Origin of the sequence: Pseudomonas sp. p99-361 (genome assembly GCF_003935475.1) — a bacterium.
GTDB lineage: Bacteria > Pseudomonadota > Gammaproteobacteria > Pseudomonadales > Pseudomonadaceae > Aquipseudomonas > Aquipseudomonas juntendi.
Genome location: NZ_RHQO01000028.1, coordinates 1 through 55,848 on the forward strand (window position 1 = coordinate 1; position 55,848 = coordinate 55,848).

A 55,848-nucleotide genomic window follows, 5' to 3' on the forward strand; every position below is an offset into this window, starting at 1 on the left:
CGGGCGGCGCTCGATCTCACAGGCGCTGAAGATGCTCCGGCTACCCTTGCCAGGAACCATAGAATCTCCCACAGGTATTACACAGGGCTGGAGTACTGTGCAGTACCTGTGGGAGCTGGCTTGCCGGCGATAGGGCCGGACCTGCAACCTCTCAATCAGCAGATTTTGGTCCCCGCCCAACTTCAGGTATGATATCGCCCCTTTCAAATCCCCCAGTCAGGCGATTTCCCATGACCAACCAGGCCGCCGAAGTCGCGAAGCGCCGCACTTTCGCAATCATTTCCCACCCCGACGCCGGTAAGACCACCATCACCGAAAAGCTGCTGCTGATGGGCAAGGCCATTGCCGTCGCCGGTACCGTGAAGTCGCGCAAGTCCGACCGCCATGCCACCTCCGACTGGATGGAAATGGAGAAGCAGCGCGGCATCTCCATCACCACCTCGGTGATGCAGTTCCCGTACCGCGAGCACATGATCAACCTGCTCGACACCCCCGGCCACGAAGACTTCTCTGAAGACACCTACCGCACCCTGACCGCAGTGGACTCGGCGCTGATGGTGCTGGACGGCGGTAAAGGTGTAGAGCCGCGGACCATCGCCCTGATGGACGTCTGCCGCCTGCGCGACACGCCCATCGTCAGCTTCATCAACAAACTCGACCGTGACATTCGCGACCCGATCGAACTGCTCGACGAGATCGAGGCGGTTCTGAAGATCAAGGCCGCGCCGATCACCTGGCCGATCGGTTGCTACCGTGACTTCAAGGGCGTGTACCACCTCACCGGTGACTACATCGTGGTGTACACCCCTGGCCACGGCCATGAGCGCACCGAGGCCAAGATCATCCAGAAGCTGGACTCCGACGAGGCCCGTGCCCACCTGGGTGACCAATACGATTCGTTCGTCGAGCAACTGGAGCTGGTGCAGGGTGCTTGCCACGAGTTCAACCAGGAAGAGTTCATCAGTGGCCAGCTGACCCCGGTGTTCTTCGGTACGGCACTCGGTAACTTCGGTGTCGACCACGTGCTCGACGCGGTGGTCGACTGGGCGCCGCGGCCGCTCGGGCGTGTGGCCCACGAACGTACCGTAGAGCCGGTCGAAGAGAAGTTCACCGGTTTCGTGTTCAAGATCCAGGCGAACATGGACCCGAAACACCGCGACCGTATCGCGTTCATGCGCATCTGCTCGGGCAAGTACGAAAAGGGCATGAAGATGCGCCACGTGCGCCTCAACAAGGACCTGCGTATCGGCGATGCGCTGACCTTCTTCTCCTCCGAGCGTGAGCAACTGGAAGAGGCCTTTGCCGGCGACATCATCGGCCTGCACAACCACGGCACCATCCAGATCGGTGACACCTTTACCGAAGGCGAGGCCCTGGGCTTTACCGGTATCCCGCACTTCGCCCCGGAGCTGTTCCGCCGTGTGCGCCTGAAGGACCCGCTGAAGTCCAAGCAGCTGCGCCAGGGCTTGCAGCAGCTGGCGGAAGAGGGTGCCACGCAGGTGTTCTTCCCCGAGCGCAGCAACGACATCATCCTGGGTGCGGTCGGTGTGCTGCAGTTCGACGTGGTCGCCAGCCGCCTGAAGGAAGAGTACAAGGTCGAGTGCGCCTACGAGCCGATCACCGTGTGGTCGGCCCGCTGGATCAGCTGCGACGACAAGAAGAAGCTTGAGGAATTCCAGACCAAGGCCATGGAAAACCTGGCCATCGATGGTGGCGGCCACCTCACTTACCTGGCGCCGACCCGGGTCAACCTGGCGCTGATGGAAGAACGCTGGCCGGACATCAAGTTCCGCGCTACCCGCGAGCACCACTGACTATTGGATTTGGGGCTGCCTTGCAGCCCTTCGCGGGCACGCCCGCTCCCACGGGCAATCACTGTGGGAGCGGGCGTGCCCGCGAAGGGCCGCAAAGCGGCCCCATTTCAATTCCCGGCCTTGATACTGGTCCAGACCCGGGTCCTGATGCGGTCGATCTTGGCCGGCATCGCCTCCAGCGCATACAGCTTGCCCATCACGGCTTCGCTCGGGTAAATCATCGCATTGCCTTTCAGCGCAGGGTCCACCAGCCCGTCCGCCTTGAGGTTGCCGTTGGCATACTGCACATGGTTGCTGATGTTGGCCATCACCTCCGGCTGCAGCAGGTAGTTCATGTAGGCATAGCCAGCCTTTTCATCTGGTGCATCGGCCGGCATGGCCACCATGTCGAACCACAAGGGCGCGCCTTCCTTGGGTATCGAATAGCCCACCTTGACGCCGTTGTGCGCCTCTTCGGCGCGGTTCTTCGCCTGCAGCACATCCCCCGAGAAGCCCACCACCACGCAGACATCGCCGTTGGCCAGGTCGCCAGTGTATTTCGAGGAGTGGAAGTAGCTGATGTAGGGCCGTACCTGCATCAACAGCGCCTTGGCCTTGTCGTAGTCTGCCGGGTTCTGGCTGTGGTGCGGCAGGCCCAGGTAGTGCAGGGCAATCGGCAGCAGCTCGGGGCCGTTGTCCAGCACCGCTACACCGCAGCTTTTCAGCTTGCTCATGTATTCGGGCTTGAAGATCAGGTCCCACGAGTCCAGCGGCGCGTTGTCGCCCAGTACCGCCTTGACCTTGTCGATGTTGTAGCCGATTCCGGTGCTGCCCCACAGGTAGGGGAAACCGTACTGGTTGCCCGGGTCATTCACCTCCAGCGCCTTGAGCAGCACCGGGTTGAGGTTCTGCCAGTTGGGCAGCTGCGACTTGTCCAGGCGTTTCAAGGCCTTGCCTTGGATCTGCCGGGCCATGAAGTGGTTGGAAGGGAACACCACGTCGTAGCCAGAGTTGCCGGTCATCAGCTTGCCGTCGAGGGTTTCGTTGCTGTCATACACGTCGTAGGTGGGCACGATGCCAGTGGCTTGCTGGAAGTTTTTCAGCGTGTCGGGTGCCACGTAGCTGGACCAGTTGTAGATTTTCACCGTTTCGGCGGCACTGGCCACACTGGCGGCCAGCATCAAGGGTGCAAGAAGGCGTGTGCGCATGTCGGAGTTACCTTGCTTTGTCTGTTGTTATCGAAGGCAGGCGATCAGCGGATCAGAAAATCAGTACGTAGGTCTTGCGCACGGTCTCCTGGATGTCCCAGGTGCCGGTGCTGTTGGCCGGTAGCATCAATGCGTCTCCGGCTTCTATAAGCAGGGGCTCGCCACCGTCGGGGGTGAAGGTGCAGCGGCCCTTGATGAAATGGCAGAACTCCTGTTGCACGATCTGCCGCCGCCAACGCCCGGGGGTGCACTCCCAGATACCGGTTTCGACGCCGTCGTCGCGTTCCACGCTGGTGACCGAAGCCACTGCCACGGGTTCGCCGAGGGGCACCGCTACCGGGCTGGCGCTAGCCAGTGCGACGCTGTCGGTATTCTTGAACTGGGTGATGCGCATGACCGGTGGATCCTGTGTTGGGGAAAGGGAATCAGTGCATGAAGCCTTCCATGAAGTCCGCGAGCGAGCTGGCCAGGCGCCGCCGCCAGGGCGCGCTGGCGGGGTTGGCGAGGGTCCGGTCCTCGTGGACGAAGCTCTGGATGATTGCGTTGTAGCCCAGCCAGCGGCAGGGCTCGGGGGGCCAGCTGGCCAGGCTTGAAACCGGGCGGTTGTCGAGCACCCACGGTTGCGCCGTCAGCGCGTTGTGCTGGTTGAGGATCAGTGCCGCCAGGGTCCGCCCGCCCAGGTTGGTGGCGCCAACGCCTTCGCCGCCGTAACCGCCGGCCAGGGCGATGCCGCGCTGGCGGTCGCAGAGCATGTGTGGGCGGAAGCGCCGCGCCATGCCTAGGTTGCCACCCCACGAATGGGTGATACGCGCATGCTTTAGCTGTGGGAAGAGTTCGCTGAACAGGTAGCGGCGCAGCTCGATTTCATGTTCGTCGAGGTTGAAGTTTTCACGCAGGCGGCCGCCGAAGCGGTACCCGCCCCGGGCGCCGAATACCAGCCGGTTGTCGGCCGTGCGCTGGCCATAGGTGACCTGGCGGCTGCTTTCGCTGAAGGCCTGGCCCTGGCTCATGCCGATCTGTTCCCAGGTCGCCTCGGGAAGTGGCTCGGTGGCCACCAGCAGGCTCTGCACCGGCAGTTGGTGTTTGCCCAGTGGTGGCAGGCTGGCGGCGTAGCCTTCCACGGCGGGCACCACCCATTGGCAGCGAATGCGCGCCAGCGGTGTACGCACCTCACCCGGTTGCCAGTCGATGGCTGGGGTATTTTCGTAGATCGGTACACCCAGCGCTTCCAGTGCCCGGGCCAGGCCACGGGCGAGCATGGCCGGCTGAATGGTCGCCGTGTGCGGGCTGTAGATCGCGCCATAGGCGTTGCTGACCCGTAGCTGCGCGTCCAGCTGTTCGGGGCGCAACCAACGGTAGTCGTCTTCGGTCATGCCCTGGCGGTACAGGTCGTCGAGGTAGGCGCGCAGGCTGCGTTCCTGTTCCGGGTAGCGCGCGGCGCAATACAGCACGCCCCCTTTGCGGTAGTGGCAGTCGATGCCTTCGCGCTGCAGCACGCTGTGCACCTCGTCCGGAATCCCGTGCAGCAGGTCGATGCTGGCGCGGCGCTGCTGCGGTGACAGGCTGGCGAGCAGGCGGTCTTCGCCGAGCAGGTTGCCCATCAGCCAGCCACCGTTGCGCCCAGAGGCGCCGAAACCGGCGATGTTGGCATCGATCAGTGCAATGTTCAGCTGGGGTGCCTGGCGCTTGAGGTAGTAGGCGGTCCACAGCCCGGTGTAGCCCGCGCCGATGATGCACACATCCGCGTCCAGGTCGTCGCGCAGGGCCGGGCGGGCGCACAGCGGCTCGTCGAGCTGGTCCATCCACAGGCTGAGCGTGCGCAGGGGTTGCATCGGGTTCGGCTCCACGTCCGTCAAGGTCTGTGGCCGATCCTAGTCGGGCGAGTGGGCGGCTGTCTTACGTGCGTGCACGCAGGGAAATTTGCTTCAGGTAGGCCTTGGGTGTGAGCCCGGTGTGTTCACGGAAGCACTTGTAGAACGCCGACAGCGAATTGAAGCCAGCGTTGAACGCCAGGTCATCGATGGGTGTTCCGGCGCTGTTGTCATCAAGGCTGGCCATCAGGTGCTGCAGGCGCGCCTGGTTGACGTAGCGGTAGAAGCTTTGCCCAAGCACCTGGTTCAGCAGGTAGGAAATCTGGTTGCGGCTGTAGCCACTGGCATCGGCAACTTGCTGCAGATCCAGTTCAGGGTCCAGGTAGGGGCGCTGGCGCTGAAAATAGTGTTCCAGGTCCTGGGCCATGGTCGACAGCTGCCGCGGTGACAGGCCCAGGCGGCTGGTGGCTGGCCGCGCGCCGCCGGTGCCCGCGGTGTTGCCGTGCTGGCGCACCAGGGTCGCATATTCGTTGACCCGCCAGATCAGGCCGTCCCTCACGGTAATTGCCTCGCTGGACTGAAACGCCACCAGGCCATCGCCGCCCTGCACCGTAACCTGGTACTGGATGAACGCGGTGCAGCCATCGACGCGGATACGGTCACTGTGGACGATGTCTTCGCCGGCTTCATGGGGTAGGCAGGCGCGCACGTAGTCGCGCAGTTCGCGATAGCCCAGCACGCGGTTCTGGAAGAAGTCGTGATACTGGACATCGGGGTGATAAAGCGCCATCACGCCGTCGAGGTCACGGTGCTTCCAGCACAGGTGGTAGCGCAGCACGGTCTCGGCGGTGAGTGGGGTCTGGGCGGGGTCATCGGGAAGCGTCATGGCTGGATCATGCCTTGCCGGCCAGGCCATCACAAGAATGCAGAACACCTGATGGATAGGGCGCTTTCGCGCATTTTGCACGGTTCAGCAGGCGGCCAGCGAGCTAAGCCACTGATTTATATGGGCGTCATTTTTTGTCACAGCTGGCACAGCTACTGCAAAGGTTACTGCGCGAATGGAATTCTCGCTAACAACATAAGGCGCACACATCATGATCACCTCTGCCGACTACCCCGCTGTCGATACGCAAAGCCGTTCAGGTGTTTCCTGGGCGGCCATCTTCGCTGGCGCGGCTGCTGCCGCATCCGTTTCCCTCATCCTTGTGGTACTGGGCGCGGGATTGGGCTTCGCCGCAACCTCGCCTTGGGCTGACGAAGGGGCGAGTGCCAAAGCCCTGGGCGTTTCTACCATTGTCTGGCTGCTGCTCACGCAGATCATCGCATCGGGCATGGGCGGCTATATTGCCGGCCGGCTGCGGGTGAAGTGGGCGAACCTGCACGGTGACGAGGTGTACTTCCGCGATACCGCGCATGGCTTCCTGTCGTGGGCAGTGGCCACCCTGGTCGCCGCCATGCTGGTGCTGGGCGCGGCGGGCAACTTGGTAGGGGCCGGAGCCAGCGCTGCGTCGCAAGCGGCCACGGTGTCTGCTGCCGCAGGTGCATCGGCGGCTACCGGTAGCAACAATGACTCGATGGGGTACTTCGTCGACAGCCTGTTCCGCGGTGACGGCCCGGCGCCAGTCAGCGAGGACGCCGCCAATGGGGTTGCCGCGCGCATTCTGGCCAAGGGCATTGCCGGGGACGGCGCATTGCCTCCTGAGGACCGTACCTACCTGGCCCAGTTGGTGGCGCAGCGTACCCGCCTGACCCAGGCCGAAGCCGAAGCCCGTGTGGACCAGGTAATGGCTCAGGTGCAGCAGCTGAAAACCGATGCCAAGCAAGCGGCCGATACTGCCGCCAAGGTAGCTGCCTGGACTGCCCTCTGGACCTTCGTCGCGCTGCTGTGCGGCGCCTTTATCGCCAGCGTCGCGGCCCTGTATGGCGGTCGCCTGCGCGACCGCGTGCAGTGGCTGGAAGGCGACTACGTCACTACCCGCACCGTTCAACGTTAAGCAAGGAGAATTACCATGCGCTCGATATTGCTGTGGATGCTTGGAGTACCGATTCCCGTGATCATCCTGATTGCACTGTTCATGCACTGACAGTAAGGGCGGCCCAGGCCGCCCTTTGCTATTGCCACCATTGACGGAGGTTGAACATGCGCTCGATATTGCTGTGGATGATCGGCGTACCGATACCGGTGATTATCCTGATCTGGATTTTCATGCATTGAGCGGCTGGGGGCCGCGGGGCGGCCCATCGCGGCGCAAGGCCGCTTCTGCAGAGGTCGCGTGAACCTCACGCCAGCGCAGACCGCTCTGGCAACTGATTAAAGAAACTGCTCCGCGTAATGACAGGCCACTTGCCGGGTACCGACTTGCCTGAACGCCGGCACGTCCTTGGCGCAGCGCTCAGTGGCATGTGGGCAGCGCTTGTGGAACGCGCAGCCGTCCGGCGGGTTCAGCGGGTTGGGCAACTCCCCGGCAATTCTGATTTTCGGCTTCAGCGGGTCAGGATGAATCGCCGGCGTCGCTGACAGCAGTGCCTGGGTGTACGGGTGCAGCGGCTTCTCGTAGATGTCCTCCTTGGGCCCCATTTCTGCGGGCCTTCCCAGGTACATCACCAGCACTTGGTCGGCCACGTGCCGCACCACCGCCAGGTTGTGCGAGATGAACACGTAGGCGGTGTTGAACTCCTTCTGCAAGTCCATGAACAGGTTCAGTACCTGTGCCTGGATCGACACGTCCAGCGCTGAGGTCGGTTCGTCTGCCACCAGTACCTTGGGCTGCAGCATCATCGCCCGGGCCAGGGCGATGCGCTGGCGCTGGCCGCCAGAGAACATGTGCGGGTAGCGCTGATAATGTTCGGGGCGCAGGCCGACCTGCTCCATCATCTTCTGCACCTTGTCTCGCCGTTCGGCCTTGCTCAGCGAGGTGTTGATCAGCAAAGGTTCGGCCAACTGGTCGCCAATCTTCTGCCGCGGGTTGAGCGAAGCGTAGGGGCTCTGGAATACCATCTGCACGTCGCGGCGCAGTTGCTTGCGCTGGGCCTTGCTGGCGCCAGTGACTTCGGTGCCGGCAATTTGCAGGGAGCCGGAAGACGGCTCTTCGATCAATGTCAGGGCGCGGGCCAGGGTCGACTTGCCGCAGCCAGACTCACCCACCACCGCCAGGGTCTTGCCGGCCTCCAGCTCGAACGACACGCCGTTGAGCGCGCGGACCAGTGCGTGGCCTTTGAACAGCCCGCGGGATACTTCGTAATGCCGGGTCAATTCCCGGGCAGTCAGAACCACGGCCATTACGCCACCTCCTGGTTCAGCGGGTAGAAGCAACGCACCAGGCTGTACGCCTGAGGGTCGAGGGGCGGGCGCTGGCGCCGGCAGTTGTCCTGTACATAAGGGCAGCGCGGCGACAGCAGGCAGCCCACGGGGCGGTCGTAGCGGCCAGGCACGATGCCGGGCAGGGTGGCCAGGCGTTCGGCGCCAAGGCTGTGTTCGGGGATGGCCGCCAGCAGGGCTTCGCTGTAAGGGTGGGCCGGCAGGTCGAACAGCTCCGGAACCTGGCCAACTTCCACCGCCTGGCCGGCATACATCACGCACACCCGCCTGGCCGTTTCGGCGACTACGGCAAGGTCGTGGGTGATGAGGATCAGCGCCATGTTGCGCTCTTTCTGCAGGTTCACCAGCAGTTCCATGATCTGCGCCTGGATCGTCACGTCCAGCGCGGTGGTGGGCTCATCGGCGATCAGCAGCTTGGGTTCGCCGGCAATCGCCATGGCAATTGCCACACGCTGGCTCATGCCGCCGGACAACTGGTGCGGGTAGGCATCCAGGCGGCTTTCCGCCGCCGGGATCTCGACCTTTTTCAATAGCTCAAGGGCACGTTGGCGCGCTGCCTTGCCCTTCAGGCCCAAGTGTTGGCGCAGCACCTCCTCGATCTGGAAGCCTACCGTGTAGCTGGGGTTCAGTGCGGTCATCGGGTCCTGGAAGACCATGGCGATGTCCTTGCCCACCACCTTGCGCCGTTGCCGGCCGCTGAGCTTGAGCATGTCGGTGCCGTCGAACGTCAGGGCGTCGGCGGTAATGCGCCCAGGCGCATCGATCAGGCCCATCAGGGCCATCATGGTGACCGATTTACCCGAGCCGGACTCGCCGACGATCGCCAGGATCTCGCCGGCGTCCACCGCCAGGTCCAGGCCATCGACCACCGGTACGGCAGTGGCGTCGCCGAAGCGCACGTTCAGGTTGTTGATCTGTAACAGTGACATGGCGTTCTCCTCAGGCGGCGTTCTTGAGTTTCGGGTCCAGCGCATCGCGCAGGCCGTCGCCCATCAGGTTGATTGCCAACACACTGAGCAGAATGGTCAGGCCGGGCAGGCTCACCACCCACCAGGCACGCTCGATGTAGTCACGCGCCGAAGCCAGCATGGTGCCCCACTCGGGGGTGGGCGGCTGCACGCCCAGGCCAAGGAAGCCCAGGGCGGCGGCGTCGAGGATCGCCGAGGAAAAACTCAAGGTGGCCTGCACGATCAACGGTGCCATGCAGTTGGGCAGCACCGTGACGAACATCAGGCGTGGCAAGCCGGCGCCGGCCAGGCGTGCGGCCGTGACGTAGTCGCGGTTCAGCTCGCCCATCACGGCGGCGCGGGTCAGGCGCACGTAAGAGGGCAGCGACACGATGGCGATCGCAATCACCGTGTTGATCAGGCCTGGGCCGAGAATGGCGACGATCGCCACCGCCAGCAGCAGCGACGGCAGGGCCAGCATCACGTCCATCAGGCGCATGATCGACGGGCCCAGCAGTTGCGGGAAGAACCCGGCCAGCAGGCCTAGCAGGATGCCCGGGATCAGCGACATCACCACCGAGGACAGGCCGATCAGCAGCGACAGCCGCGCGCCCTGGATCAGGCGTGAAAGCAGGTCGCGGCCGAGTTCGTCGGTGCCAAGGATGAACTGCCAGGTGCCGCCCTCCAGCCACACCGGTGGGGTCAACAGGAAGTCGCGGTACTGCTCGCTGGGGTCATGGGGGGCGACCCATGGCGCGAACAGCGCGCAGAACACCACCAGGCACATGAACGCCAGGCCCATCACCGCGCCTTTGTTGCGCGCGAAGGCTTGCCAGAATTCTTTGTACGGCGAAGGGTAGAGCAGGCTTTGGTCCACCGGGCTGGCCGGCGACACGGATTTCGGAATCGGGCTAGTCATGGCAAGGGCCTCAGCGCTGATGACGGATGCGTGGGTTGGCCAGGCCGTAGAGAATGTCCACGACGAAGTTGACCAGGATTACCAGGCAGGCGATCAGCAGGATGCCGTTCTGGACCACGGGGTAGTCACGGGCGCCGATGGCTTCGATCAGCCATTTGCCGATGCCCGGCCAGGAGAAGATGGTTTCGGTCAGCACCGCACCGGCCAACAGCGTGCCGACCTGCAGGCCGAACACGGTGAGCACCGGGATCAATGCGTTGCGCAGGCCATGCACGAACACTACCCGGGCCGGCGATAGGCCTTTGGCACGGGCTGTACGGATGTAGTCTTCGCGCAGCACTTCAAGCATCGATGAGCGGGTCATGCGCGCGATTACCGCCAGCGGGATGGTGCCGAGCACGATGGCAGGCAGAATCAGGTGCATCACCGCGTCCTTGAATGAGCCTTCCTCATCGCTGAGCAGGGTATCGATCAGCATGAAGCCGGTTTTCGGCTCGATGTCGTAGAGCAGGTCGATGCGCCCGGACACCGGGGTCCAGCCCAGGCTCACCGAGAAGAACATGATCAGGATCAGACCCCACCAGAAGATCGGCATCGAATAGCCCGCCAGGGATATGCCCATTACCCCGTGGTCGAACAGCGAGCCGCGTTTGAGCGCCGCGATCACCCCGGCCAGCAGGCCGACCACGCCAGCGAACAACAGCGCGGCAAAGGCCAGTTCCAGGGTGGCCGGGAACAAGGTCAGGAACTCCCGCCACACGCTTTCGCGGGTGCGCAGCGATTCACCCAGGTCGCCCTGGGCCAGCTTGCCGACATAGTCCAGGTACTGGACCGGCAGGGGTTTGTTCAAGCCCAGGCGCTCCATGGCCTGGGCATGCATTTCGGGGTCGACCCTGCGCTCGCCCATCATCACTTCCACCGGGTCGCCGGGGATCAGGCGTATGAGCGCGAAAGTCAGCAACGTGATGCCGAAAAAAGTCGGTATCAGCAGGCCAAGGCGCCGGGCAATAAAACTCAACATTGTCGGGGTTACCTCATCAGACCGTACGGCCAGCAGCACGCTACGGCAGTGCCGCCGGTTCCCTGCTGGGCGCCGGCGGTCGTCGTTGTTCTACTTCACCCGGGTGGTGGCGAAGTTGTTTTTGGCCAGAGGGCTGATCACGTAGCCCTCTACATTGTCACGCATGGCGGTGAACATCTTCGGGTGGGCCATGCTGATCCACGGTTGGTCGTCATCGTACACCTTCAATGCCTCGCTATAGAGCCTTGCCCGTTCGTCGTTGTCGACCACCTCGCGGGCTCGGCTGATCAGCTCCTGGAACTTAGGGTTGCACCAGCGCGCATAGTTCTCGCCGGTCTTGGCCGCCTCGCAACTGAGCAGGGGGGTGAGGAAGTTGTCCGGGTCGCCGTTGTCGCCCGCCCAGCCGGTGGACACCAGGTCGGCTTCACCGCGCTTGGCGCGGCGCAGCATCTCGGCCCACTCCATCACACGGATATCCAGCTTCAGGCCGATCTGGCCGAGGTCGGCCTGCAGCATCTCGGCCGACAGGCGCGGGTTGGGGTTGGTCATGCCACCGCCGTTGCGGGTGAACAGGGTGATGACGGTGCCCTCCGGCACATCCGCCTCCTTGAGCAGGGCGCGCGCCTTGGCAAGGTCACGCGGCGGGTTCTGGTTGGCCGGGTTGAAGCCCATCATGCTGGGCGGGTAGGGGTTCACCCCGACCAACGCATTACCTTTGCCGAACAGCTGGTCGACGTGGGTCTGGCGGTCGAATGCCATGTTGATGGCTTTACGCACACGCACGTCGCTGAGGTACTTGTGCTGGGTGTTCATGGCAACATAGCCGGTCACCAGCGCTTCGGTTTCGGCCACCTTGAGGGTGCGGTCGGCCTTGATCGAGGGCACGTCGTCCGGCTTGGGGTACAGCGCCACCTGGCACTCGTTGGCGCGCAATTTCTGCAGGCGCACATTGCTGTCGGTGGCAATGGCGAAGATCAGGGCGTCGGCCGGCGGTTTGCCGCGGAAGTAGTCGGGGTTGGGTTTGAAGCGGACCTGCGCGTCCTTGTTGTAGCGCTGGAAGATGAACGGCCCGGTGCCGATGGGTTTGCTGTTCAGCTCGGCGGTCTTGCCGGCCTTGAGCAACTGGTCGCCGTATTCTGCCGAATAGATAGAGGTGAAGCCCATGGCCATGTCATGCAGGAACGGTGCTTCGGGGCGGGTGAGGGTGATCACCACGGTATGCTCGTCGGTCTTGTCCACCGCCTTGAGCAACTGGCTGAAGGCCATGCTCTCGAAGTACGGGTAGCCGACGCTGGTCTTGTCGTGCCACGGGTGCGCCGGGTCCAGCTGGCGCCGCAGGCTCCACAGCACATCGTCGGCGTTGAATTCGCGGGTGGGTGTGAAGTAGTCGGTGCTGTGGAACTTCACGCCCTTGCGCAGGTGAAAGGTATAGGTCAGGCCATCTGCTGAAATGTCCCAGCGCTCGGCCAGGGCCGGCTCGATGTCGGTGGTCCCGGGCTTGAAGTCCACCAGGCGGTTGAACAGTGTTTCAGAGGACGCATCGAAGGTGACGCCGGTGGTGTACTGGACCACGTCGAAGCCCTCCGGGCTGGCTTCGGTGCAGACCACCAGCGGCTTGGCCGCCAGTTGCGTGGCACTGCCGAGCACCAGCGCAGCCAGCGCCAGGCGTAGCGGTCGCGACTTGATGAAAACTCTGTGCATGGGTTGAAGACTCCCTGCGTGCATTGATTCCAGCGTAGCCGCCAAGGCCCGCCGTGCAGCGGGCCGTGGCGCAAACGGTCAGAGAATGTTGAATGGGATGGTGGTGACCACGCGGAACTCGTCCAGGCTGCCATCGGCCTGCGCCTTGCTGGCGCGGTGCGTGGTGTAGGTGGCGCGGATACTGGTGTCCTTCAACGGCCCGCTCTGCACCGCGTAGCTGGTGCCGATACCCCACTCGTAGTGGGTTTCGCCATCCAGGCCCCTCACGTCATAGGCGGTGCCACGGTAGTGGGTGCCATCGATGCCCCAGCCGCGGGCGTTGTACAGGTTGAACTTCAAGCCTGGCACGCCGTAGGGCGCCATGTTCAGCACGTAGGAAATCTGCAGGGATTTCTCGTTCGGGCCGTTGAAGTCCGAGAGCAACGAGTTGGCCAGGAAAATGCCGTTGGTTTCGTGCAGGTAGTCGAAGTATTCGTTGCCGTTGACCTGCTGCCACGAAGCGCTGAGGGTGTGCGCCTGGTGGGTCAGGCCGAACGACAGGCTGTAGGTGTCGTTGTCGATCTTGCCCATTTTCTGGCTGCCGGCGTCGACTGTCTTGTAGTAGTTCAGGCCAGTGGTCAGGCTGAGCACCGCACTGTCGCCAAGCACGTGGTTGGCGCCGAAGTAGTACTGGTTCCAGAAGTCATCGACTTTGGTGGCGTACAGGCTGGTGCTCAGGCTCTTGAACGGCTGGTAGTTGATGCCGGCAGTGCTGGCACGGTCGGTTTCCACGCCAGTGGCGCTGTACTCGCTGCGGAACTTGCTGAGGCTTTGCTCGGTACGCGGCGAAACGCGGTCGAAGGTGCCCAGGTCGAAGTTGAGGTTGTCGAACTCGGCGCTGTGCAGGAATACGCCCTGGAAGCTCGACGGCAGGGCACGGTTGCCGATGTAGGCGATCATGGGTGTGTCCACCGATTGCCTGCCCAGGGTGAGTGTGGTGTTGGACACGCGTGCCTTGATGTTGCCCAGGCCCAGCTTGCTCCACTGGCCGATGGGGTCGCCGTCGCTGTGGGTGAGGGTGCGGTTGTTGGGGCCGGCTACGGCCTGGCGGCTCTGCTGCAGCGCAATCGCATTGTAGCCGGCGGCCTCGACGGCGATGCCGACGGTACCCTCGGTAAAGCCGGAGCTGTAGTTGAGGATGGTGCCCTGCACCCAGTTCTCACGGCTGTGGGTGTCGTGGCGGGTGCCGTCGTTCTTGTAGTACTTCCACAGGGGGGCGCGCGCCGCGCGTTCGCGGGCGTACCAGTTACGGGTGCTGCCGGACAGGTTCTGCCCCTCGATAAAACCGCTGGCCTGGGCTTGCTCGCTGGTGCTCTTGAGGGTGATGGGAATGAACGCCTGGCTTTGCGGGTCAGCCTGGGCCACGGTGGTCACTGCACTGATGGATAAGGCCAGTGCGCTCAAGGTGAATAGTTTCAAGTTGAAGCTCCCTTTCTTTTCTAGTTATGGCCGGCCTTGTGGGCCGGGTGCTTGCTGCGGTGTTGCCAGGGTTGCCGCGGGGTTGCCGGGCTTGATCCGGACGCTGTGTTGCCTGTACCGGCGAAGCGGCCGGTGCAGGTTGGCCATCAGTCAACACTCACACCGGAGAAATCATTGCGCCCAAACGGGCTGACCTTGAATTGGGAAACCTTGACGCTGAGCGGCTGGTTGACGGTGGAATGGGCCACCGGGGTGATCGGCACCTGCTGCTTGAGGCGCTGCTGTGCCTGCTGGTACAGGGCGCTGCGTTGCACCGGGTCGCTCACGCGCTTGGCCTGCATGACCAGGCTGTCGTACTGCGGATCGCACCACTGCGAGTAGTTGTTGCTGCCAATGGCGGCGCAGCTGTAGAGGGTGCCCAGCCAGTTGTCGGGGTCGCCGTTGTCACCGGTCCAGCCGATCAGGGCGATGTCGTGCTCGCCGTTTTTCATGCGCTTTATGTATTCCCCCCACTCGTAGCTGACGATGCGCACCTTGAGGCCGAGTTTGTTCCAGTCGGCCTGCAGCATTTCGGCCATCAGCTTGGCGTTGGGGTTTTACGGGCGCTGCACCGGCATGGCCCACAAGGTGACCTCGGTACCTGGCGCTACGCCGGCCTGGCGCAGCAGTTGGCGGGCCTTTTCCGGGTTGTAAGGGGCATCCTTGAGGCTGTTGTCGTAGGACCATTGGGTCGGTGGCATGGCGTTGACTGCCAACTGGCCGGCGTCCTGGTACACCGCCTGGATGATGGCTTGCTTGTTCACCGCCATGTCCAGCGCCTGGCGTACTTCCAGGCGGTCGAACGGTGCATGGCGGGTGTTGTAGGCGATGTAGCCGAGGTTGAAGCCCGGCTGCTGCAGCACCTGCAGCTGGCTGTCGGCGCGAAGGGCCGGCAGGTCGGCGGGGCGCGGGTGCAGGGTGACCTGGCATTCGTTGCGGCGCAGTTTCTGGATGCGCACCGAGGGGTCTACGTTGATCGAAAACACCAGGTTGTCGAGCTTGACCTGCTCGGGGGCCCAGTAGGCCTTGTTGCCCTTGTAGCGGATCTGCGAGTCCTTCTGGTAGCGCTGGAACACGAACGGGCCGGTGCCGATCGGGTGCTGGTTGATGTCACTGGCACGCCCGCTGGCCAGCAGCTGCTCGGCGTACTCGGCAGAGAGGATCGAGGCGAAGCTCATGGCCAGGTTCTGAATGAATGCGGCATCCACCGCGTTCAGGGTGAACACCACGGTCAGAGGGTCGCGTTTCTCGACCCGGGCGATGTTCTTGTCCAGGCCCATGCTGATGAAATAGGGGAACTCGGTGGGGTAGGCCTGGCGGAACGGGTGGGCTTTGTCGAGCATGCGGTTGAAGGTGAACAGCACGTCGTCGGCATTGAAGTCGCGGCTGGGCGTGAAGGCCTTGTTGCTGTGGAACCTGACCCCTTCACGCAGGTGGAAGGTATAGCTCAAGCCGTCGTCGGACACCTCCCAGCGGGTAGCCAGGGCAGGGTGCACGGCGGTGCCGCCACGTTCGAACTCGACCAGGCGGTTGTAGATCGGTTCGGCGGCGTCGTTGTCGGTGGCGGTGGTGTACTGGGCGGTGTCGAAACCGGCAGGGCTGCCTTCGGAGCAGAACACCAGGCTGTTGGCGTACAGGTGGGGGGCCTGGCTGATCAGGCCCAGGGCCAGCAGGGCAGCAAGTCGGGTGGCGTGGCGCATGGCAAGTCCTTTTCCTCTGTTTGCACCGCCTACGGGTACGAATGGCGGCAACAGTGTGCCGACCCCGCAGCGGATAGCTGCAGGCCGACAGAAATCAGTGATTGGAGGGGAGGGCACCCACCGCCTGGCGGGTGCCGGGGCTACCCTATTTGTCCACGCTGACGCCGTAGAAGGCGTTCAGCGCGAACGGGCTGATCTTGAAGTCCTTCACCTTGACGCTCATCGGCTGGTAGACGGTGGAGTGGGCGATCGGGGTGATCGGCACCTGCTCCTTGAGGATGCGCTGTGCCTGCTGGTACAGCTCGGTGCGCTTGGCTTGGTCGGAGGTGGCCTTGGCCTGTTTGATCAGGCTGTCGTAGGGCTTGTAGCACCACTTGGAGAAGTTGTTGCCGTCAATGGCATCGCAGCCGTAGAGGGTGCCTAGCCAGTTGTCCGGGTCACCGTTGTCGCCGCTCCAGCCAATCAGCATGGCGCCCTGTTCGCCGGCTTTGGAGCGCTTGATGTACTCGCCCCACTCATAGCTGACAATTTTTGCCTTGATGCCGATCTTGGCCCAGTCGGACTGCAGCATTTCGGCCATCAGCTTGGCATTGGGGTTGTACGGGCGTTGCACGGGCATGGCCCACAGGGTGATTTCGGTGCCTTCCTTGATGCCGGCTTCCTTGAGCAGTTGTTTGGCTTTTTCCGGGTCGAACGGTGCGTCCTTGATGCTGGTGTCATACGACCACTGCGTGGGCGGCATGGCGTTGACCGCCAACTGGCCGGCGCCCTGGTAGACCGACTCGATGATGCGCTTCTTGTCCACGGCCATGTCCAGCGCCTGGCGCACTTTCAGCTGGGCCATGGGGTTGGGCTGGTTGCTGCCCTTGATCTGGTCCATCACGTTATAGGCGATGTAACCCAGGTTGAAGCCGGCCTGCTGGGGCATCTGCAGGTTCTTGTCGGCCTTCAGCGGCTCGATATCGGCCGGGCGTGGGAACAGGGTGACCTGGCATTCGTTCTTTTTCAGCTTCTGCATGCGCACCGAGGCGTCGGTGGTGATGGCGAAGATCAGGTTGTCGATCTTCACGTCCTCGGGCTTCCAGTAGTCCTTGTTGCCCTTGAAGCGGATCTGCGCGTCCTTCTGGTACTTGCTGAACACGAACGGGCCGGTGCCGATCGGCTTCTGGTTGATGTCGGCGGCCTTGCCGTTCTTGAGCAACTGGTCGGCGTATTCGGCGGACTGGATCGAGGCGAAGCTCATGGCCAGGTTCTGGATGAACGCTGCATCGACCTCGTTGAGGGTGAACTTGACGGTGTGCTCGTCAAGCTTCTCCAGCTTGGCGATGTTCTTGTCCATGCCCATGTCGGTGAAGTACGGGAACTCGGTCGGGTAGGCCTTGCGGAAGGGGTGGTCCTTGTCGAGCATGCGGTTGAAGGTGAACAGCACGTCGTCGGCGTTGAACGGGCGGGTCGGCTTGAAGTAGTCGGTGGTGTGGAACTTCACCCCCTCGCGCAGGTGGAAGGTGTAGGTCTTGCCATCGTCGGACACGTCCCAGCGGGTGGCCAGGCCGGGTATCACTGCAGTGCCGCCGCGTTCGAACTGCGTCAGGCGGTTGAAGACGGTTTCGGCCGAGGCGTCGAAGTCGGTGCCGGTAGTGTATTGCCCTGGATCGAAGCCGGCCGGGCTGCCTTCGGAGCAGAACACCAGGTTGGACGCGGCAAGTGCCGACGGAGCACCGGTGAGCAAGCCTGCACCGAGCAGGAACGGTATGACTGCGTGTTTGAGCATGGTGGCCTCATTTTTGTCATTTTTCGAGTGAGGTGGCCTCGTGAGCCGACCTGCGGATACTTATGCAGGGGATGTTCCCAATGCAACAGGTACAAGGATAGTTGGCGCCGGAAATGTGGCACGAACGTACATGGATGTCGCATCGCTATAACTTTCGGCGAAGTTAAACGTTTGCGTGGGCAAAATGATGGCTTTTTTCGAGGTGTTTCGAGGCGGGAATTTTGTAGGATGCACCTGAACGGTGCGTAAGAAAGGTCTGAAACGCTTTTTTCAGCCCCCACACGGCCCCTGTAGGAGCGGCCTTGCGTCGCGATGGGCCGCGCGCAGCGGCCCCCTGTGCAGCACACTGCTACAGCAGGGGAGCGCCCCCGGCCCGTCGCGACCCCAGGCCGCCGAGACCGGCGCTAGTTGCTTAAGGCATCTGCACTTCAATCAACCCATCAGCATTCATGCTCACCTCGCTGGTACCGGCTTCGATGTCGGGCGCCGGCGCCGCTTCATCTGCGCTCATGGCCTTCATGGCCATGGGGGCGCTGCGCAGGTACGGCCGTGGGTAGCCGCTGCTGTTCAGGTTCAGGCTGACCACTTTGTAGCCTGTGCCGCCCAAGGCTTGCGTGGCCAGTTGTGCACGGGCCTTGAACGCATCCACGGCATCCTTGAGCAGCTCGTCTTCGCTGGACTTGCGCGTGGCCGGCGCGATGGAGAAGTCCATGCCACCCATTTTCAGCTCTTGCAGCAGGTCGGCGGTCAGTTGCGAGAGGGCCGGGAAATCGGCGCTTTCCAGGCGCAGCTCGGCGCGCTCACGCCAGCCGGTGATCTTCTGGCCTTTGCTGTCGTAAACGGGGTAGCTGTTGCGGCTGCCCTGGCTGATCTTCACATCCTTGACCTGGCGCGACTGCTGCACGGCCTTGTTCATGGTTTCTGTGATCTGCTTGGCGAGCTTGCCGGGGTCGCTGTTCTGCGCTTCGCTATACAAGGTCACGACCATCAGGTCGCGCGCCACTTCCTTGCTGACCTCGGCGCGCAGCGATACCTGGTTGTAGCGCGGTTCATCGGCCGCCAGTGCCGGCAGGCTGGCGAGCAGGCCGCAAGACATGATCAGGGCGGCGCCGTGACGTGGAATGTGCATGTGGTACTCCTTGGCAATAAAAGGCGTGGGCGCTGGTCATCCATGCCACGCATGGCCAATCAGACCGGCATCAGTGTAGTGGGTTCAACAGTGCCATCATGACAGTGTGACAAAGTGTGGCGCTTTGCCGCAGCGCTGCAGCAGGGGGCCCGGCTTCGGTATACTCCAGCCGATTTTCTGGAGCACTCATCAGGAGAGCTCATGCTCGCCGCCGTACAACCGTTGTCCGCTACCCGCCAGAACCTCTGGCGCCTGACCGTCATTCGTGTGCTGGTTCTGGCTGCCCAGGCCGGCTCGGTCGGTGTCGCCTACTGGACCGAATTGCTGCCCTTACCCTGGCTATCGCTGGCCGGTACCTTGGCCTTGTCGTCGCTGCTGTGTGCCTTCACCGCCCTGCGCCTGCGCTTGTCGGTGCCCGTCACCGAAATGGAATACGCCCTGCAGCTGGCCTGTGACCTGTTGATCCACAGTGCCTTGCTGTATTACTCCGGCGGCTCGACCAACCCGTTCGTGTCCTACTACCTGGTACCGTTGGCCATTGCCGCAGTGACCCTGCCGTGGCTGTATTCGCTGATCCTGTCCGGTATCGCCCTGACCGCCTACAGCTTGCTGCTGGTGCAGTTCTACCCGCTCGAAGGCCTGCCCATGGCGCGGGACAAGATGCAGGTGTACGGCATGTGGCTGAGTATTGCCCTGGCGGCGGCGGTGATCACCTTCTTCGCGGCACGCATGGCTGAAGAGCTGCGGCGCCAGGAGCAACTGCGCTCCGAGCGGCGTGAAGAAAGCCTGCGCGACGAGCAGTTGCTGGCCGTAGCCACCCAGGCCGCCGGCGCCGCTCATGAGCTGGGTACGCCGCTGGCCACCATGAGTGTGCTGATCAATGAAATGCGCCAGGACCACACCGACCCGCTGTTGCAGGAAGACCTGCAAATCCTTCAGGACCAGGTGAAGCTGTGCAAGGAAACCCTGCAGCAACTGGTACGCGCCGCTGAAGCCAACCGCCGCCTGGCGGTGGTCGAGCAGGATGTCACCGCCTGGCTGGACGAAGCGCTGAACCGCTGGCACCTGATGCGCCCGGAAAGCAGCTACCGCTTCCAGCGCCTGCGTGACGGCCAGGTGCCGCGCCTGACCCCGCCACCGGACCTGACCCAGGCGCTGCTGAACCTGTTGAACAATGCGGCCGATGCCTGCCCCGATGACCTTGAAGTGCGCCTTGACTGGGACGCTCAGGATATCGTGATCAGCATCCGCGACCATGGCCCTGGCGTGCCGCCGGCCATTGCCGAAGCCATCGGCAAACCCTTCATTACCACCAAGGGCAAAGGTTTCGGCCTGGGCCTGTTCTTGAGCAAGGCCAGCGTGACCCGTGCGGGCGGTTCGGTAAAACTTTATAGTCATGAGCAGGGTGGCACCCTGACCGAACTGCGCCTGCCCTATGGCAAGCGAGGAGATGAATGATGAGCGAAGAAAACCAGGTCGAGAGCGAAGAGCTGCCGCACCTGCTGCTGGTGGATGACGATGCCACCTTCACCCGGGTCATGGCGCGCGCCATGAGCCGTCGCGGGTTCCGCGTGAGCATTGCCGGTTCCGCCGAAGAGGGCTTGATCCTGGCCCAGCAGGACCTGCCGGACTACGCCACGCTGGACTTGAAGATGGACGGCGACTCCGGCCTGGTGCTGCTGCCCAAGCTGCTGGAGCTGGACCCGGAAATGCGCGTGGTGATCCTGACCGGTTATTCGAGCATTGCCACAGCGGTGGAGGCGGTCAAGCGCGGCGCCTGCAACTACCTGTGCAAACCGGCTGATGCCGACGACGTGCTGGCGGCGTTGCTGTCGGAGCACACCGACCTGGACGCGTTGGTGCCGGAAAACCCGATGTCGGTCGACCGCCTGCAGTGGGAGCATATCCAGCGTGTGCTGACCGAGCACGATGGCAATATTTCGGCCACCGCACGGGCGCTGGGCATGCACCGGCGGACCTTGCAGCGCAAACTGCAGAAGCGTCCGGTTCGGCGCTGATTCATATTGCCTGTACCGGCCCCATCGCTGGCAAGCTGGCGATAGGGCCGGTGTGGACAGAAATTTATCTGTAACACCCCGCGATCCCCGCAAATCCCGGCTGTTGGCGTATCATTGCCACCTGACGGCAACCCCTCCAGGATCGCTAGCGCATGCTCGCCCTTCTCATCCAGACGCTGAATATCACGGCACCGGTTTTCGCCATGCTGTTCATGGGCGTGCTGCTCAAACGCATTCGCCTGATCGACGACAACTTCAACCAGGTCGCTTCGCAGCTGGTGTTCAACGTGTGCATGCCGGCCCTGCTGTTCCTGGGCATCTACCACGCTGACCTGGCTACGGCGGTCCAGCCCGGTGTCATCCTGTACTTCATCGTCGCGACCCTGATCGGCTTCGCCCTTGCCTGGGGCATGGCTATCTGGCGCAGCCCCATGGCCGATCGCGGTATCTATGCCCAAGGCGCCTTTCGCGGCAACAACGGCGTCATTGGCCTGGCCTTGGCCGCCAGCCTGTACGGGGACTATGGTATTTCCCTGGGGGCGGTACTCGCCGGCGTGGTCATCCTCATGTACAACTCGCTGTCCGCGGTGGTGCTGGCGGTGTACAGCCCGGACCTCAAGTCCGACCCCTGGAGCATCTGCAAGAGCATTTTCAGCAACCCGCTGATCATCAGCGTATTGGTCGCCACCCCGATGGCCTACGGCCAGGTGCCGCTGCCCAACTGGTTGCTCACTTCAGGCGACTATCTGGCGCAGATGACCCTGCCACTGGCGCTGATCTGCATCGGCGGCACCCTGTCGCTGGCGGCACTGCGCGACAGTGGCCGCCTGGCCATCGATGCCAGCCTGGTGAAGATGGTGTGGTTACCGCTGCTCGGCACTCTGGGTGCCTGGCTGTGTGGTTTTCGCGGTGCGGAGCTGGGCATTCTGTTCCTGTACATCGGTAGCCCGACGGCGGCCGCCAGCTACGTGATGGCGCGCGCGGCCAACGGCAACCACCAATTGGCGGCGTCGATCATCGTGATCACCACGTTGATGGCAGCAATCACCACCAACATTGGTATTTTCATCTTGCAGTGGGGCGGATGGATCTAGATCCTCGACTGCAAACAACAGCAACAGCACTGCCTCACTGAGCTAAAGGACACTTCATGCAAGACCAGAGCACGCCCGAGCGGTTACAGCGCGGGCTGAAGAATCGCCACATCCAGCTGATTGCGCTGGGTGGGGCCATCGGTACCGGGCTGTTCCTGGGCATCGCCCAGACCATCCAGCTGGCTGGCCCATCGGTACTGCTGGGTTACGCCATCGCCGGCCTGATGGCCTTCCTGATCATGCGCCAGTTGGGTGAAATGGTGGTGGAAGAGCCGGTTGCCGGTAGCTTCAGCCATTTTGCCCACCAGTACTGGAGCGAGTTCGCCGGTTTCGTCTCGGGCTGGAACTACTGGGTGGTGTACGTGCTGGTCGGCATGGCCGAGCTCACGGCTGTGGGTATCTACGTGCAGTACTGGTGGCCGGAATTCCCGACCTGGGCCACTGCGGCGATCTTTTTCGTGGTGATCAACCTGATCAACCTTACCCAGGTAAAGGTCTATGGCGAAATGGAGTTCTGGTTCGCCTTGGTCAAGGTGGTGGCCATTGTCAGCATGATCGGCTTCGGTGCCTGGTTGCTGAGCAGCGGGCAGGGCGGCGCCGATGCCAGCGTAGCCAACCTGTGGCAGTACGGCGGGTTCTTCCCCAATGGCGTCAGCGGCCTGGTGATGGCGTTGGCGGTGATCATGTTCTCGTTCGGCGGCCTGGAGCTGGTGGGCATTACCGCTGCCGAGGCCGACAACCCGCGCCAGAGCATTCCCAAGGCCACCAACCAGGTGGTGTACCGTATCCTCATTTTCTACATCGGCGCGCTGGCCGTGCTGCTGTCGTTGTACCCGTGGCAGAAGGTGGTGCAAGGCGGTAGCCCGTTCGTGATGATCTTCCACGAACTGGACAGCGACCTTGTGGCCACCATTCTCAACATTGTGGTGCTTACCGCGGCGCTGTCGGTGTACAACAGCTGCGTGTATGCCAACAGCCGCATGCTGTTCGGCCTGGCCAGCCAGGGCGATGCGCCGCGCCAGTTGCTGAAGGTCAGCCGCAGCGGCGTGCCCCTGACCGCACTGGGGGTATCGGCGTTCGCCACCGGCTTGTGCGTAGTGATCAATTACCTGATGCCGGGCGAGGCCTTTGGCTTGTTGATGGCCCTGGCGGTATCGGCGCTGGTGATCAACTGGGCGAGCATCAGCATCACCCACCTGAAGTTCCGCAAAGCCAAGCTGGCCGCGGGCATCACCCCGTTCTACAAGAGCCTGGGGCACCCGCTGACCAACTACCTGTGCCTGGCATTCATCGTGTTGATCCTGGTGGTGATGTACCTGACCCCGCCGATTCGCATTTCAGTGATGCTGATACCGGCATGGATTGCCGCGCTGTGGGTGGCCTTCAAGCTGAAGAAGGCTCGCCAGGCGAAGTACTGAGTCGAGCTTGTGCGTGAGGGGCAGGCCGCCAGCCTTTCGCCGCCTGGTGGCCCTGGCGCGTCGCCTATCCATGCCCCTCAGTGCTGCCGTCGCCAGGCGCGCACGGTGGTGTACAGCAGCACCAGGGCCAGTACCGGCAGCACGTAGAACAGCATCAGCCGCTCAAGGCGGCCGGCCAGCGGCAGCCCCATGGTGAAGGCCGCGACGTGCAGGCCATAAGCCAGGTACAGGCACAGGAAGACCAGCCCTTCGGCGCGGGTAATGCGGTAGCCGGAATAGAACACCGGCATACTCAGTACGGCAACGCCGAGCATCACGGGCAGGTCGAACGACAGTGCATTGGGTGAAATCGACAGCGGCTGTGGGGTCACCAGTGCGGTCAGGCCCAGCACCGCCAGCAGGTTGAACAGGTTGCTGCCAATGACCGTGCCCACGGCGATCTCCCGCTCGCCCCGCAGGGCCGCAATCAAGGCAGCGGCCAATTCCGGCAGGGAGGTGCACACAGCGACCACGGTCAGCCCTATGACGCGCTCGGACAGGCCCAGGTCGGTGGCCACCTCGACGGCGGCTTCAAGCAGCAAGTGGCCTGCCAGGGTCAACAGGCCCAGGCCGAACAGCACCTGCAGCACGGTGGCTGGCCAGAAGCGCCCGGCGCTGGCCTGGGCGGCATCGGGGGCAGGGTAGGTGCGTGCGTAATGGCGCGACTGGTGCCAGAGCATGGCCAGGTAGCCGGCCAGGCCCAGCAACAGCAACCCGCCTTCGAACCGGCCCAGCTGGCCGTTGGCGCACAGTGCGTAGACCAGGCCGCTGGCGAGGATCATCAGCGGTATGTCCAGGCGTACCAACTGGCGCGAAACCCGCAGTGGGATAATCAATGCGGCCAGGCCGAGCACTACCAGCACATTGAAGATATTGCTGCCGACCACGCTGCCGACCGCTACATCCGGCGCGCCCTGGTAGGCCGCCTGCAGGCTGACGGTCAACTGTGGTGCGGTGCTGCCGAAGGCGACCAGGCTCAGGCCGATGATCAGCGGGCGCACGTGCAGGCGCTGCGCCAGGCGCAGGGCTGCGCGCACCAGCAGTTCGGCGCCGCCTACCAGCAACAGCAGGGCTGTGCCCAGTTGCAGCAGGCTGAAAGTGGGAAGGGTGGCCAAGTCGAAAATGGTCGAACTCCTGTCGCGTCAGTCGCTAAGCCCTTGTACCCGCACCCGCGCTGTGCCGCTACGCAGCATGCCGATTTTTTCGGCGGCGGCGCGTGACAGGTCGATCAGCCGGCCGCGGGTATGCGGGCCACGGTCGTTGATGCGTACCACCACACTGCGCTGGTTGGCCATGTTGGTCACCAGAACGCGGCTGCCAAACGGCAGGCTGCGGTGGGCGGCGGTAAAGCCGTGCTGGTTGAACGGTTCGCCGCTGGCGGTGCGTTTGCCGTGGTGGCGCGAGCCGTAATAGGAAGCGGTGCCGGTCTGGTCGTAACCGCGCGGGTCGATGTCATGGCTGGCGCAGCCGGCCAGGAACGAAAACAGGGCGAGGGTGCCGAGGGATCGTTTTAGCAAGTCAGGTGCTCTCCTAGTGCGACGCTCCCACAGGTCGGCGCTGTACCTGTGGGAGCGGGCATGCCCGCGAACGAGGGCGAAGCCCTCGCAGGACTACAGGGACAAAACAATCACCCTTCGAGCTTGGCCTTGAGCATTTGGTTCACCTGCCCCGGGTTGGCCTTGCCTTTGGAGGCTTTCATGGCCTGGCCGACGAAGAAGCCGAACATCTTGCCACGCTTGGCTTCATCAGCCGCGCGGTACTGTTCCACCTGCTCGGCATTGGCGGCCAGCATTTCGTCGAGCATCTTCTCGATTGCGCCGGTGTCGGTGACCTGCTTCAGGCCTTTGCTTTCGATGATGCTGTCGGCATCGCCTTCACCGCCAGCCATGGCTTCGAACACGGTCTTGGCGATCTTGCCGCTGATGGTGTTATCGCGGATGCGCAGCAGCATGCCACCCAGTTGCGCAGCGCTGACCGGTGCCTGGTCGATCTCCACGCCCAACTTGTTCAGCAGGCTCCCCAGTTCGACCATGACCCAGTTGGCGGCCAGCTTGGCGTCACCGCCAATTTTCACCACTTCTTCGAAGTAGTCGGCCTGTTCGCGGCTGGAGGCCAGCACGTTGGCATCGTAGGCCGACAGGCCGTACTGGCGCTGGAAGCGCTCGACCTTCTGCGGCGGCAGCTCGGGCAGGGCAGCGCGGATGCTGTCGAGGTAGCTGTCTTCGATCACGACCGGCAGCAGGTCCGGGTCGGGGAAGTAACGGTAGTCGTTGGCTTCCTCTTTGCTGCGCATGGAACGGGTTTCATCTTTGTTCGGGTCGTATAGGCGGGTTTCCTGCACCACCTTGCCGCCATCCTCGATCAGGTCGATCTGGCGCTGGATCTCGCTGTTGATGGCACGCTCGATGAAGCGGAACGAGTTGACGTTCTTGATCTCGCAGCGGGTACCGAATTCAGCCTGGCCTTTCGGGCGGATCGACACGTTGCAGTCGCAACGCAGCGAGCCCTCGGCCATGTTGCCGTCGCAGATGCCCAGGTAGCGCACCAGTGCGTGGATCGCCTTGACGTACGCCACGGCCTCCTTGGCGCTGCGCATGTCAGGCTCGGACACGATCTCCAGCAGCGGTGTGCCGGCGCGGTTCAGGTCAATGCCGGTAGAGCCGCTGAAGTCTTCGTGCAGGCTTTTGCCTGCGTCTTCTTCCAAGTGCGCGCGGGTGACCCCGATGCGCTTGATGGTGCCGTCTTCCAGGGCGATGTCCAAGTGGCCCTTGCCGACGATCGGCAGGTCCATCTGGCTGATCTGGTAGCCCTTGGGCAGGTCCGGGTAGAAGTAGTTCTTGCGCGCGAACACGTTGCGCTTGCCGATCTCGGCATCGATGGCCAGGCCGAACATGCAGGCCATGCGCACGGCTTCCTGGTTCAGCACCGGCAAAACGCCCGGCATGCCCAGGTCAACCAGGCTGGCCTGGGTATTCGGCTCGGAGCCGAAGGTGGTAGCGCTGCCGGAGAAGATCTTCGACTGGGTGGCGAGCTGAGTGTGGATTTCCAGCCCGATCACAACTTCCCATTGCATGTGTGAACTCCTCAGAAGCCGTTGGGGGCACGGGTGTGCCAGTCGGTCACTTGCTGGTAGCGGTGCGCGACGTTGAGCAACCGGCCTTCCTGGAAGTACGGCGCCAGCAGCTGTACGCCGACCGGCAGGCCGTCGACGAAGCCCGCGGGCATCGACAGGCCCGGCAGGCCTGCCAGGTTGGCGGTGATGGTGTAGATGTCTTCGAGGTAGGCGGCGACCGGGTCGCTGCTCTTGGCGCCCAGCTTCCAGGCCGGGTTCGGCGTGGTCGGGCCAAGGATCAGGTCAACCTCGTTGAAGGCGGCCATGAAGTCGTTCTTGATCAGGCGGCGGATCTGTTGCGCCTTCACGTAGTACGCGTCGTAGTAGCCGGCCGACAGGGCGTAGGTGCCGACCATGATGCGGCGCTGGACTTCAACGCCGAAACCTTCGCCACGCGAACGCTTGTACAGGTCGGTCAGGTCTTTGGGCGCCTCGCAGCGGTAGCCGAAGCGCACACCGTCGAAACGCGACAGGTTGGACGAGGCCTCGGCAGGTGCGATCACGTAGTACGCGGCAATGGCGTGCTGCATGTTCGGCAGGCTGATTTCCTTGACCACGGCACCGAGCTTTTCCAGCTCCTTGACGCTGGCCTGCACCAGGTCGGCAATGCGTGGGTCCAGGCCTGCACCGAAGTACTCCTTGGGCAGGCCGATGCGCAGGCCCTGCAAGGAGGCGCCGAGGTTGGCGCTGTAGTCCGGCACCGGCTCTTCGATGCTGGTGGAGTCCTTGGCGTCGAAGCCGGCCATGCCTTGCAGCAGCAAGGCGCAGTCTTCGGCGGTGCGCGCCAGTGGGCCACCCTGGTCGAGGCTGGAAGCGTAGGCGATCATGCCCCAGCGCGAAACACGACCGTACGTCGGTTTCAGGCCGGTGAGGTTGGTCAGCGCCGCCGGCTGGCGGATCGACCCGCCGGTGTCGGTGCCGGTGGTGGCTGGCAGCAGGCGCGCCGCCACGGCCGCGGCAGAACCGCCGGACGAGCCGCCTGGCACGTGTTCCAGGTTCCACGGGTTCTTCACCGCGCCGTAGTGGCTGGATTCGTTGGCCGAACCCATGGCGAACTCGTCCATGTTGGTCTTGCCCAGGGTGACCATGCCGGCTTCGGCCAGCTTGGCGACCACGGTGGCGTCATACGGCGCCTTGAAGTTGTCGAGCATCTTCGAGCCGCAGCTGGTGCGCACGCCGTTGGTGCAGAACAGGTCCTTGTGGGCGATGGGCGCACCCAACAGCGCGCCGGTCTCGCCAGCGGCGCGACGGGCGTCGGCGGCACGCGCCTGGCCCAGGGCCAGCTCGTCGGTGACGCTGATGAAGCTGTTGAGCTGTGGGTCGAGCTGCTTGATGCGCGCCAGCAGCGTGCCGGTCAGCTCTTCGGAAGAAAACGACTTGTCGGCGAGTCCGCGGGCGATCTCGGCCAGGGTCAATTGGTGCATGGCAGGCTCTATCCCTTACTCGATGACTTTGGGAACCAGGTACAGACCGCTTTCGGTCGATGGCGCGATGGCCTGGTAGGCGTCGCGCTGGTTGCTTTCGGTGACCTGGTCGGGACGCAGGCGCTGGCTGGCCTCCAGCGGGTGAGCCAGAGGCTCGATGCCAGTGGTGTCGACAGCTTGCATCTGGTCGACCAGCCCAAGAATGCTGTTGAGGGCGTCGGTAATGCGTGGCAGTTCGCCATCATTCAGGCCCAGGCGGGCCAGATGGGCGATCTTTTCCACGTCGCAGCGTTCAAGCGCCATGGGGATCTCCAAGGGAAACAAAGAACGGAATTTAGGTCCGCAGTGAGGAACATGTCAGCTTTTTGGCGGTCTAACAGCCGCGAATTTCTGCTGGCGTGCTCGGAAAAACAGCCAATTTAACATATTGGCTCCTTGCCCAAAATCCCTGCCATTGTTAGAGTTTGCCGCACTTTTTTACCCACGCTTTCCCCAGGGTCACTTTCCCATGTTCAAGAAACTGCGTGGCATGTTTTCCAGCGATCTTTCCATCGACCTGGGTACTGCCAACACCCTTATTTACGTGCGTGAGCGCGGTATCGTCCTGAATGAGCCCTCGGTTGTTGCCATCCGTACCCATGGCAACCAGAAAAGCGTCGTCGCCGTCGGTACCGAAGCCAAACGCATGCTGGGCCGTACGCCTGGCAACATTGCAGCCATTCGTCCGATGAAGGACGGCGTGATCGCCGACTTCAGCGTTTGCGAAAAAATGTTGCAATATTTCATCAACAAGGTTCACGAGAACAGCTTCCTGCAGCCAAGCCCGCGCGTGCTGATCTGCGTACCGTGCAAATCGACCCAGGTAGAGCGCCGCGCCATTCGCGAGTCGGCCCTGGGTGCCGGTGCCCGTGAAGTGTTCCTGATCGAAGAGCCAATGGCTGCCGCCATCGGCGCCGGCCTGCCGGTAGAAGAGGCCCGCGGTTCGATGGTCGTCGATATCGGTGGCGGCACCACCGAAATCGCCCTGATCTCGCTCAACGGTGTGGTCTACGCCGAGTCCGTGCGTGTTGGCGGTGACCGCTTCGACGAAGCCATCGTGACCTACGTGCGCCGCAACTACGGCAGCCTGATCGGCGAGTCCACCGCCGAGCGCATCAAGCAGGAAATCGGCACTGCCTACCCGGGCGGCGAAGTGCGCGAAGTCGACGTGCGTGGCCGTAACCTGGCCGAAGGCGTGCCGCGTGCCTTCACCCTGAACTCCAACGAAGTGCTCGAAGCGCTGCAGGAGTCGCTGGCGACCATCGTTCAGGCAGTGAAGAGCGCCCTCGAGCAATCGCCGCCCGAGCTGGCCTCCGACATCGCCGAGCGTGGCCTGGTGTTGACCGGTGGTGGTGCGCTGCTGCGTGACCTCGACAAGCTGCTGGCCCAGGAAACCGGCCTGCCGGTGATCGTCGCCGAAGACCCGCTGACCTGTGTCGCCCGTGGCGGTGGTCGCGCCCTGGAGATGATGGACAAGCACGCGATGGACCTGCTCTCCAGCGAGTGATCCTGCTCGCGGTTCATGAGCGCCCGGTTTACAGGTAGTACGCACAGTGCTACCTGTATGTGCTGGGCTGGCGCCCACACGGGCGCCGTATCCGTCAACCCGCAACCAGGCTGGTGCGTTGTCCCATGTCCAATGACCTCCTGAGTCGTCCACGAGGAACGGCCCATTAAACCGCTTTTCTCCAAGGGCCCTTCGCTGGGCGTTCGCCTGCTCGTTCTGGTGGTGCTGTCAGTCGCGTTGATGGTTGTCGACGCGCGCTTCGACGTGCTCAAACCGGTGCGCAGCCAGATGGGCCTGGTGCTGATGGAGTCGTACTGGATCACCGACTTGCCGCAGCGTGCCTGGCAGGGCGTGGCGGGCCAGTTCGGTAGCCGCACCGAACTGATTGCCGAAAACGAGAAGCTCAAGACCGAGGCCCTGCTGCTCCAGGGGCGCCTGCAGAAGCTGGCGGCCCTGACCGAGCAGAACGTGCGCCTGCGCGAATTGCTCAACTCCTCGGCGCTGGTCAACGAAAAGGTCGAAGTGGCCGAGCTGATCGGGGTCGACCCCAACCCCTTCACGCACCGTATCCTGATCAACAAGGGTGAGCGTGACGGCGTGTTCCTTGGCCAGCCGGTGCTCGATGCCCGCGGCCTGATGGGGCAGGTGGTCGAGTTGATGCCCTATACCTCGCGGGTGCTGCTGCTGACCGACACCACCCACAGCATTCCGGTGCAGGTCAACCGCAATGGCTTGCGCGCGATCGCCAGCGGTACCGGTAACCCCGAGCGCCTGGAATTGCGCCATGTGGCCGATACTGCCGACATCAAGGAAGGCGACCTGCTGGTCAGTTCCGGCATGGGCCAGCGCTTCCCGGCCGGCTACCCGGTGGCCACCGTCAATGAAGTGATCCACGACTCCGGCCAGCCGTTCGCTATCGTGCGTGCCATCCCCACCGCCGCGCTCAACCGCAGCCGCTACATGCTGTTGGTGTTCAGTGACCGGCGCACCCCAGAGCAGCGTGCCACCGATGCTGCCATGGCCCAGGAAGAAGCCGACCGCAAGGGCACCGCGCCCGCCGGCCAGCCAGCCACAACCGGCGAGCAGGCCGCACCGGCCACGGGTACCCCTGCAGCGCCGGCCAGCCCGGCCACGCCAACGGCCCCGGCCGCGCAGCCTGCGGCCCCAAGTGCTGCCCCGGCGGCAGCGCCGGCTGCCCCCGCCCACACCCGGAGACAATGATGGCTGCATCGCGCCGCAACAACGGCTGGGTGATCTGGCTGACTTTCGCCATCGGCCTGCTGCTCAGCGTCTCGCCCATGCCGCAGTTCATGGAAGTGTTCCGGCCCATGTGGCTGGCCTTGCTGGTTTCGTTCTGGACCCTGGCCATGCCGCACAAGGTGGGCATGACCACAGCGTTCGTGCTGGGCCTGGCCGAGGATGTGCTGTACGGCACCTTGCTCGGGCAGAACGCACTGATCCTTACCCTGATCACCTTCCTGGTGCTGTCCTTGCAGCAGCGCCTGCGCATGTTCCCCATGTGGCAGCAAAGCCTGGTCATTCTGGTGATCTTCGGCATTGCCCAGCTGATCCAGCTGTGGCTTAGCGCCCTGACCGGCAACCGTCTGCCCACCCTGGCACTGGTCTGGTCGGCGGTGATCAGCGCCTTGCTCTGGCCGTGGATCAGTTTCGCCCTGCGCGACCTGCGTCGCCGCTTGCGTATCAACTGACGGCGATGCGCCGCTGACAGGGAGATGTCTGCATGAACCCGCTTTACCTGGCCTCCGGCTCGCCTCGCCGCCGTGAATTGCTGACCCAGATCGGCGTGCCGTTCAGCGTCATCAGCGCCCCCATCGACGAAACCCCGCTGGCCGATGAAAGCGCCCAGGCTTACGTCGAGCGTCTGGCCCGGGCCAAGGCTGCCGCCGGCCTGGCCTGCCTCGCCCACCCCGACAACGCCACGGCCCCCGAGCGCCGTGCTGTGGTGCTTGGTGCAGACACGGCAGTGGTGCTCGAGGGGCGTATTCTGGGAAAACCGCAAAGCCGCGAAGATGCCTTGGCCATGCTGGCTGATCTGGCTGGCCGCGAGCACCAGGTGCTGACCGCCGTCGCTTTGACCGATGGCCTGCGCGTGCGCAGCCTGTGCGTGACCAGCAGCGTGCATTTTCGCCCGATCAGTGCCGACGAAGCGCAACGTTACTGGGCCAGCGGCGAGCCGGCGGACAAGGCAGGCGGTTATGCCATCCAGGGCCTGGGTGCGGTGTTCGTCACCGGCCTGGCCGGCAGCTATTCGGCAGTGGTCGGTTTGCCGCTGTGTGAAACCGCAGAATTGCTGGGCCAGTTCGGCATTGCCTGCTGGCAGCCGCTCGTGCCTGCAACAGAGGTAACAAACCCGCGGTAGCCAGCTCTGCCTTCGCCATCCATCATTACAAGAAACTTTTGACGAGAGCCTGCCATGAGTGAAGAGATCCTGATCAACATCACCCCGATGGAGTCACGCGTGGCGGTGGTGGAAAACGGGGTGCTGCAGGAAGTGCACGTCGAGCGCACTCAGCGCCGTGGCATCGTCGGCAATATCTACAAGGGCAAGGTGGTGCGTGTGCTGCCAGGCATGCAGGCCGCCTTCGTCGACATTGGCCTGGAACGCGCGGCGTTCATCCATGCTTCGGAAATTTCCCAGCGCGAAGGCTCGGCGGTCGAGAACATCACGGCGCTGGTGCACGAGGGCCAGGCGCTGGTGGTACAAGTGACCAAGGACCCGATTGGCACCAAAGGCGCGCGCCTGACCACGCAGTTGTCGATCCCTTCGCGTTATCTGGTGTACATGCCGCGCAGCAGCCACGTTGGCATTTCCCTGAAGATCGAAGATGAAGCCGAGCGTGAGCGCCTCAAGCAGGTGGTCAGCAACTGCATGGAGAGCGAGAACATCAAGGATGCCGGCGGGTTCATACTGCGCACTGCCGCCGAAGGCGCGCGGGCCGAGGAAATCCTGCAGGACATCCGCTACCTGCGCCGCCTGTGGGAGCAAATCGGCAGCCAGATCAAGACCTGCGGTGCACCGACGGTCATCTACGAAGACCTGGGCCTGGCCCTGCGAACCCTGCGTGACCTGGTCAACCCGAAGATCGAGAAGATCCGCATCGACTCGCGGGAAACCTTCCAGAAAACCATGCAGTTCGTGAGCGAACTCATGCCGGAAATCGCCGACCGCCTCGAGCACTACCCTGGCGAGCGGCCGATCTTCGATCTTTATGGCGTCGAGGACGAAATACAGCGCGCGCTGGAGCGCAAGGTGCCGCTCAAGTCGGGTGGCTATCTGGTGGTGGACCCGGCCGAGGCGATGACCACCATCGACGTCAACACCGGGGCTTTCGTTGGGCATCGCAACCTTGAAGAAACCATCTTCAAGACCAACCTCGAGGCCGCTACCGCCATCGCCCGGCAGCTGCGCCTGCGCAACATCGGCGGCATCATCATCATCGACTTCATCGACATGGAAGATGAAGAGCACCAGCGCCAGGTTCTGCGCACCCTGGAAAAACAGCTGGAACGCGACCATGCCAAGACCAACATCATCGGCATCACCGAGCTGGGCCTGGTGCAGATGACCCGCAAGCGCACGCGCGAAAGCCTGGAGCAGGTGCTGTGCGAGCCCTGCCTGGCTTGCCAGGGGCGTGGCAAGCTGAAAACCCCCGAGACCATCTGTTACGAAATTTTCCGCGAGATTCTGCGTGAGGCCCGTGCTTACCAGGCCGAAGGCTACCGTGTGCTGGCCAACCAGAAGGTGGTTGACCGCCTGCTGGACGAAGAGTCGGGCAACGTTGCCGAACTGGAAGCCTTCATCGGTAGAACCATTCGCTTCCAGGTCGAGTCGATGTATTCGCAGGAACAATACGACGTGGTGCTGCTCTGAGGCCCTCAGCAACACGTCGCTGCCTCGTCGCGCTGGCGAAACCCGTGCGACGGGCCATCATGGATAAACGACTTGGAGGGCCACGGCCATGGGACGTCTGACCCGCGTTCTTGTTGCCTTGACCCGTTGGGGGCTGGGCATATGCGCCTTGTTGGCGGTATTGGTGGCGCTGTATGTCAGCCTCGGCCGTGCATTGATACCCCTGGTAGCCGAGTACCGTGCCGACGTGCAGAGCAAGGCCGAGCAAGCGCTTGGCATGCCGGTACATGTGGGCGCCCTGGAGGGGCGCTGGAGCGGCCTGGCGCCGGTATTGCGGGTGCGCGACCTGCAACTGGGCGAAGGTGCCAAGGCGTTGCGCCTGGATGAGGTCATGGTCGTGCCTGATGTATGGGCCAGCCTGCTGGCGCGTGAGGTACGCCTGTCGCGTATCCAGCTCGGTGGCCTGCAATTGATCGTGCGCGAGAACGGGCAGGGCGCCTGGAACCTTGAGGGCCTGCCGCAGCAGGACGATACGCCGCTGAACCCTGCCGAGTTGCTGCAGCGCCTGCGCCAACTGGGCCGCGTCGATGTGTTCGACAGCCAGGTCACCTTGCACCCGTGGCAGCGTGACCCGCTGACCCTGACGTATGTGAGTGCCGGCTTGCAGGCCGGCCCCTCGCGGCAGGCCCTGGACCTGCGGGCGACGCTGCCCGATGGCCAGCCGCTGGCGATGAACCTGCGCAGTCGTGTTTCTGCCGAGGCTTGGCGTGACGGCCAGGTCGAGGCCTACCTGAGCCTGCCGCAAAGCGACTGGTCGCAGTGGTTGCCGCCCAGCCTGCTGGGCCAATGGCATGCCGACGCACTGCGTGCAGGCGGCGAGTTCTGGGTCGATTGGGGCAAGGGGCAGTTGCAGAAGGCCGTGGTGCGGCTCAATGCCCCTGAGCTCAAAGGCGCCTACAGCGGGCGCAAGGCCGCCATGTTGAGCAACCTGGCCATGGGCGCCTGGTTCCAGCGCCGCGACCAGGGCTTCGACGTTGTGGTCGACTCGCTGGCCATGGACCTCGGTAAAAGCCGTTGGGAGACGCACCTGCAGGTGCAGCAGCGCCCCGGTGAGCAGGCGGCCGATGAGAGCTGGCAGGTGCAGGCCGACCGGCTCGACCTCACGCCCCTGACCCCGCTGATCGAGGCCCTGGCACCGCTACCCGACGCGGCCATGGCGGCGGTCACTGGCCTGAAGGTGACCGGTGGTCTGCGCAACGTGCGGCTGCAGGCCCGGCCCAAGGCCGAAGGCGACCAGCGCCTGCAGTTCGAGGCCAACCTGGACAAGGTCGGTTTCAATGCTTATCACAGTGCCCCGGCTGCGGGTAACGTCAGCGGCAGTATCAGTGGCGACCTGGGCCACGGCGAGCTGCGCCTGGACACTGAAGCCTTCATGCTGCACTTGTACCCGATCTTCGCCAAACCCTGGCACTACCAGAAGGCCAACGCGCGCTTGACCTGGGTGCTGGACAAGCAGGGCTTCACCCTTGTCGCGCCCTACCTGAAGGTGCTGGGCGAAGAAGGCAAGATTGCCGGCGATTTCCTGATTCGCCTGCTGTTCGAGGAAGGCCGCGAGGACTACATGGACCTGCGCGTCGGCCTGACCGACGGCGATGGCCGTTATACCGCCAAGTATCTGCCCGAAGTGCTCAGCCCGGCCCTCGACGAGTGGCTGCGCAGCGCCATCGTCAAGGGCGCGGTGGACGAAGGCTATTTCCAGTACCAGGGCTCGCTGAACCATGGCGCGGCGCCAGAGGCACGCAGTATCAGCCTGTTCTTCAAGGTGCATGACGCCGCACTGGACTTCCAGCCGGGCTGGCCGCAAGTCCAGCATGTGGATGGCGACGTCTTCATCGAGGACAGCGGCGTGCGGGTCAAGGCCCGGCGCGGGGTGCTGCTGGACACCCAGGTCAGTGACGTCGACGTCGACATCCCGCATGTCGACGAGGGCCAGCAGAGCCACCTGTTCCTGACGGGCAATTTCGATGGCAGCCTGGGTGATGGCCTGAAGATCCTCAAGCAAGCGCCTATCGGCACCGGTGAGATCTTCGCCGATTGGGAGGGTGAAGGGCCGCTGAAGGGTAAGCTCAAGCTCGATATCCCGCTGGCTCACGGACAGCGGCCCAAAGTGCAGGTAGACTTCGCCACCCATGACGCGCGCCTGAAGGTCGCCCCGCCCACCCTTGAGCTGAGCCGCTTGAAAGGTGACTTCAGCTTCGATTTCGACAAAGGCCTCAGCGGCAAGGGCATCAGCCTGCAGGCCTTCGGCAAGCCCGTCACGGCGCAGATAACGGCCGAGGGCCAACCCGGGCAGATGCAGACCCGCATCGATGCCAATGGCCAGGTAGCGCTCAAGGCGTTGACCGACTGGCTGCAGTTCAAGCAAGCCCTGCCGGCTTCCGGCGACCTGCCTTACCAGTTGCAACTGAGCCTGGGCAGCCGCGACAATCGTTTGAGCGTCAACTCCAACCTCAAGGGGCTGGCGGTCGACTTGCCAGCGCCATTCGGCAAGGCGGCCGCGGAAACCCGCGACAGCCGCTTCAGCATGACGCTACAGGGCCCGGAGCGGCGTTTCGACGCCGGCTACGGTGACCTTGCCCGTGCTGCCTACGCCGCGCCGGCCGACAAGCTCGGCCAAGGCCGGGGCGAGTTGTTGCTGGGCACCGGTGACGCCCAACTGCCCGCTGCACAGGGCCTGCGCGTGCGTGGGCGCTTGGAAACGCTGGACCTGGCCCCTTGGCAACAGCAGGCCTCACGGCTGGGCGGAGACGACCCAGGTGGCAGTGCGCGGCAGATGCTGCAAAGCGTGGACCTGAGCATTGGCCAGCTCAAGGCGTTTGGCACCGAGCTGAACCAGGCCCTGGTACGGTTGAGCCGAGGCGGCCCCGCCTGGGACCTGCGCCTCGACAGCCAGGAAGTCATCGGCGATGCCCGCGTGCCGGATGCTAAGGGTGCGCCGATGGTCGTGCGCCTGCAGACGCTGCGGCTGCCAGCGCCCAGCCCTGCGGAAAAACAAGCCCAGGAGCGCGCCGAAGATGGGCCGGACCCGCTTGCCACCTTCGACCCACGCAAAGTCCCGGCGCTGGACCTGAGCATCGACAAGCTGTACCGCGGTGACGACCTGTTCGGCAGCGCTTCGATCAAGCTGCGGCCCACTGCACGCGGGGTTGCCGCCAGCGATATCGCTCTTGACTTCAAGGGCCTGCGCATTGGCGGTGGCGGTGGCTGGGAGGGCGAAACGGGCAAGACCAGCAGCTGGTACAAAGGCCGCCTGCAAGGCAAGAACCTGGGCAACGTGCTCAAGGCCTGGGGCTTTGCCCCGACCGTCACCAGCCGCGACTTCCGCCTGGACGTGGACGGCCGCTGGCCAGGCTCGCCGGCTGCCGTCAGCCTGACGCGCTTCTCGGGCAGCATGGACGCGGCGTTGCGGTCTGGCCAGTTCGTCGAGGTCGATGGCAGTGCCCAGGCGTTGCGGGTCTTTGGCCTGCTCAACTTCAATTCGATTGGCCGACGCCTGCGGTTGGACTTCTCCGACCTGTTCGACAAAGGCCTGGCCTATGACCGGGTCAAAGGCCTGCTGGCGGCCAGCAATGGCGTGTACGTGACCCGCGAACCGATCACCATGACCGGCCCGTCGAGCAGCTTCGAGCTGGAGGGCACGTTGGACCTGGTACGTGACCAGGTCAATGCCAACCTGCAGGTGAGCCTGCCGGTGACCAACAACCTGCCGTTGGCCGCGTTGATCGTGGGGGCGCCAGCCGTGGGCGGGGCGTTGTTCCTGGTCGACCGGCTGATCGGTGACCGCGTCTCGCGTTTTGCCAGCGTGCATTACCGTGTCGAAGGGCCGTGGAAAGAGCCTAGAATCACCTTTGTGAAACCCTTCGAGAAATAGTGCCAGGAGTGCCCATGAAGGCAGCGGTGATCCAGATGGTCAGCCAGGACGACGTGCTGGCCAACCTGCAGCGTGCCTGTGCCTTGCTGGAGCAAGCTGCACAGGGTGGTGCGCGGCTGGCGGTGCTGCCGGAAAACTTCGCTGCCATGGGCCGCAAGGACGCCGCTGCCATCGGCCGAGCCGAGGCATCGGGGAACGGGCCTATCCTGCCATGGTTGAAACGTACCGCCCGCGACCTCAGGTTATGGATAGTCGCCGGTACCATGCCCTTGCCACCGGTCGGCCAGCCCGACGCAAAGGCACATGCCTGCTCGCTGCTGATCGATGAGCACGGTGAAGTGGCTGCGCGCTATGACAAGCTGCACTTGTTCGACGTGGACGTTGCCGATAACCGCGGCCGCTACCGTGAATCGGATGATTTTGCCCATGGCGCACACGTGGTGGTGGCGGACACGCCGGTCGGGCGGCTGGGGTTGAGCGTATGTTACGACTTGCGCTTCCCAGAGTTGTACAGCGCGTTGCGTGCCGCTGGCGCGGAACTGATCAGCGCACCGGCGGCCTTCACTGCGGTAACCGGCGCAGCACACTGGGACGTGCTGGTGCGCGCCCGGGCCATCGAGACCCAGTGCTACCTGTTGGCGGCAGCGCAGGGCGGTACCCACCCAGGCCCACGGGAAACCCATGGCCATGCGGCGATCGTCGACCCTTGGGGGCGGATCGTGGCACAACAGGCGCAAGGCGAAGCGGTATTGCTTGCCGAGCGCGACATTGAAGAACAGGCGTCCATCCGGGCGCGCATGCCGGTGGTATCGCACCGGCGCTTTTTTTCGCAGGACGCATTGCGGCCTGCGCCCACCTTGGAGTGACTATGAGCCAGATGTTATCCACCGTCAGTGAGCAGCTCCTGGCCCCAGGCGGCTTGACCCTGGACAGCCTGCAAAGCGTGCTCGGTGAATTGGCCGGCCCCGGCATCGACGCTGCCGACCTGTATTTCCAGGGCCAGATTTCGGAAACCTGGGCGCTGGAAGACGGCATCGTCAAAGAGGGCAGCTTCAACCTGGACCAAGGCGTGGGCGTGCGTGCCCAGTCCGGTGAAAAGACCGGCTTCGCCTACAGCAATGCCATCAACCTTGAAGCGCTGACGTCGGCCGCGCGCGCCGCCCGTTCGATTTCCCGCGCCGGGCAGAACGGCACCGTGCAGGCCTTCCGCAGCCCGTCGGTGACCGCCCTGTATGCGGCGGACAACCCGCTCGATGTGCTCAGCCGTGCCGAAAAGGTCGAGTTGCTGAAGCGTGTCGATGCCGCGACCCGCGCGCTTGACCCGCGTATCCAGCAGGTCAGCGTGAGCATGGCCGGGGTCTGGGAGCGCATCCTCATCGCTGCAGCGGACGGCAGCCTGGCTGCAGATGTGCGGCCGCTGGTGCGTTTCAATGTGAGCGTCATCGTTGAGCAGAACGGCCGTCGCGAACGCGGCGGGCAGGGTGGTGGCGGGCGTACCGACTACCGTTTCTTCACCGAAGAGCGGGTCATGGGCTACGCCCGTGAGGCGCTGCGCCAGGCCCTGGTGAACCTCGAAGCTATCCCGGCGCCGGCCGGTACCTTGCCAGTGGTGCTGGGCTCGGGATGGTCGGGCGTGCTGCTGCACGAGGCGGTCGGCCATGGCCTGGAAGGTGACTTCAACCGCAAGGGCAGCTCGGCGTTCAGTGGCCGGGTTGGCGAGAAAGTGGCGTCGAGCCTGTGCACCATCGTCGATGACGGCACCCTGGAAGGCCGCCGCGGTTCGCTGAGCGTGGATGACGAAGGTACGCCGACCGAGTGCACCACCCTGATCGAGAACGGTGTGCTCAAGGGCTACATGCAGGACAAGCTGAACGCGCGGCTGATGGGCATGGCAGTGACCGGCAATGGTCGCCGCGAATCCTACGCTCACCTGCCGATGCCACGCATGACCAACACCTACATGCGTGCCGGCGAAAGCGACCCGCAGGAAATCATCGCCTCGGTGAAGAAGGGCATCTACTGCGCCAACCTCGGGGGTGGCCAGGTGGATATCACCAGCGGCAAGTTCGTGTTTTCGACCAGCGAGGCCTACCTGATCGAAGACGGCAAGATTACCGCACCGGTGAAGGGCGCAACCTTGATTGGCAATGGTCCGGAGGCGATGAGCCGGGTGTCGATGGTCGGCAACGACCTGGCGCTGGACAGCGGGGTAGGGACGTGCGGCAAGGACGGGCAATCGGTGCCGGTCGGGGTTGGGCAGCCGACCCTGAAGCTGGATGCGATCACAGTGGGCGGTACCGGCGCGTGATGGCCTTGGGGGCCGTTGTGGGAGCGGGCTTGCCCGCCAGCACCGGCGAAGCCGGTGCCGGGCACCGCATCGCCTGCTTCGCGGGCACGCCCGCTCCCGCAGGGCCTCAGCCTGTCAGCGCAACCCGCGCTGCAACTCGTCGAGGTCGCGGATGTATTTGAACACCTTGCGCGCGGCGGCCGGCGGTTTGTTCCGCGCCTTCTCGTGCTGGGCATGGCGCACCAGCGAACGCAGTTGCTGGCGATCGGTGTCGGGGTATTCGTTGACGAAGCGTTCAAGGTCTTCGTCGTTACCGTCGATCAACCGGTCGCGCCAGCGCTCCAGGCCGTGGAAGCGTTCGTTGTACTGGCGAGTCGAGCTGTCCATCTGCTCGAGCAGGGCATGGATGGCATCCAGGTCCTGCACGCGCATCAGCTTGCCGACGAACGACATGTGGCGTTTACGCGCACCATGAGCAGTGTGCTTGCTGGCCTCGGCAAGGGCCTTGCGCAGCTCGTCGGTCAACGGCAGGCGGGCCAGGGTATCGGCCTTGAGCGTAGTCAGGCGCTCGCCGAGTTCGACCAGCGCATGCAGCTCGCGCTTGATCTGGGTTTTGCTTTTTTCGCCGTCGAAGGCGTCGTCGTTTGAATCAACCATGGTGGCAGTCCGCTAGAAATCGCCGCCATGATAACCAGTCGGGGGCCGCTTGTCCGGCCCGGTCGTAGAATGACCCTCGCCGAACGCAGAATTTGAGTGGAGAGAACCATGAGTGCAGTCCAGAGCGTAGGTCCGAAAGACCTGCCAGCATTGCAAGAGCAGGTCGAGGCGATCATCGCCGAAGCGCGCCGCCAAGGGGCCAGTGCCTGCGAAGTGGCCGTGTCGCTGGAGCAGGGCCTGTCCACCACGGTACGTCAGCGCGAGGTCGAAACGGTTGAATTCAACCGCGACCAGGGCTTTGGCATCACCCTCTATGTTGGCCAGCGCAAAGGCTCGGCCAGTACCTCGGCCAGTGGCCCGGAGGCGATCCGGGAAACCGTCGCGGCAGCGCTGGCCATTGCCAAGCACACCTCCGAGGACGACTGTTCGGGCCTGGCGGACGCGGCGTTGATGGCCCGGGAAATTCCGGACCTGGACCTGTATCACGACTGGGCTCTCGAGCCCGAGAAAGCCATCGAGATGGCGCTGGCGTGCGAAGCGGCGGCGTTCGATGCCGACCCGCGCATCCTCAATGCCGATGGCACCACCCTCAACACCCACCAGGGCTGCCGCGTGTATGGCAACAGCCACGGGTTCATCGGTGCTTACGCCTCGACCCGGCACAGCCTCAGCTGCGTGATGATTGCTGAAGGCGACGGGCAGATGCAGCGCGATTACTGGTATGACGTCAACCGCCAGGGCAACCTGCTGGCCGACCCGCGCAGCATTGGTGTGCGGGCCGCGCAGCGGGCCGCCAGTCGCCTCGGCGCGCGCCCGGTGCCAACCTGCGAAGTGCCGGTGCTGTTTTCCGCAGAACTGGCAGGCGGTTTGTTCGGCAGCTTTCTGTCGGCGATCTCCGGCGGCAATCTGTACCGCAAGTCGTCGTTCCTCGAAGGCAGCATCGGCCAGCGCCTGTTCCCGTCCTGGCTGACGCTCGACGAGCGCCCACACATTCCGCGCGCGCTGGCCAGTGCAGCGTTCGACGCCGACGGCCTGGCGACTTACGCTAAACCGTTCGTCGACAAAGGCGAGCTGGTGTCGTATCTGCTGGGTACCTATTCGGGGCGCAAGCTGGGCTTGCCCAGCACGGCCAACGCGGGGGGTGTACACAACCTGTTCGTCAGCCACGGCGTCGAGGACCAGGCTGCCCTGATCCGGCGTATGGGGCGTGGGCTTTTGGTGACCGAGCTGATGGGCCATGGCCTGAACATGGTGACGGGTGATTACTCCCGAGGGGCAGCGGGTTTCTGGGTCGAGAATGGTGAAATCCAGCATGCGGTGCAGGAAGTGACGATTGCCGGCAACATGAAGGATATGTTCCAGCAGATTGTCGCGATTGGTAGCGATCTTGAAACACGCAGCAATATCCACACTGGGTCGGTGCTGATCGAGCGGATGACTGTGGCAGGTAGCTGATTCATTGCCTGTACGGCCCATTCGCTGGCTCGCCCGCTCCCACAGCTTGAAGCCTATGCAACCCCCTGTGGGAGCGGGCAAGCCCGCGAAGAGGCCGGTACAGGCAATAAAGAATTTCCAGTGGAATACAAGACCCGGCCCTCGCGCCGGGTTTTTTCTTTCATCAGCTCCCCTTGAAGTGATTCTATTTATCAATTAATAATGAATATCATTATCCAGTAACTCGGCGATGATGTTCATGAATTCCGTCCTCCGCGAACTGCCCTACCTGGAAAACTGGCGCTGGCTCAGCCGCCGGATCCGCTGCGCGCTCGAACCTGACGAGCCGCGCCTGATCGAGCACTACCTGGCCGAAGGCCGTTACCTGGTGTGCTGTACCGAAACCTCGCCATGGACGGTGGCGTTGACCTCCTTCCGCCTGCTGCTCGACACCGCCTGCGACCGCATGTTGCCCTGGCACTGGCGCTGCCTGTGCCTGGACCAGGCCTGGCGGCCGTTGCTGGACCTGCGCAACCTCGACCGCCAGGCCCAGAACCAGCGTTGGCAGCCCTACGCCATTCAGTTGGCCAACTGCAGCCTGCTGCCGTCGATTTCTCCCGATGAACTGATGCAAGGATTTGATGATGAGTGATACCCGTATCGAGCGCGACAGCATGGGTGAATTGCAGGTGCCGGCCCAAGCCCTGTATGGCGCCCAGACCCAGCGCGCGGTCGACAATTTCCCGATCAGCGGCCAGCGCATGCCGGCCCAGTTCATTCGTGCCTTGCTGCTGGCCAAAGCGGCTGCGGCCAAGGCCAACGTAGAGCTGGAGCAACTGTCCGCCGCCCAGGGGCAGGCCATCGTCAAGGCGGTGGAACAGCTGCTGGCGCAGGACTACATCCAGCACTTCCCGGTCGACGTGTTTCAGACAGGCTCGGGCACCAGCTCGAACATGAACGCGAACGAGGTGATCGCCACCCTGGCCAGCCGTGTGCTCGGCGAGCCGGTCAATGCCAACGACCACGTCAATTGCGGCCAGAGCAGCAATGACATCATTCCCACCACCATTCACGCCAGCGCTGCCCTCGCCGTGCATGAGCAGCTGTTGCCTGCCCTGGCGCACCTGGTGCAAGTGATCGAGGCCAAGTCCAGGCAGGTGCATCAGTATGTGAAAACCGGGCGTACCCACCTGATGGATGCAATGCCCGTGCGCCTGAGCCAGGTGCTGGACGGTTGGGCAGCGCAGATCGAAGGTGCCAAGGCGCACATCGAAGCCACCCTGCCAAGCCTGCAGGCGCTGGCCCAGGGCGGCACCGCAGTGGGCACCGGCATCAATGCCCACCCGCAATTCGCTGCCGCTTTCGCGCGCCAGCTCAGCGGCCTGACCCAGGTCCAGTTCACGCCGGGGCACAACCTGTTTGCCCTGATCGGTTCGCAGGATACCGCGGTAGCCCTGTCCGGCCAGCTCAAGACCACAGCGGTGGCACTGATGAAGATTGCCAACGACCTGCGCTGGATGAACTCGGGCCCTCTGGCCGGCCTTGGGGAAATCGAGCTGCAGGGTCTGCAGCCGGGCTCTTCGATCATGCCAGGCAAGGTCAACCCGGTCATCCCGGAGGCCACGGCCATGGTCGCCGCGCAGGTCATCGGCAACGACGCCACCATCGCCGTGGCTGGGCAGTCGGGCAACTTCGAACTGAACGTGATGTTGCCGCTGATCGCACGCAACCTGCTGGAGAGCATCGAGTTGATGGCCAACGTCAGCCGCCTGCTGGCCGACAAAGCCATTGCCAGCTTCAAGGTCAACGAGGGCAAGCTGAAGGAGGCGCTGGCGCGCAACCCGATCCTGGTCACTGCACTGAACCCGATCATCGGCTACCTGAAGGCCGCTGAAATTGCCAAGACCGCCTACCAGCAAGGTCGCCCGATCATTGATGTCGCCCTGGAGCATACCGACCTGTCGCGGGACCAGCTGGAAACGCTGCTGGACCCGGAAAAACTCACCGCTGGCGGCATCTGACACTGCCTTACCGCCGAGGAAACAGACATGCAGCACTGGAAACGCACCATGGAACTGGCCAACCGCCTGTTCGAACAAGGCGAGCTGGTCGATGCCCGGGAACATTACCTGCAAGCCCTGGCCCTGGCCCAGGTGCTGTTCGAGCGCTGGCATGACGTCGACGAAGCGGTGGCTGCCCTGGTCGTCGCTCACCATAACCTGGCCGACCTGCACCTGCGCCTGAACCAGCCGCATGAAAGTGCCGATTACCTCTGTGCAGCGCACCAGTGGCTGCTACAGGCCAGCCAGCAAGCCCGCTTGCCACAGGCGCTGCGGGACGCAGCCCTGCGCCACAGTGGGCGTACCTACACCGAACTGCTCGGTTTCATCGCGGAGTACGGCCAGTACCCGCGTACCGAACGCCTGCTCAACCGCCACAACATCGGCGCCAGCGAACTCGCTGCCCCGGCCGGCGTGGTACCCAGTACTCAAGCCTACGGAATTCACTGACATGCCCCATGCCTTGCCTGCTTTGCCTTACGCCTACGACGCGCTGGAGCCGCACATCGACGCGCAGACCATGGAGATCCACCACACCAGGCACCACCAGACTTACGTCAATGGCCTCAACGCCGCCGTCGAAGGCACCGAGTGGGCTGAGTGGCCAGTCGAAAAACTGGTCGCTGCGGTCGGGGACTTGCCGGAGCAGCTGCGTGGCGCCGTGACCAACCACGGTGGCGGTCACGCCAACCACAGCCTGTTCTGGACCGTGATGTCGCCGCAGGGCGGGGTTGAGCCCACGGGCGAGCTGGCACAAGCCATCACCACGCAACTGGGCGGTTTCGACGCGTTCAAGGAAGCCTTCACCAAGGCCGCCCTGACCCGCTTCGGCAGCGGCTGGGCCTGGCTCAGCGTAACGCCGCAGAAAACCCTGGTCGTGGAAAGCAGCGGCAACCAGGACAGCCCACTGATGCATGGCAACACGCCGATTCTCGGGTTGGACGTGTGGGAGCATGCGTATTACCTGAAATACCAGAACCGCCGCCCGGAATACATTGGTGCCTTCTACAACGTCATCGACTGGGCGCAAGTGCAACACCGCTATCTCGAAGCCCTGAAGTGAGTCGGACCGGTATGCGCTCAGAGGTCATGTCGGTCAGCAGTGTGCGCCTGTTTCGCCAGGCGCTGGGTGCCTTGCTGTTGCTGGCGGGTACCGCGCTGCTGGCGGCGCGCGGTCTTGCCTGGCTGGACTTGGCGCCGCGCATGCTGCGCGCCCTGGAGGGCGGCGCTTTGTGTGCGCTGGGCACGGCGCTGGGCGCAGTACCGGTGTTGGTAATCCGTAATATGCCGGTGGCGTTGGCCGACACCTTGCTGGGCTTCGGCGCCGGGGTCATGCTGGCGGCTACGGCATTTTCATTGATCATGCCCGGGCTGGATGCGGCCCAGGCCATCGGCTTCAGCCCATGGGGTGCGGGTGGCTTGATCAGCTTCGGCTTGATGTTCGGCGCGTTGTGCCTGTTCCTTATCGACCTCAAGGTCTCCAACGCCTCGCCGCAAGCGCTGGTTGGCAGTGCGCAGCAGCCGGTGATCGCCGCGCGAATCTGGCTATTCGTCATTGCCATCATTGCCCACAACATTCCCGAAGGCATGGCGATTGGTGTGTCAGCCGGGGGTGGCATGGCTGACGCAGACAGCCTGGCCATGGGCATCGCGTTGCAGGATGTGCCCGAGGGGCTGGTGATTGCCCTGGTGTTGGCAGGGGCGGGCATGCCGCGCTTCAAGGCGTTCATGATCGGCGCGGCTTCGGGGTTGGTCGAGCCTGTGGCTGCGGTGATCTGTGCCTGGCTGGTGAATGTCGCCGAATTGCTGCTGCCCCTGGGGCTCGCCTGCGCAGCCGGCGCGATGCTGCTGGTGGTAACCCAGGAAGTCATCCCCGAATCGCGCAGCAACGGCCATCACCGGCTGGCCAGCCTGGGGCTGTGCATCGGCTTCTGCCTGATGATGGTGATGGATACCGCGCTGTCCTGATCTTTGGTCAGGTTGAAGGGGTGTACACTGTGGGCGCGGTGCAGGGCTTGGAGGCTTACTCGCCTTCGTCGAAGTAGTTGTTGATCAACTCGACCAGCGCGTCCATGGCATCGTTGTCCTGCTCACCCTCGGTATGCAGGTGCACCTGGGTACCCTTGCCAGCCGCCAGCATCATCACGGCCATGATGCTTTTGCCGTCTACCAGTTTGTCCGGCGCGCGGCCGACCCGCACCTGGCAGGGAAAGCGGCCGGCCACGCCGACGAACTTCGCTGCCGCCCGGGCATGCAGGCCCAGCTTGTTGATGATGGTGATTTCGCGGGCGGGCATCGTGGGGCGGATCCTTGGGCTAGAGGTCGCGGTGGCGGACCTGGACGTTTTTCAGGGACTGTTGCAGCAACTGGCCGAGGCGTTCGGTGATGTACACCGAACGATGGTGGCCGCCGGTGCAGCCAATGGCAATGGTCACGTAGGCACGGTTACTGGCTGCGAAGCGGGGTAGCCACTTGAGCAGGTAGCTGGAAATATCGTTGAACATGTCCTCGACGTCTGGCTGCGCGGCCAGGTAGTCGATCACCGGCTGTTCCAGGCCGGAGTGCTCACGCAATTCGGGCTTCCAGTAGGGGTTGGGCAGGCAGCGTACGTCGAACACCAGATCGGCATCGACCGGCATGCCGCGTTTGAAGCCGAATGACTCGACCAGGAATGCGGTACCAGGCTCGGGCTTGTTGAGCAGGCGCAACTTGATCGTGTCGCGCAACTGGTAGAGGTTCAGGCTGGTGGTGTCGATCTTCAGGTCGGCCAGGTCGGCAATCGGCCCCAGCAGTTCGCTCTCCACGCGGATGGCCTCTGCCAGCGAGCGGTCGGCGTTGGTCAGCGGGTGGCGGCGGCGGGTTTCTGAAAACCGCTTGAGCAGGGTATCTTCATCGGCATCCAGGTACAGCACATCGCACTGGATGTGGCGGGCACGGGCGTCGGCTAGCAGCTCGGGGAAGCGCGACAGGTGGCTGGGCAGGTTGCGGGCGTCGATCGACACTGCCACTTTCGGCTGCAGCAGTTCGGTGTTGATCAGTGCATTTTCCGCGAGCTGCGGCAGCAGCCCGGCGGGCAGGTTGTCAATGCAATAGAAACCGTTGTCTTCCAGGACATCGAGGGCGGTGCTCTTCCCGGAGCCAGACCGGCCGCTGACGATGATCAGGCGCATGTTCAGTGCTCGTTCTGTACGTCCAGGACAACCTGGTACAAGGCCTCGTTGCTGGTGGCCGAACGCAGGCGATCACGCACGTCCTTGCGGTCGAGCATGCTGGCGATCTGGCGCAGCAGTTCCAGGTGGGCATCGGTGGCGGCTTCAGGGACCAGCAGGACGAACAGCAAGTCTACCGGCGCGCCATCGATGGCATCGTAATCGATGGGTGCTTCCAGGTGCAGCAGGGCGCTGACTGGCGCGGAGCAGCCTTCAAGCCGGCAGTGCGGAATGGCGATGCCATTGCCGAAACCGGTTGAACCGAGTTTTTCCCGGGCGACCAGCTTTTCGAAGACGACTTGCATCTCCAGTTCCGGCACTTGTTCGGCGATGATGGTGGCGACCTTTTCCAGGGCGCGCTTCTTACTGCCGCCCGGCACGTTCACGAGGGAACGGCCGGGGGTCAGGATGGTTTCAAGTCGGATCATGGATGAGGGGGATCAGCGGGCAGCTGCACCTTGCAGCAGGCTTTGCTGTTTTTCCTTGTGTTTTTTCAGTTGGCGGTCGAGCTTGTCGGCCAAGGCATCGATCGCTGCATACATATCTTCGTGTTCGGCGTTTGCTACCACTTCGCCGCCGGGAATCTGCAGGGTCGCCTCGACCTTCTGCTGCAGCTTCTCGACCTTCATGATGACCTGCACGTTGGTGATCTTGTCGAAATGACTTTCCACGCGGGCGAGCTTTTCCAGCACGTAATCGCGCAGTGGCTGGGTGACTTCTACATGCTGTCCACTGATATTGACTTGCATACAGCTTCTCCTTTGTTGCCCGTGCATAAAGAGGCAGGTTTTGCACCTGCCCCGCAAACGCTATGGCAGATCTCAGGGGCTACATCAGTCGCTTGCGCTCACTCGACGGTGCGATGCCGAGAGACTCGCGGTACTTGGCGACGGTGCGGCGGGCCACCTGGATGCCTTGTGCCTCCAGTAAACCAGCGATCTTGCTGTCACTCAATGGCTTTTTCTGATTTTCCGCTGCAACCAGTTTCTTGATGATCGCGCGGATCGCTGTAGACGAGCATTCTCCGCCTTCGGAGGTGCTGACGTGGCTGGAGAAAAAGTATTTCAGTTCGTAGATGCCGCGGGGCGTGTGCATGTATTTCTGCGTGGTCACCCGGGAAATGGTCGACTCGTGCATGCCCACCGCTTCGGCAATGTCATGCAGCACCAGCGGTTTCATCGCTTCGTCGCCATGATCGAGGAAGCCGCGCTGATGCTCGACGATCTGCGTGGCGACTTTCATCAGGGTTTCGTTGCGGCTTTGCAGGCTCTTGATGAACCAGCGCGCCTCCTGCAGTTGGTTGCGCATGAAGGTGTTGTCGGCACTGGTGTCGGCGCGGCGCACGAAGCCGGCGTATTGAGCGTTCACGCGCAGGCGCGGGATGGCTTCCTGGTTCAGTTCCACCAGCCAGCGGTCGCTGTCCTTGCGCACGATCACGTCCGGTACCACGTACTCGGGCTCGCTGGACTCGATCTGCGAACCCGGGCGCGGGTTGAGGCTTTGCACCAGTTCGATCACCTGGCGCAGTTCGTCTTCCTTGATTTTCATGCGCCGCATGAGCTGGCTGTAGTCGCGGCTGCCGAGCAAGTCGATGAAATCGCAGACCAGCCGTTTCGCCTCGTTCAGCCACGGCGTGCTGGCAGGCAGTTGGCGCAGTTGCAGCAACAGGCACTCGCCAAGGGTGCGTGCCGCGACGCCTGCCGGTTCGAACTGCTGAATGCGGTGCAGCACCGCTTCGACTTCGTCCAGCTCGATATCCAGCTCCGGGTCGAAGCCAGCGCAGATTTCTTCGAGGGTGTCTTCCAGGTAGCCCTGGCCGTTGATGCTGTCGATCAGGGTCACGGCGATCAGGCGGTCGGTATCCGACATCGGCGCCAGGTTCAGTTGCCACAGCAGGTGGCTTTGCAGGCTTTCGCCGGCCGATGTCCGCGTGGTGAAGTCCCACTCGTCGTCATCGTTGCTCGGCAGGCTGCTGGCGCTGGTCTGGTAGATGTCTTCCCAGGCGGTGTCGACCGGCAGCTCGTTGGGGATGCGCTCGCTCCATTCACCGTCTTCGAGGTTGTCGGCACTGACCGTGCTTTCCTGGAAGCTGTTGTCCTGAACGTCGGCGGCCGGCTTGTTCTCGGCGTTGTCGGCCATCGGGTCGCTGTTGTCGAAGTCGTCGCCGTCTTCCTGGCGTTCGAGCATCGGGTTCGACTCCAGCGCCTCCTGGATTTCCTGTTGGAGGTCCAGGGTGGAAAGCTGGAGCAGGCGGATGGCCTGTTGCAACTGCGGTGTCATCGTCAGTTGCTGGCCCATTTTTAGGACGAGCGATGGTTTCATGGCTGGGGCTTAATACCTTGTTCGCCGGCGCGCATGCGCCATCCACTACACGAGGGCGCCGGGGCGCCAGATCAAGCAAGTTTTATGCCTTAAATTGTAGCGTTTGCCTAGAGTACGTAACAATTTTAACCCCGGCTTCAGGGCAGGTTGCCAGTACCCCAGGCAGGGGTGGGTCAGAGCCGGAACTCGTGGCCCAGGTAAACCTCTTTGACCAGTTCGTTGGCCAGGATGGTTTCGGCGTCGCCTTCGGCGATCAGCCGGCCATCGTTGACGATGTAGGCGGTCTCGCAGATATCCAGCGTTTCGCGCACGTTGTGGTCCGTGATCAGCACACCGATACCCTTGGCCTTGAGGTGGTGGATGATCTGCTTGATGTCGCCGACCGAGATCGGGTCCACGCCGGCGAAGGGTTCGTCCAGCAGGATGAACTTGGGTGCGGTCGCCAGGGCGCGGGCGATCTCGACACGGCGGCGTTCGCCACCGGACAGGCTCATGCCGAGGTTGTCGCGGATGTGGCTGATGTGGAACTCCTGCAGCAGGCTTTCCAGTTCCTTGCGCCGGCCATCGCGGTCGAGGTCCTTGCGGGTCTCGAGGATGGCCATGATGTTGTCGGCCACCGAAAGCTTGCGGAAGATCGAGGCTTCCTGCGGCAGGTAGCCGATGCCGGCGCGCGCGCGGCCGTGCATGGGCTGGTAGCTGACATCGAGGTTGTCGATCAGGACACGACCCTGCTCGGCCTGGACCAGGCCGACGATCATGTAGAAGCAGGTGGTCTTGCCGGCACCGTTCGGGCCGAGCAATCCGACGATCTGGCCGCTGTCGATCGACAGGCTGACATCACGTACGACCTGGCGCCCCTTGTAGCTTTTGGCCAGGTGCTGGGCTTTTAGGGTTGCCATTTACTCGGCCTTCTTCTTGGGCTGGATCACCATGTCGATGCGCTGACGTGGCTGGGTCACGTTACCGCCACGGCCGGCGGTAGCCACCTGCGACTTGGTGTTGTAGACGATCTTCTCGCCCTCGGTGGTGTTGCCTTCGTTCTCGACCTTGGCGCGGTCGGTGAGGATCACGGTGTCTTTTTGCGCCTGGTATTGGATGGTCACTGCCCAGCCCTTCATCTTGTCGGGCTTGGCGGCGCTCTGCTGCTGCTCGAAGTAGGCCAGGTTGCCAACCGAAGTGACCACGTCGATGTCGCCGTTGGCGGCGCGGGTCATGGTCACGGTATTGCCTTTGATCATCATCGAGCCTTGAGTGATGATCACGTCACCGGTGTACGTCGCGACACCCTGCTTGTCGTCCAGATGCGCGTTGTCGGCCTGGATACGGATTGGCTGGTCACGGTCATTCGGCAGGGCGAAGGCGCTCGCGCTTCCCAGTGCTGCGCTCAGGCTGAGCAAAAGGGGGAGGGTTTTAACGAGCCTCATACTGTCCTCTTACGTTAGAGAGCAAGTCCATCTTGCCTTCTTTCAAATACGCTTTCATGCCCTTGCCCGTGGTTGTGCCACCGGCGCCGTCGATTCTAACGGCTTGCTCGGTCTGCGCATATTGCTTCTGCGGGAATACGGTCATGCGTGAGCTGGTGATGATGGTGTCGCGTTGCCTTTCGTCGGTGCGGGCAACGCGGACCTTGTTGATCAGTTCGACCTCGTTGCCGTCCGGGCTGACCTCGGCGCGCTCGCTCTGAACATGCCACGGGTATTCGGTGCCGCGGTAAAGGCGCAGGTCCGGCGTGGTCACCAGGGTAACTTCGGTCGCCTTGACGTGCTCGACCTTGTCGGCGGTCATTTCGTACTGCAATTTGCCGTCCGGCAAGAACTGCACACTATGGGCGTTGATCGCATAGTAGTCGATGGCGCTCTCGTCGACCTGCGCCACAGGCTGGTCGAGGAAGCTTTCAGGGCTGACATTCCAGTAGCCAATGGCAGCGAGCACGGCAGCAATCACCGCCAGCAGCGCAATATTGCGGACCTTCTTGCTGAACATGGGCGGCCTTACAAGTAGTTGGCGTTGGCAGCGTCCAGGGTGCCCTGGGCCTGCATGATCAGTTCGCAGAACTCGCGGGCAGCGCCTTCGCCGCCGCGCGCCTGGGTCACGCCGTGGGCATGCTGGCGAACGAAGGGCGCGGCGTTGGCCACTGCCATACCCAGACCGACGCGGCGAATCACCGGCAGGTCGGGCAGGTCGTCGCCCAGGTAGGCGACCTGTTCATAGCTTAGGCCGAGTTCGGCAAGCAGCCCGTCAAGAACCACCAATTTGTCTTCGCGGCCCTGAAACAGGTGCGCGATACCCAGGTTCGCAGCCCGCCGCTCGACCACCGGGGTCTTGCGCCCGCTGATGATGGCCGTGGTCACGCCCGACGCCATGAGCATCTTGATGCCCTGGCCGTCGAGGGTATTGAAGGTCTTGAATTCGCTGCCGTCTTCGAGAAAGTACAGTCGCCCATCGGTCAGTACGCCGTCGACATCGAACACGGCCAGCTTGATGGCCTGGCCACGTTGCATGAGATTCTGGCTCATCACATAACTCCTGCACGCAACAGGTCGTGCATGTTCAGGGCACCTGTCGGCCGGTCGTCCTGGTCGACGACCACCAGTGCGTTGATTTTGTTGTCTTCCATGATTTTAAGGGCCTCGGCGGCGAGCATTTCGGCCCGTGCAGTTTTGCCATGCACGGTCATGACGTGGTCGATCAACGTGGTATGCACGTCGATATTGCGGTCCAGGCTGCGGCGCAGGTCGCCATCGGTGAAGATACCGGCCAGCTTGCCGTCTGCCTCGAGCACAGCGGTCATGCCCAGCCCTTTGCGCGACATTTCCAGCAGGGCATCCTTGAGCAACGTGCCACGCAGCACCTTGGGCAACTGGTCACCGCTGTGCATCACATGCTCGACCTTCAGCAGCAGCCGCCGCCCCAAGGCGCCGCCAGGGTGCGAAAAGGCGAAGTCCTCGGCAGTGAACCCGCGCGCTTCGAGCAGAGCAATGGCCAGCGCGTCACCCAACACCAGTGCCGCAGTGGTCGAGGAGGTAGGGGCAAGGTTCAGCGGGCAGGCCTCCTGTGCGACCCGGGCATCCAGGTTCACCTCTGCTGCCTGGGCCAAGGTGGAATCCGGGTTGCCGGTAAGGCTGATGAGGGTGATGCCCAGGCGCTTGACCAGCGGCAGCAACGTGACGATCTCGGCCGTGCTGCCTGAGTTGGACAGCGCCAGGATGATATCGTTGCCGGTGATCATGCCCATGTCGCCATGGCTGGCTTCGGCCGGGTGCACGAAAAACGCGGGGGTGCCGGTGCTGGCGAGGGTCGCGGCAATTTTGTTGCCGATATGCCCGGACTTGCCCATGCCAAGCACCACGACGCGGCCCTGGCTGGCCAGGATCAGTTCGCAGGCTTTGACGAAATGCTCGTCGATGCGCGCCAGCAGGCCCTCTACGGCCTCGAGTTCCAGGCGCACGGTGCGCTGTGCGGATTGAATCAGCTCGCTGGATTGGCTCATGTCGATAAAGCACTGCCTGATGAAAAGTCGGCGATTATAGCCGCAATCGACGAAACCCTCACCTTTTCCATCTGCCTGGTCCCGGGCGCGCCAGCCTGTCTCGTAGCTGAACGGGGCATGCATGACCTTGGGGGCGCGCGGGCAGCGGTGCTATAGTTCGCCGCTATTCGGCCTGCCAAGGGCGCGTGTGCCTTCTGCAGGGAGGCTGGCGTCCATAAGGACGAGGCTGCATCAGCAAGGAGTCTAGATGAGTGTGGATAGCGCCTACGCGGTGGAATTGAAGGGTGTTACCTTCAAGCGCGGTTCGCGTAGCATTTTCAGCAACGTCGATATTCGCATCCCGCGCGGCAAGGTCACCGGCATCATGGGGCCATCGGGTTGCGGCAAGACCACGTTGCTTCGCCTGATGGGCGCGCAGCTGCGCCCCGCCAGTGGTGAGGTATGGGTCGCCGGGCAGAACCTGCCGACGCTGTCGCGCAGCGACCTGTTCGACGCCCGCAAGCAGATGGGCGTGCTGTTTCAGAGCGGCGCGCTGTTCACCGACCTCGATGTGTTCGAGAACGTCGCATTTCCGCTGCGCGTGCATACCCAGCTTGCAGACGACATGATCCGTGACATCGTGTTGATGAAACTGCAGGCCGTGGGGCTTCGTGGGGCCATCGACCTGATGCCCGATGAGCTGTCCGGTGGCATGAAGCGCCGCGTGGCGCTGGCCCGGGCAATCGCCCTGGACCCGCAGATCCTCATGTACGACGAGCCGTTCGTCGGGCAGGACCCGATTGCCATGGGGGTACTGGTGCGCTTGATCCGCCTGCTCAACGATGCCTTGGGCATTACCAGCATCGTGGTGTCCCATGACCTCGCAGAAACCGCCAGCATCGCCGACTACATCTATGTGGTGGGCGACGGCCAGGTGCTGGGGCAGGGTACCCCCGATGAGCTGATGGGCTCGGACAACCCGCGGATCCGCCAGTTCATGAAAGGCGACCCGGATGGCCCGGTGCCGTTCCATTTCCCTGCGCCTGACTACAGCGCCGACCTGCTGGGGGCGCGTTGATGCGCAGAAAATCCTTACTCGAACGTGTCCGGCTGCTGGGCCGCTCGGCCATCGACGTGGTGGCGGTACTCGGGCGTTCCTGCCTGTTCCTGTTCCATGCCCTGGTTGGGCGCGGCGGCATTGGCGGTGGCTTCCAGCTGCTGATCAGGCAGCTGTACTCGGTGGGCGTGCTGTCGCTGGCGATCGTCGTCGTGTCCGGGGTGTTCATCGGCATGGTGCTGGCGCTGCAGGGCTACAGCATCCTCACCAAGTACGGCTCCGAGCAGGCCGTGGGCCAGATGGTGGCCCTGACCCTGTTGCGGGAACTTGGGCCGGTGGTCACGGCGTTGCTGTTCGCGGGCCGTGCCGGTTCTGCACTGACTGCCGAAATCGGCAACATGAAGTCCACCGAGCAGTTGTCCAGCCTGGAGATGATCGGCGTCGACCCGCTCAAGTACATCGTGGCGCCACGCTTGTGGGCCGGTTTCATCTCGTTGCCGCTGCTGGCGCTGATCTTCAGTGTGGTCGGTATCTGGGGGGGCTCGTGGGTCGCCGTGGACTGGCTGGGCGTATACGAGGGCTCGTTCTGGGCCAACATGCAGAACAGTGTTTCGTTCACCGACGACGTGCTCAACGGGCTGATCAAGAGCCTGGTGTTCGCATTCGTCGCGACCTGGATCGCCGTATTCCAGGGGTACGACTGTGAGCCCACTTCAGAAGGGATCAGCCGTGCAACCACCAAGACCGTGGTCTATGCCTCGTTGGCAGTGCTGGGTCTGGACTTTATTCTGACCGCCTTGATGTTTGGAGATTTCTGATGCAAAACCGCACCCTGGAAATCGGTGTCGGCCTGTTCCTGCTGGCCGGGATCCTGGCGCTGCTGCTGCTGGCCCTGCGTGTCAGCGGGCTGTCGGCCAGCCCGAGCAGCGATACCTATAAAGTTTATGCCTATTTCGACAATATCGCCGGTTTGACGGTCAGAGCCAAGGTGACCATGGCGGGCGTGACCATCGGCAAGGTCACCGCCATCGATCTGGACCGTGATTCCTATACCGGTCGGGTGACCCTGCAGCTGGACAAGTCGGTGGACAACCTGCCGACCGACTCCACTGCCTCGATCCTGACCGCCGGTCTGCTCGGCGAGAAGTACATCGGTATCAGCGTGGGCGGTGAGGAAGACGTGCTCAAGGACGGCTCGACCATTCACGACACCCAGTCTGCCCTGGTGCTGGAAGACCTGATAGGCAAGTTCCTGCTCAACTCCGTTGGCAAGGAACCGAAAGAAGCGCAACCGGCTAATTGAGGAGTTTCCATGATTTCGATCTTGCGACGTGGCCTGCTGGTGTTGCTGGCGGCTTTCCCCCTGATGACCTTGGCCGCGCAGTCGCCGCATGACGTGGTTCAGGGCACCACCACCGAGTTGCTGGGTGAACTCAAGGCCAACAAAGAGCAGTACAAGGCCAACCCACAAGCGTTCTACGACACCCTTGACCGGATTCTCGCGCCGGTGGTCGATGCCGACGGTATTTCCCGCAGCATCATGACCGTCAAGTACTCGCGCAAGGCCACGCCCGAGCAGATGCAGCGCTTCCAGGAAAACTTCAAGCGCAGCCTGTTCCAGTTCTACGGCAATGCGTTGCTGGAGTACAACAACCAAGGGATCGTCGTCGACCCGGCCAAGGCCGATGATGGCAAGCGCGCTTCGGTGGGCATGAAGGTTACCGGCAACAATGGCGCCGTGTACCCGGTGCAGTACACCCTGGAAAACCTGGGTGGCGAGTGGAAGGTGCGTAACGTCATCGTCAACGGCATCAACATCGGCAAGCTGTTCCGTGACCAGTTCGCCGATGCCATGCAGCGCAACGGCAACAACCTGGACAAGACCATCGACGGCTGGGCCGGCGAAGTGGCCAAGGCCAAGCAGGCCGCCGACAACTCGCCAGAAAAGGCGGTGAAATGAGTGAGGCCGCGGTAAGCATGGCTGAGCCGGGCGTGCTGAGCCTGTCCGGCGTGCTGGACTATCGCAGCGGGCCGCAGTTGCGCAAGCAAGGCAAGGCGCTGATCACTGCCAGCCGGGATGC

The 55,848-nt window shown here is 63.3% G+C and carries 53 protein-coding genes and 1 pseudogene (1 of these 54 only partly in view); 25 read left to right on the forward strand and 29 right to left on the reverse strand.

Features of this window, described 5'->3' with window-relative positions:
• Window positions 1–230 precede the first annotated feature (230 nt).
• On the forward strand, window positions 231–1,814 hold the full coding sequence (locus tag EGJ22_RS14075; RefSeq protein WP_009685141.1) for a peptide chain release factor 3: 1,584 nt from the start codon (window positions 231–233) through the stop codon (window positions 1,812–1,814).
• A 107-nt stretch (window positions 1,815–1,921) separates the two neighbouring features.
• On the opposite strand, the gene EGJ22_RS14080 is transcribed toward EGJ22_RS14075, so the two are convergent.
• The 4 genes from EGJ22_RS14080 to EGJ22_RS14095 form a co-directional block, all read right to left on the reverse strand.
• Entirely contained in the window at window positions 1,922–3,001 is a 1,080-nt protein-coding gene (locus EGJ22_RS14080) for a polyamine ABC transporter substrate-binding protein (protein WP_009685142.1), read from the reverse strand.
• Between the two features lie 52 nt (window positions 3,002–3,053).
• A complete protein-coding gene (locus EGJ22_RS14085) occupies window positions 3,054–3,395 on the reverse strand; it encodes a cupin domain-containing protein (protein ID WP_009685143.1) in 342 nt (113 codons plus the stop codon).
• Between the two features lie 31 nt (window positions 3,396–3,426).
• Window positions 3,427–4,833 carry an FAD-binding oxidoreductase gene (locus EGJ22_RS14090; protein ID WP_009685144.1) on the reverse strand — a complete coding sequence of 469 codons (1,407 nt, stop codon included), beginning with the start codon at window positions 4,831–4,833 and terminating at the stop codon, window positions 3,427–3,429.
• A gap of 64 nt (window positions 4,834–4,897) precedes the next feature.
• The gene (locus EGJ22_RS14095) at window positions 4,898–5,698 is read right to left on the reverse strand and encodes a nuclear transport factor 2 family protein (RefSeq protein ID WP_009685145.1); all 801 of its coding nucleotides are present in this window, start codon (window positions 5,696–5,698) and stop codon (window positions 4,898–4,900) included.
• A 211-nt stretch (window positions 5,699–5,909) separates the two neighbouring features.
• On the opposite strand from EGJ22_RS14095, the gene EGJ22_RS14100 reads away from it, so the two are divergent.
• Window positions 5,910–6,809, forward strand: coding sequence for a hypothetical protein (locus tag EGJ22_RS14100; protein WP_047150133.1), 900 nt, complete (start codon window positions 5,910–5,912; stop codon window positions 6,807–6,809).
• 317 nt (window positions 6,810–7,126) lie between these two features.
• Here the strand turns inward: EGJ22_RS14100 and EGJ22_RS14105 are convergent, their stop codons facing one another.
• From EGJ22_RS14105 to EGJ22_RS14145, 9 genes and pseudogenes are all read right to left on the reverse strand, one after another.
• Window positions 7,127–8,095, reverse strand: coding sequence for a peptide ABC transporter ATP-binding protein (locus tag EGJ22_RS14105; protein WP_009685148.1), 969 nt, complete (start codon window positions 8,093–8,095; stop codon window positions 7,127–7,129).
• A complete protein-coding gene (locus EGJ22_RS14110; RefSeq protein ID WP_009685149.1) occupies window positions 8,095–9,063 on the reverse strand; it encodes an ABC transporter ATP-binding protein in 969 nt (322 codons plus the stop codon). The genes EGJ22_RS14105 and EGJ22_RS14110 overlap by 1 nt, the downstream gene beginning before the upstream one ends.
• A 10-nt stretch (window positions 9,064–9,073) precedes the next feature.
• The gene (locus tag EGJ22_RS14115) at window positions 9,074–10,000 is read right to left on the reverse strand and encodes an ABC transporter permease subunit (RefSeq protein ID WP_009685150.1); all 927 of its coding nucleotides are present in this window, start codon (window positions 9,998–10,000) and stop codon (window positions 9,074–9,076) included.
• 10 nt (window positions 10,001–10,010) lie between these two features.
• Window positions 10,011–11,021, reverse strand: a complete 1,011-nt coding sequence (locus tag EGJ22_RS14120) for an ABC transporter permease subunit (protein ID WP_009685151.1) — start codon at window positions 11,019–11,021, stop codon at window positions 10,011–10,013.
• A gap of 90 nt (window positions 11,022–11,111) precedes the next feature.
• Entirely contained in the window at window positions 11,112–12,722 is a 1,611-nt protein-coding gene (locus EGJ22_RS14125) for an ABC transporter substrate-binding protein (RefSeq protein ID WP_009685152.1), read from the reverse strand.
• Window positions 12,723–12,800: 78 nt separating this feature from the next.
• Window positions 12,801–14,180, reverse strand: coding sequence for an OprD family porin (locus tag EGJ22_RS14130; RefSeq protein WP_029885060.1), 1,380 nt, complete (start codon window positions 14,178–14,180; stop codon window positions 12,801–12,803).
• A gap of 146 nt (window positions 14,181–14,326) precedes the next feature.
• A pseudogene (locus tag EGJ22_RS14135) lies at window positions 14,327–15,919 on the reverse strand (ABC transporter substrate-binding protein).
• A 145-nt stretch (window positions 15,920–16,064) separates the two neighbouring features.
• A complete protein-coding gene (locus EGJ22_RS14140) occupies window positions 16,065–17,690 on the reverse strand; it encodes an ABC transporter substrate-binding protein (RefSeq protein ID WP_009685156.1) in 1,626 nt (541 codons plus the stop codon).
• 412 nt (window positions 17,691–18,102) lie between these two features.
• On the reverse strand, window positions 18,103–18,819 hold the full coding sequence (locus tag EGJ22_RS14145; protein WP_009685157.1) for an SIMPL domain-containing protein: 717 nt from the start codon (window positions 18,817–18,819) through the stop codon (window positions 18,103–18,105).
• Window positions 18,820–19,020: 201 nt separating this feature from the next.
• Here EGJ22_RS14145 and EGJ22_RS14150 point away from each other — a divergent pair, with 201 nt between their 5' ends.
• The 4 genes from EGJ22_RS14150 to EGJ22_RS14165 all read left to right on the forward strand — a co-directional run bounded on the left by EGJ22_RS14150 (window position 19,021) and on the right by EGJ22_RS14165 (window position 23,349).
• Window positions 19,021–20,277 carry an ATP-binding protein gene (locus tag EGJ22_RS14150; protein ID WP_009685158.1) on the forward strand — a complete coding sequence of 419 codons (1,257 nt, stop codon included), beginning with the start codon at window positions 19,021–19,023 and terminating at the stop codon, window positions 20,275–20,277.
• On the forward strand, window positions 20,277–20,837 hold the full coding sequence (locus EGJ22_RS14155; RefSeq protein WP_009685159.1) for a response regulator transcription factor: 561 nt from the start codon (window positions 20,277–20,279) through the stop codon (window positions 20,835–20,837). The genes EGJ22_RS14150 and EGJ22_RS14155 overlap by 1 nt, the downstream gene beginning before the upstream one ends.
• Before the next feature lie 152 nt (window positions 20,838–20,989).
• Entirely contained in the window at window positions 20,990–21,931 is a 942-nt protein-coding gene (locus EGJ22_RS14160; protein WP_047150136.1) for an AEC family transporter, read from the forward strand.
• A 56-nt stretch (window positions 21,932–21,987) separates the two neighbouring features.
• The gene (locus EGJ22_RS14165) at window positions 21,988–23,349 is read left to right on the forward strand and encodes an amino acid permease (protein ID WP_009685162.1); all 1,362 of its coding nucleotides are present in this window, start codon (window positions 21,988–21,990) and stop codon (window positions 23,347–23,349) included.
• Window positions 23,350–23,426: 77 nt separating this feature from the next.
• Here EGJ22_RS14165 and EGJ22_RS14170 read toward each other — a convergent pair whose 3' ends face one another.
• The 5 genes from EGJ22_RS14170 to gatC form a co-directional block, all read right to left on the reverse strand.
• Window positions 23,427–24,470: a calcium/sodium antiporter gene (locus EGJ22_RS14170; RefSeq protein WP_029888090.1), complete on the reverse strand. Its 1,044-nt coding sequence runs from the start codon at window positions 24,468–24,470 to the stop codon at window positions 23,427–23,429.
• 60 nt (window positions 24,471–24,530) lie between these two features.
• A complete protein-coding gene (locus EGJ22_RS14175; RefSeq protein ID WP_009685164.1) occupies window positions 24,531–24,905 on the reverse strand; it encodes a septal ring lytic transglycosylase RlpA family protein in 375 nt (124 codons plus the stop codon).
• A 110-nt stretch (window positions 24,906–25,015) separates the two neighbouring features.
• Window positions 25,016–26,461: an Asp-tRNA(Asn)/Glu-tRNA(Gln) amidotransferase subunit GatB gene (gatB, locus tag EGJ22_RS14180; protein ID WP_009685165.1), complete on the reverse strand. Its 1,446-nt coding sequence runs from the start codon at window positions 26,459–26,461 to the stop codon at window positions 25,016–25,018.
• A gap of 11 nt (window positions 26,462–26,472) precedes the next feature.
• Window positions 26,473–27,924 carry an Asp-tRNA(Asn)/Glu-tRNA(Gln) amidotransferase subunit GatA gene (gene gatA, locus EGJ22_RS14185; RefSeq protein WP_029885531.1) on the reverse strand — a complete coding sequence of 484 codons (1,452 nt, stop codon included), beginning with the start codon at window positions 27,922–27,924 and terminating at the stop codon, window positions 26,473–26,475.
• A 15-nt stretch (window positions 27,925–27,939) separates the two neighbouring features.
• Window positions 27,940–28,227 carry an Asp-tRNA(Asn)/Glu-tRNA(Gln) amidotransferase subunit GatC gene (gene gatC / locus EGJ22_RS14190; protein WP_003255165.1) on the reverse strand — a complete coding sequence of 96 codons (288 nt, stop codon included), beginning with the start codon at window positions 28,225–28,227 and terminating at the stop codon, window positions 27,940–27,942.
• A 205-nt stretch (window positions 28,228–28,432) separates the two neighbouring features.
• Between gatC and mreB the strand changes: the two genes are divergently transcribed.
• From mreB to tldD, 8 genes are all read left to right on the forward strand, one after another.
• Window positions 28,433–29,470, forward strand: a complete 1,038-nt coding sequence (gene mreB / locus EGJ22_RS14195) for a rod shape-determining protein MreB (RefSeq protein ID WP_003255163.1) — start codon at window positions 28,433–28,435, stop codon at window positions 29,468–29,470.
• A gap of 195 nt (window positions 29,471–29,665) precedes the next feature.
• Window positions 29,666–30,691: a rod shape-determining protein MreC gene (gene mreC / locus EGJ22_RS14200; RefSeq protein ID WP_154211449.1), complete on the forward strand. Its 1,026-nt coding sequence runs from the start codon at window positions 29,666–29,668 to the stop codon at window positions 30,689–30,691.
• Window positions 30,691–31,179: a rod shape-determining protein MreD gene (mreD, locus tag EGJ22_RS14205; protein WP_029885529.1), complete on the forward strand. Its 489-nt coding sequence runs from the start codon at window positions 30,691–30,693 to the stop codon at window positions 31,177–31,179. The genes mreC and mreD overlap by 1 nt, the downstream gene beginning before the upstream one ends.
• Before the next feature lie 32 nt (window positions 31,180–31,211).
• Window positions 31,212–31,850 carry a nucleoside triphosphate pyrophosphatase gene (locus EGJ22_RS14210; protein WP_009683059.1) on the forward strand — a complete coding sequence of 213 codons (639 nt, stop codon included), beginning with the start codon at window positions 31,212–31,214 and terminating at the stop codon, window positions 31,848–31,850.
• Between the two features lie 54 nt (window positions 31,851–31,904).
• The gene (rng, locus tag EGJ22_RS14215) at window positions 31,905–33,362 is read left to right on the forward strand and encodes a ribonuclease G (RefSeq protein WP_009683058.1); all 1,458 of its coding nucleotides are present in this window, start codon (window positions 31,905–31,907) and stop codon (window positions 33,360–33,362) included.
• 88 nt (window positions 33,363–33,450) lie between these two features.
• Window positions 33,451–37,272, forward strand: coding sequence for a YhdP family protein (locus EGJ22_RS14220; RefSeq protein ID WP_047149960.1), 3,822 nt, complete (start codon window positions 33,451–33,453; stop codon window positions 37,270–37,272).
• A 14-nt stretch (window positions 37,273–37,286) separates the two neighbouring features.
• Window positions 37,287–38,138: a carbon-nitrogen hydrolase family protein gene (locus tag EGJ22_RS14225; RefSeq protein WP_009683054.1), complete on the forward strand. Its 852-nt coding sequence runs from the start codon at window positions 37,287–37,289 to the stop codon at window positions 38,136–38,138.
• Between the two features lie 2 nt (window positions 38,139–38,140).
• Window positions 38,141–39,580 (forward strand): metalloprotease TldD, encoded by a 1,440-nt coding sequence (gene tldD / locus EGJ22_RS14230; protein WP_009683053.1) that lies wholly within the window; start codon window positions 38,141–38,143, stop codon window positions 39,578–39,580.
• 114 nt (window positions 39,581–39,694) lie between these two features.
• Here the strand turns inward: tldD and yjgA are convergent, their stop codons facing one another.
• Window positions 39,695–40,216, reverse strand: coding sequence for a ribosome biogenesis factor YjgA (gene yjgA / locus EGJ22_RS14235; protein WP_009683052.1), 522 nt, complete (start codon window positions 40,214–40,216; stop codon window positions 39,695–39,697).
• A gap of 108 nt (window positions 40,217–40,324) precedes the next feature.
• Between yjgA and pmbA the strand changes: the two genes are divergently transcribed.
• The 6 genes from pmbA (at window position 40,325) to EGJ22_RS14265 (ending at window position 45,678) form a co-directional block, all read left to right on the forward strand.
• The gene (pmbA, locus tag EGJ22_RS14240; protein WP_047149961.1) at window positions 40,325–41,671 is read left to right on the forward strand and encodes a metalloprotease PmbA; all 1,347 of its coding nucleotides are present in this window, start codon (window positions 40,325–40,327) and stop codon (window positions 41,669–41,671) included.
• A gap of 229 nt (window positions 41,672–41,900) precedes the next feature.
• On the forward strand, window positions 41,901–42,302 hold the full coding sequence (locus tag EGJ22_RS14245; RefSeq protein WP_029887554.1) for a hypothetical protein: 402 nt from the start codon (window positions 41,901–41,903) through the stop codon (window positions 42,300–42,302).
• On the forward strand, window positions 42,295–43,671 hold the full coding sequence (locus EGJ22_RS14250; RefSeq protein WP_009683048.1) for a lyase family protein: 1,377 nt from the start codon (window positions 42,295–42,297) through the stop codon (window positions 43,669–43,671). The genes EGJ22_RS14245 and EGJ22_RS14250 overlap by 8 nt, the downstream gene beginning before the upstream one ends.
• 27 nt (window positions 43,672–43,698) lie before the next feature.
• The gene (locus tag EGJ22_RS14255; RefSeq protein WP_029887552.1) at window positions 43,699–44,160 is read left to right on the forward strand and encodes a hypothetical protein; all 462 of its coding nucleotides are present in this window, start codon (window positions 43,699–43,701) and stop codon (window positions 44,158–44,160) included.
• 1 nt (window position 44,161) lies between these two features.
• Window positions 44,162–44,773: a superoxide dismutase gene (locus EGJ22_RS14260; RefSeq protein ID WP_009683045.1), complete on the forward strand. Its 612-nt coding sequence runs from the start codon at window positions 44,162–44,164 to the stop codon at window positions 44,771–44,773.
• Window positions 44,774–44,784: 11 nt separating this feature from the next.
• Window positions 44,785–45,678 (forward strand): ZIP family metal transporter, encoded by an 894-nt coding sequence (locus tag EGJ22_RS14265; RefSeq protein ID WP_009683044.1) that lies wholly within the window; start codon window positions 44,785–44,787, stop codon window positions 45,676–45,678.
• Between the two features lie 55 nt (window positions 45,679–45,733).
• Here the strand turns inward: EGJ22_RS14265 and EGJ22_RS14270 are convergent, their stop codons facing one another.
• The 10 genes from EGJ22_RS14270 to EGJ22_RS14315 form a co-directional block, all read right to left on the reverse strand.
• Complete coding sequence (locus EGJ22_RS14270; RefSeq protein WP_009683043.1) at window positions 45,734–46,006, reverse strand: HPr family phosphocarrier protein; 273 nt, start codon at window positions 46,004–46,006, stop codon at window positions 45,734–45,736.
• Between the two features lie 19 nt (window positions 46,007–46,025).
• Window positions 46,026–46,880 carry an RNase adapter RapZ gene (gene rapZ / locus EGJ22_RS14275; protein ID WP_009683042.1) on the reverse strand — a complete coding sequence of 285 codons (855 nt, stop codon included), beginning with the start codon at window positions 46,878–46,880 and terminating at the stop codon, window positions 46,026–46,028.
• A gap of 2 nt (window positions 46,881–46,882) precedes the next feature.
• Entirely contained in the window at window positions 46,883–47,347 is a 465-nt protein-coding gene (ptsN, locus tag EGJ22_RS14280) for a PTS IIA-like nitrogen regulatory protein PtsN (protein WP_009683041.1), read from the reverse strand.
• Between the two features lie 12 nt (window positions 47,348–47,359).
• Window positions 47,360–47,668, reverse strand: coding sequence for a ribosome hibernation-promoting factor, HPF/YfiA family (hpf, locus tag EGJ22_RS14285; RefSeq protein WP_003255135.1), 309 nt, complete (start codon window positions 47,666–47,668; stop codon window positions 47,360–47,362).
• Window positions 47,669–47,747: 79 nt separating this feature from the next.
• Window positions 47,748–49,241, reverse strand: a complete 1,494-nt coding sequence (locus EGJ22_RS14290; protein ID WP_047149962.1) for an RNA polymerase factor sigma-54 — start codon at window positions 49,239–49,241, stop codon at window positions 47,748–47,750.
• A 173-nt stretch (window positions 49,242–49,414) separates the two neighbouring features.
• On the reverse strand, window positions 49,415–50,140 hold the full coding sequence (lptB, locus tag EGJ22_RS14295) for an LPS export ABC transporter ATP-binding protein (protein WP_047149963.1): 726 nt from the start codon (window positions 50,138–50,140) through the stop codon (window positions 49,415–49,417).
• Window positions 50,141–50,665: a lipopolysaccharide transport periplasmic protein LptA gene (lptA, locus tag EGJ22_RS14300; protein WP_029887549.1), complete on the reverse strand. Its 525-nt coding sequence runs from the start codon at window positions 50,663–50,665 to the stop codon at window positions 50,141–50,143.
• A complete protein-coding gene (gene lptC, locus EGJ22_RS14305; RefSeq protein ID WP_009683035.1) occupies window positions 50,652–51,224 on the reverse strand; it encodes an LPS export ABC transporter periplasmic protein LptC in 573 nt (190 codons plus the stop codon). The genes lptA and lptC overlap by 14 nt, the downstream gene beginning before the upstream one ends.
• 8 nt (window positions 51,225–51,232) lie before the next feature.
• The gene (locus EGJ22_RS14310) at window positions 51,233–51,757 is read right to left on the reverse strand and encodes an HAD family hydrolase (protein ID WP_009683034.1); all 525 of its coding nucleotides are present in this window, start codon (window positions 51,755–51,757) and stop codon (window positions 51,233–51,235) included.
• Window positions 51,757–52,731, reverse strand: coding sequence for a KpsF/GutQ family sugar-phosphate isomerase (locus tag EGJ22_RS14315; protein WP_009683033.1), 975 nt, complete (start codon window positions 52,729–52,731; stop codon window positions 51,757–51,759). Before EGJ22_RS14315 ends, EGJ22_RS14310 begins: the two co-directional genes overlap by 1 nt.
• Before the next feature lie 247 nt (window positions 52,732–52,978).
• On the opposite strand from EGJ22_RS14315, the gene EGJ22_RS14320 reads away from it, so the two are divergent.
• The 5 genes in view from EGJ22_RS14320 to EGJ22_RS14340 are tightly spaced (at most 9 nt apart) and all read left to right on the forward strand, a layout consistent with a single transcriptional unit that may run on beyond the window.
• On the forward strand, window positions 52,979–53,788 hold the full coding sequence (locus EGJ22_RS14320; RefSeq protein ID WP_009683032.1) for an ATP-binding cassette domain-containing protein: 810 nt from the start codon (window positions 52,979–52,981) through the stop codon (window positions 53,786–53,788).
• Window positions 53,788–54,585: a lipid asymmetry maintenance ABC transporter permease subunit MlaE gene (gene mlaE, locus EGJ22_RS14325; protein ID WP_009683031.1), complete on the forward strand. Its 798-nt coding sequence runs from the start codon at window positions 53,788–53,790 to the stop codon at window positions 54,583–54,585. Before EGJ22_RS14320 ends, mlaE begins: the two co-directional genes overlap by 1 nt.
• Window positions 54,585–55,070: an outer membrane lipid asymmetry maintenance protein MlaD gene (gene mlaD, locus EGJ22_RS14330; protein ID WP_009683030.1), complete on the forward strand. Its 486-nt coding sequence runs from the start codon at window positions 54,585–54,587 to the stop codon at window positions 55,068–55,070. Before mlaE ends, mlaD begins: the two co-directional genes overlap by 1 nt.
• Window positions 55,071–55,079: 9 nt before the next feature.
• The gene (locus EGJ22_RS14335; RefSeq protein ID WP_009683029.1) at window positions 55,080–55,727 is read left to right on the forward strand and encodes a phospholipid-binding protein MlaC; all 648 of its coding nucleotides are present in this window, start codon (window positions 55,080–55,082) and stop codon (window positions 55,725–55,727) included.
• A protein-coding gene (locus EGJ22_RS14340) for a lipid asymmetry maintenance protein MlaB (RefSeq protein ID WP_009683028.1) crosses the window boundary here: on the forward strand, window positions 55,724–55,848 show its beginning. It continues 178 nt past the right edge of the window; 125 of the gene's 303 nt are visible here — the first part of the coding sequence; the start codon lies at window positions 55,724–55,726; its stop codon lies off the right edge, out of view. The genes EGJ22_RS14335 and EGJ22_RS14340 overlap by 4 nt, the downstream gene beginning before the upstream one ends.

Bases quoted from the DNA above. Each gene is read 5' to 3' on its own strand.
- EGJ22_RS14075 (WP_009685141.1), top strand. From the start codon at position 231: ATGACCAACCAGGCCGCCGAAGTCGCGAAGCGCCGCACTTTCGCAATC.
- EGJ22_RS14080 (WP_009685142.1), bottom strand. From the start codon at position 3,001: ATGCGCACACGCCTTCTTGCACCCTTGATGCTGGCCGCCAGTGTGGCC.
- EGJ22_RS14085 (WP_009685143.1), bottom strand. From the start codon at position 3,395: ATGCGCATCACCCAGTTCAAGAATACCGACAGCGTCGCACTGGCTAGC.
- EGJ22_RS14090 (WP_009685144.1), bottom strand. From the start codon at position 4,833: ATGCAACCCCTGCGCACGCTCAGCCTGTGGATGGACCAGCTCGACGAG.
- EGJ22_RS14095 (WP_009685145.1), bottom strand. From the start codon at position 5,698: ATGACGCTTCCCGATGACCCCGCCCAGACCCCACTCACCGCCGAGACC.
- EGJ22_RS14100 (WP_047150133.1), top strand. From the start codon at position 5,910: ATGATCACCTCTGCCGACTACCCCGCTGTCGATACGCAAAGCCGTTCA.
- EGJ22_RS14105 (WP_009685148.1), bottom strand. From the start codon at position 8,095: ATGGCCGTGGTTCTGACTGCCCGGGAATTGACCCGGCATTACGAAGTA.
- EGJ22_RS14110 (WP_009685149.1), bottom strand. From the start codon at position 9,063: ATGTCACTGTTACAGATCAACAACCTGAACGTGCGCTTCGGCGACGCC.
- EGJ22_RS14115 (WP_009685150.1), bottom strand. From the start codon at position 10,000: ATGACTAGCCCGATTCCGAAATCCGTGTCGCCGGCCAGCCCGGTGGAC.
- EGJ22_RS14120 (WP_009685151.1), bottom strand. From the start codon at position 11,021: ATGTTGAGTTTTATTGCCCGGCGCCTTGGCCTGCTGATACCGACTTTT.
- EGJ22_RS14125 (WP_009685152.1), bottom strand. From the start codon at position 12,722: ATGCACAGAGTTTTCATCAAGTCGCGACCGCTACGCCTGGCGCTGGCT.
- EGJ22_RS14140 (WP_009685156.1), bottom strand. From the start codon at position 17,690: ATGCTCAAACACGCAGTCATACCGTTCCTGCTCGGTGCAGGCTTGCTC.
- EGJ22_RS14145 (WP_009685157.1), bottom strand. From the start codon at position 18,819: ATGCACATTCCACGTCACGGCGCCGCCCTGATCATGTCTTGCGGCCTG.
- EGJ22_RS14150 (WP_009685158.1), top strand. From the start codon at position 19,021: ATGCTCGCCGCCGTACAACCGTTGTCCGCTACCCGCCAGAACCTCTGG.
- EGJ22_RS14155 (WP_009685159.1), top strand. From the start codon at position 20,277: ATGAGCGAAGAAAACCAGGTCGAGAGCGAAGAGCTGCCGCACCTGCTG.
- EGJ22_RS14160 (WP_047150136.1), top strand. From the start codon at position 20,990: ATGCTCGCCCTTCTCATCCAGACGCTGAATATCACGGCACCGGTTTTC.
- EGJ22_RS14165 (WP_009685162.1), top strand. From the start codon at position 21,988: ATGCAAGACCAGAGCACGCCCGAGCGGTTACAGCGCGGGCTGAAGAAT.
- gatB (WP_009685165.1), bottom strand. From the start codon at position 26,461: ATGCAATGGGAAGTTGTGATCGGGCTGGAAATCCACACTCAGCTCGCC.
- gatA (WP_029885531.1), bottom strand. From the start codon at position 27,924: ATGCACCAATTGACCCTGGCCGAGATCGCCCGCGGACTCGCCGACAAG.
- gatC (WP_003255165.1), bottom strand. From the start codon at position 28,227: ATGGCGCTTGAACGCTGCGACGTGGAAAAGATCGCCCATCTGGCCCGC.
- mreB (WP_003255163.1), top strand. From the start codon at position 28,433: ATGTTCAAGAAACTGCGTGGCATGTTTTCCAGCGATCTTTCCATCGAC.
- mreD (WP_029885529.1), top strand. From the start codon at position 30,691: ATGGCTGCATCGCGCCGCAACAACGGCTGGGTGATCTGGCTGACTTTC.
- EGJ22_RS14210 (WP_009683059.1), top strand. From the start codon at position 31,212: ATGAACCCGCTTTACCTGGCCTCCGGCTCGCCTCGCCGCCGTGAATTG.
- rng (WP_009683058.1), top strand. From the start codon at position 31,905: ATGAGTGAAGAGATCCTGATCAACATCACCCCGATGGAGTCACGCGTG.
- EGJ22_RS14220 (WP_047149960.1), top strand. From the start codon at position 33,451: ATGGGACGTCTGACCCGCGTTCTTGTTGCCTTGACCCGTTGGGGGCTG.
- EGJ22_RS14225 (WP_009683054.1), top strand. From the start codon at position 37,287: ATGAAGGCAGCGGTGATCCAGATGGTCAGCCAGGACGACGTGCTGGCC.
- tldD (WP_009683053.1), top strand. From the start codon at position 38,141: ATGAGCCAGATGTTATCCACCGTCAGTGAGCAGCTCCTGGCCCCAGGC.
- yjgA (WP_009683052.1), bottom strand. From the start codon at position 40,216: ATGGTTGATTCAAACGACGACGCCTTCGACGGCGAAAAAAGCAAAACC.
- pmbA (WP_047149961.1), top strand. From the start codon at position 40,325: ATGAGTGCAGTCCAGAGCGTAGGTCCGAAAGACCTGCCAGCATTGCAA.
- EGJ22_RS14245 (WP_029887554.1), top strand. From the start codon at position 41,901: ATGATGTTCATGAATTCCGTCCTCCGCGAACTGCCCTACCTGGAAAAC.
- EGJ22_RS14250 (WP_009683048.1), top strand. From the start codon at position 42,295: ATGAGTGATACCCGTATCGAGCGCGACAGCATGGGTGAATTGCAGGTG.
- EGJ22_RS14255 (WP_029887552.1), top strand. From the start codon at position 43,699: ATGCAGCACTGGAAACGCACCATGGAACTGGCCAACCGCCTGTTCGAA.
- EGJ22_RS14260 (WP_009683045.1), top strand. From the start codon at position 44,162: ATGCCCCATGCCTTGCCTGCTTTGCCTTACGCCTACGACGCGCTGGAG.
- EGJ22_RS14265 (WP_009683044.1), top strand. From the start codon at position 44,785: ATGCGCTCAGAGGTCATGTCGGTCAGCAGTGTGCGCCTGTTTCGCCAG.
- EGJ22_RS14270 (WP_009683043.1), bottom strand. From the start codon at position 46,006: ATGCCCGCCCGCGAAATCACCATCATCAACAAGCTGGGCCTGCATGCC.
- rapZ (WP_009683042.1), bottom strand. From the start codon at position 46,880: ATGCGCCTGATCATCGTCAGCGGCCGGTCTGGCTCCGGGAAGAGCACC.
- ptsN (WP_009683041.1), bottom strand. From the start codon at position 47,347: ATGATCCGACTTGAAACCATCCTGACCCCCGGCCGTTCCCTCGTGAAC.
- hpf (WP_003255135.1), bottom strand. From the start codon at position 47,668: ATGCAAGTCAATATCAGTGGACAGCATGTAGAAGTCACCCAGCCACTG.
- EGJ22_RS14290 (WP_047149962.1), bottom strand. From the start codon at position 49,241: ATGAAACCATCGCTCGTCCTAAAAATGGGCCAGCAACTGACGATGACA.
- lptB (WP_047149963.1), bottom strand. From the start codon at position 50,140: ATGGCAACCCTAAAAGCCCAGCACCTGGCCAAAAGCTACAAGGGGCGC.
- lptA (WP_029887549.1), bottom strand. From the start codon at position 50,665: ATGAGGCTCGTTAAAACCCTCCCCCTTTTGCTCAGCCTGAGCGCAGCA.
- lptC (WP_009683035.1), bottom strand. From the start codon at position 51,224: ATGTTCAGCAAGAAGGTCCGCAATATTGCGCTGCTGGCGGTGATTGCT.
- EGJ22_RS14310 (WP_009683034.1), bottom strand. From the start codon at position 51,757: ATGAGCCAGAATCTCATGCAACGTGGCCAGGCCATCAAGCTGGCCGTG.
- EGJ22_RS14315 (WP_009683033.1), bottom strand. From the start codon at position 52,731: ATGAGCCAATCCAGCGAGCTGATTCAATCCGCACAGCGCACCGTGCGC.
- EGJ22_RS14320 (WP_009683032.1), top strand. From the start codon at position 52,979: ATGAGTGTGGATAGCGCCTACGCGGTGGAATTGAAGGGTGTTACCTTC.
- mlaE (WP_009683031.1), top strand. From the start codon at position 53,788: ATGCGCAGAAAATCCTTACTCGAACGTGTCCGGCTGCTGGGCCGCTCG.
- mlaD (WP_009683030.1), top strand. From the start codon at position 54,585: ATGCAAAACCGCACCCTGGAAATCGGTGTCGGCCTGTTCCTGCTGGCC.
- EGJ22_RS14335 (WP_009683029.1), top strand. From the start codon at position 55,080: ATGATTTCGATCTTGCGACGTGGCCTGCTGGTGTTGCTGGCGGCTTTC.